Here is a 56,501-nt window from a genome sequence, read left to right on the forward strand (position 1 = left end):
GGTGGTGGTGGTTATGGCGGGGTGGCCGCACCCGTTCCCTTTCCGAACACGGCCGTGAAACGCCCCTGCGCCCATGGTACTTCGTCTTAAGACGCGGGAGAGTAGGTCACTGCCAGGTCTGCTAAACGCAACAAAATCTTCTCATTCACAAAAACGGCAAAATGCCCGGCATAACGCCCSCAAAAACGCCGCCCTTTTGCCAAATAACCATAACGCGGGGTGGAGCAGCCCGGTAGCTCGTCAGGCTCATAACCTGAAGGCCGCAGGTTCAAATCCTGCCCCCGCAACCAAACTTATTCCGCCCCTACGGTCCCCCGTGGGGGCGTTTTGATTCCTGCCCCAAGGCAAGGAGCGCCGCCAATGGTTTGCTTCGCGAGAGAAGTGTTAGATTAGACATTTCAGCTCATGAAGACAACGCCGGTTGCCTGCCCCTCAACCAAAACAAGCAAAACCAAACATAAAGCCCGCTCAAGAGAAAGCCGGCGGGCTTTCTTGCGTTCGGCCCCCATCGCGTTCGCCTGCCGCCCGCGTCTCATCGAAATCATTTTGAGCCACCGCAATCAACTGGCATCCCAGGCGGCCGCTTTCGCCCCTTGATTGACCTCGGAATCCATGCCTCTATTCAACCTCGGATCGGGTGAGGATTTGCCGTGATGGCTTCGGGCACGAGGGCAATTGCCTCGCGGTGGCGCGGGGCTGGTGCCGTCGCGGTCTCGTCCCACGCAGGGTGCTATTGAAGATTCTGGGATGGATATTTTGCGCAAGAATTCCACACGGGTCGGCCCCGGCTATCCGCAGGTCGTCGTGCTCGTCGGTGCAACGGGGGATCTCTCCCGGCGTAAACTGCTGCCGGGGTTGTTCCACCTTATCAATGCCGGCTTAATCCCGGGCTGCCGGATCGTTGGCGTGTCGCTCGACGATATCGATGTCGATGGTTTTCGCACCATTGCGCGCGACTCGTTGGACAAGTTCCTGACCCGCAAGTTCACGCAGGCCGAATGGGAGGCTTTCGCTGCATCCCTCGATTACGCACCGATCGCGGGCGGCGCCAGCGTCCTGAAGGACGCGGTCAATAGGGCTGAGGAGGCAATGGGGCCGGAGACGCGGCGCGTGCACTACCTGTCCGTGCCGCCGAAAGCAGCGCTCCCGGCCGTGCAGCTTCTGGCCGAGGCCGGGCTGGTGGAGCGTTCCCGTATCATCATGGAAAAGCCGTTCGGAACGGACCTTGCCAGCGCCGTGGAACTGAACACGAAGCTGCACGAGGTGTTCGACGAGAAACAAATCTTCCGTATCGACCACTTCCTCGGAAAGGAGCCGGCGCAGAATATCCTGGCCTTCCGCTTCGCCAACGGCCTGTTTGAACCGATCTGGAACCGCAATTTCATCGACCATGTGCAGATTGATGTGCCGGAGACGTTGGGTCTATCCACCCGCGCCGCCTTCTACGAGACCACCGGCGCCTATCGCGACATGGTGGTGACCCACCTCTTTCAGATTCTCGCTTTCATGGCGATGGAGCCGCCCACCGCCCTCGAGCCAGCGCCGATCTCCGAGGAGAAGAACAAGGTGTTCCGCTCCATGCTGCCGATCGAGCCGCGGGACGTGGTGCGCGGTCAATATATTGGCTATCGCAAAGAGCCGGGTGTGGATCCCGAAAGCGATACCGATACGTTCATCGCCCTCAAATGCGCAATCGACAATTGGCGCTGGGCGGGCGTGCCCTTCTTCCTGCGCACTGGCAAGCGCTTGGCCGAGGGGCAGCGCATCATCTCGATTGCCTTTCGCGAGCCGCCGAAATCGATGTTTCCGGCGGGTTCCGGCGTCGGCGCTCAGGGACCGGATCACCTCACCTTCGACCTCGCCGACGCTTCCAAGGTCTCTCTTTCCTTCTACGGCAAGCGCCCGGGTCCGGGTTTCCGGCTCGACAAGCTCTCGCTGCAGTTCGCCATGAGTGAAACCGGCCTGATCGGCGAAGTCCTGGAGGCCTATGAGCGCCTGATCCTCGACGCCATGCGCGGCGACCACACGCTGTTCACCACCGCCGAGGGCATCGAACGGCTCTGGGAAGTCTCGCAGCCGCTACTGGATAATCCGCCGCCGGTGCGCCTCTACGATCAGGGCGGCTGGGGGCCGAAATCGATCCACCAGCTTATCGCACCGCACGCCTGGCGGCTGCCGTTCGAGCGCGCCTGGCGGGATTCCTCGAAGGTCGATTGACGGCGCCGTCACGGCTTCCAGTTCGCCATGGCGCGGATGAGGTGGATGGGTGCTGTCACGTTGATGTCGGTTTCACGAGGCGCACGAGCGGATAAGCGTCGAAACAACGATACTCGCCGAGCCCAAGTGATGAAAATTCCGTCTCATTTACTGTTACGTACTTACCCTTCGTGAGATGCCGACGCAGTCTCCGACGGTCACAAGCCACGCGCCAAGGCATCGATGAAGCGCTGCCGACCCGAGCACTGTCCGACCAAAGGAGAACGGAATGTTGAGCCACGACATCACTGGGAGAATGCCATGAACTTCGCATTCTCAAAGAGCCTCCGCGCCGCGACGGCAATCGTTGTCATGACATTGGGATCGGCGGCCTATTCCCAGCAGGCTATCACCACGACGCCCGCCGCCAGGAGCCCGTCGAAGCCGAATATTCTCGTCATCTTCGGCGACGATATCGGGCAGACCAATATCAGCGCGTACTCCATGGGCGTTACCGGGTACATGACGCCGAATATCGACAGCATCGCCCAACAGGGCATGATGTTCACGGACTACTATGCGGAAAACAGTTGCACGGCCGGCCGCTCGACGTTCATTACTGGCCAGGTCTGCTTGCGCACAGGTCTTTGCAAGGTAGGTGCGCCGGGAGCGCCCGTCGGGCTGCAGCCCGGCGACATGACGATCGCGCAGGCGCTGAAACCTCTCGGCTATGCCACCGGTCAGTTCGGCAAAAACCATCTTGGTGACAAGGACGAATATCTGCCGACCAATCACGGATTCGATGAATTCTTCGGCAATCTCTACCATCTGAATGCCGAGGAGGAGCCGGAGGCTCCCTATTGGCCGAAGGACGATCCTGCGTTTCTGAAGGCCTACAATCCACGCGGAGTAATCAAGGCGTTCTCAGACGGAAAGATCGAGGATACCGGGGCGCTGAACAAGAAGCGCATGGAAACGATCGACGACGAAACGACCGCAGCCGCGATCGATTTCATGGGCCGCCAAGTCAAGCAGAACAAACCCTTCTTCACCTGGATGAACGCCACCCGCATGCATCTGTTCACGCACGTCCGTAGCTCCATGCGTGGCCAGAGCGGCATGCCGGGCAATGAATATGCCGACGGCATGATCGAGCATGACGGCGACGTCGGCAAGCTGCTGAAGGCACTCGACGACCTCGGCATCAAGGATAACACCATCGTCGTCTACACGACGGACAATGGTCCGAACCAGTTTTCCTGGCCTGATGCGGCGACCACCCCGTTCCGAAGCGAAAAGGACACCAACTGGGAAGGGGCGTTCCGCGTTCCGGCCATGATCCGCTGGCCAGGGCACATCCAGCCGGGCCAGGTAAAGAACGGCATGGTTTCCGGTCTCGACTGGTTCCCGACGTTGCTGGCGGCCGCCGGCGATGCCGATGTCAAGGATCGGCTGCTCGATGGATGGCAGCCCGCCGGAAGCAAAACGACCTTCAAGAACCATCTCGATGGATATAACCAGCTCGATTATCTCACGGGGAAGTCGGGCGAAAGCGCGCGCCACGATTTTTACTACTTCGACGATGACGGCGGGCTTGTCGCAACGCGCTTCGACGACTGGAAGGTCGTCTTCAAGGAGCAGCCGGCCCCCGGCGGCTTCGCGGTCTGGCAGACGCCGTTCGTCACCTGGCGTCTCCCGAAGCTGTTCAATCTGCGCATGGACCCTTACGAGCGAGCCGACACCGTTTCGGATCAGTATAACGATTGGCTCGTGCGCAACGACTATCTGCTCGTGAAGGGTCAGTTGCAGGGCGCTGCGTTCCTTGAGACCTTCGTCAAGTATCCTCCGAGCCAGCGCGTTGCCAGCTTCAATATCGAAGGTGTCCGCGCTCAGGTGGACAAGGCGATCGATCAATCTTTCAAGGACCGCGGCATCGAAAAATAAGCCAGCCGTTGAGCAATTCCAGGAGAAGCGTGACGGTTTTCCGTCCGGAATTGCGTGAAAGCAAACGGAAACGCTAGGCTGGGCGACGCGCCTCTGGCGCGTCGCTCTCACGCTCGGCGATCCGTCGTGCGTACATGCCCTGTCCGGTCGGCTGTCACGACAACTGCCTTCACCGCGAAGGGTTGCGTGAGGTAAGGTGGGGCGGCACGGCGTGCCGGGTGAACGGAGGGCGTTGCGGTGAACGAGCAGGTTCAGTCTCCCACAGGTAACTCCAACGCGACCGAGGAGGGTCTCGCGGCCGCCTCCGGCTCTGCTCCCGCTCCCACACCGACAGGCGACCTAAGTGCGGACGGACCCCGTCCATCGCGCGCGGCTGCGCTGATCGTCACCCTCACCGTCGCCATGATCGTCGGCCTATCGTTGTGGTATCTGGTCCAGCCGCAGCCCCTCTTGGTTCAGGGGGAGGCGAATGCTACCCGCATCGATATCGCCGCCCGTGTCGACGGCCGCGTCGGCGAGCGGCCGGCGGAGCGGGGCCAGAACGTGGCGGCCGGCCAGGTGCTGGTCAGGATCGACAACCCACAGATCCTGAGCAAGCTGAAACAGGCGCAAGCGGAGAGGGCGGTCGCCGTCGCCGAGCTTGCGCACATCGATGCCGGCACGCGCGAGGAAGTCGTCGCGCAACGCAAGGCGGCGATCGCGTCGGCAGAGGCTAATCTGGTCCTTGCCCAGCAGACTTACGATCGCACCAACGAACTGACCACCAAGGGTGTCGCCTCGACGCAGACGTTGAACGAAGTGACCGCATCGCTCGATGTCGCAAGGCGCGGTCTCGAACAGGCGAAACTTTCCTATGACGAATCCGTTGCCGGTTACACCAAGGAGGAGCGCGGCATCGCAGAGGCGAATGTCGACAAGGCGACGGCGGCGGTCGCGACGCTGAACACCCAGGTCGACGAAATGACAGTGAAGGCGCCGGTCGGATCGCAGGTCTACCAGATCGGCGCCGAGCTCGGCGAGTTCGTCTCGCCCGGCGTGCCGCTACTCTCGCTGATCGACCTCAGCGACGTCTGGCTAAGCTTCGATCTTCGGGAAGACCTGGTGAAGGGTCTGAAGGTCGGCGACAAGCTGGATGTCCGTATTCCCGCCCTCGGCGACCGCGTGGTTCCGGTCGAAATCAAAACGATCGCGACGCGCGGCGAATATTCCGGCTGGCGCGCCACCCGCGCGACCGGCGATTTCGATCTTCGCACCTTCGAGGTGCGCGCCTATCCGACCGAGAAGATTGCCGAGCTTCGCCCCGGCATGAGCGCCTATCTGCAATGGAGCGGGGGACGCTGATGTCTGGGCCCGCAGCGCCCGGTATCCTAAGCGTTGCCACGCGCGAGGTCGTCTGGATCTGGCGCGACCGCGTGGCATTGCTGCTTGTGTTGGCGATCCCGCTCTTCGCCTTCTTCATCCTGACGGCAACGTTCAGCAATGCGGTGGTGCGCAATCTGCACGTCGATGTCGTCGACTTGGACCATTCCGATACGTCGCTGCGGTTCATCCAGACCATAGATGCGGCTCCCTCCGTCGCGGTCGCTCGCCGGTCTTCCGATCTCGATGGCGCCATGCATTCGATCCGTTCCGGTGCGGCGATCGCAGCCGTCTTCATTCCTCAAAACTTCGAACGCGATATTCGCGCGGCGAAACGCCCGCAGATCGTGATCTTCTACAACAAGCAATACTTCTCGCCGGGGAACATCGCATCCGGGGGGCTGCAAGCGGCAATCGGCGCCGCAGCCGCGGCCTTGCCGAAGCAGGCGGGCGGGGCTGGCGGCTATCGCCCCGGACCTTTGGTGACCGAGCAATATGTGCTGACCAATCCGGCGCTCAACTATGTACAGTTTCTGCTGCGGGCGATCCTGCCGACGGTGCTGCACGTGCTGACCGCGATCGCCGGCGGCTATGCCGTCGGCTCCGAATTCAGTTCGCGCAGTATGCGGGAGTGGCTGGACGCGGCGGGCGGGAGTCCGCTGACCGCGCTGGTCGGCAAGCTTGCGCCATATTTCGGCATCTTCATTTTGATGATGGTGCTCGGCCTCGGCATCATCCACGGGCTAAACCAGATTCCCTTCCGTGGCGACGCGATCCTGATGGGCGCTTCCGCTTGCCTGCTTCTCATCGCCTATCTGTCGCTTGGAGCGCTGCTGCAACTGCTGGTCAGGAACCTTCCGCTCGGCCTCTCGCTCACAGGCATCATCTGCTCGCCTGCTTTCGGCTTTGCCGGCGTCGGTTTCCCGGCTTTGGCGATGAATGGGTTCGCGCGTGTCTGGGGCGATATCCTGCCGCTGCGCTGGTATGTGCAGATCCTGTTTGATCAGGCGGCCCGCGGGGTGCCCGCCCATGACTCGGTAAAGCCCTTCATGGCGCTCGCGGCACTTGCGCTTGCCTATTTCCTGCTTTCCTGGCTGCGGCTGACAAGGATCGCGCGCGGACCCGATCGTGTGCCTAAGGCAGTCGCCTCTCCGCCGCCGCTTGCGAGGGTAGGTATCGGCGGGGCATTTGCGGCCGAATACAAGCGCGTTCTCGGCGATAGCGCGGTCTTTGGCCTCATCGTACTCGCGCCGCTCATCTACGGCGTGTTCTATCCGCAGCCCTACCTCGGGCAACTGGTCCGCAAGATACCGGTAGCGGTGGTCGACGACGATTCCACTAATCTCAGTCGGACCCTGATCCAAATGCTCGACGCCGACGAGGCCACGCAAGTGGTGGCCCGTCCCAACACGCTGGAGGCGGCGCAGGCGGCGCTTGCCCGGCGTGAAGTGTTCGGCATCGTCGGCATTCCTGAGGGGACCCAGCGGGATGTCCTGAAGGGTGTCGGCGCCCGCCTGCCGATCTACGTCGATTCCGCCTACTTCCTGCTCTACAATCGCACGCTGCAGGGGATCACGGAGGCGACTGCCACCGTCTCGGCCGACGTCGCGGGCGGCAGTGCGCGGCCGGACGGCAGTCTGTTCCGGGCAGCGCTCGTCAGGAGCTCGCCGGTCGAAGTTCTCAATCAGCCGCTCTTCAATCCGACCGGCGGCTACGCCAGCTATATCGTGCCGGCGCCTTTATCCTCATCCTGCAGCAGACGCTGCTGATGGGGTCGGCAACCCTTGGCGGCCTCGCCTTCGAGCAAGGCGGAACAGCCGCCCGCCGCGGGCGTGGTCGGCCGACCGCGGTGCTTGGCCAGGCGCTTGCGCATCTGCTGCTGGTGCTGCCCGGCTTCGCGCTCTACCTGATCATCCTGCCGCGGATCTACGGCTTCTCGACCAACGGTCGCTTCCTCGACCTATTGGCGCTGGCCGTTCCATTTATCTTGTCCGTGAGCTTTCTCGGCCAGTTCGTCGGCTCCTGGGTCAGGCGTCGCGAGACGGCGGTGCTGCTCTTCATTGCGATCAGTCTGCCGCTTTTCTTCCAGGTGGGCGTCGCCTGGCCGATCGAGGCGATCCCGAATGCGATCCGCATCGCAAGTCAAATATTGCCGAGCACCTCGGCGATTGATGGTCTCGTGCGCATCAACCAGATGGGCGCTTCGCTGGCGGACGTGAAAAGCAACTGGCAGAGCCTTTGGACGCTCGCCATTGTCTACGCGGTGCTCGCGATGGCCTCGGCATGGTGGTCAGGGAGAGGGCAGGATGAACACTAGGACATTTCGCCGGCAAGCGCTGTTGATGGCGTCGATGGTCGCGGTGACGCTCGGCAGCGACGCGGCAACTTTTTCCGGCGATAATGGCGAGACAGGCGGCGCGGCGCCCGGCATGGTCCAGCGGACGGAAATCCGCATCGCGCCGGAGGTGGGCGGCCGGCTTCTGAGCGTTGCCGTTGAGCCCGGCCAACGGGTCAAAGGGGGCGATCTGCTCGCATCTCTGGATAGCCCGGAACTGGCGGCGGCGCTCGGTGAAGCGAAGGCCGCCGCCGCCAGCGCCAAAGCCGACCGCGATCATGTCTATGCCGGTGTCCGCTCCGAAGAGGTGGCGATCGCCGAGCAATCCGTGAAGACCGCCGAGGCCAACCTGTTGCTTGCGCAGCAGCAAAACAGCCGCGCCGTCTCGCTCGTCGCCAAGGGATCCGGCAGCCGGCAACTGCTTGACGACACCACCGCACAACTCGGCAAGGCGCAGGCCGATCTCGAACTGAAGCGCGCGCAACTGACGGCGGCGAGTGCGGGACCGACGAAGGAGGAACTTGCACTTGCCGATGCCAAGGTGGCGGCCGCCGAAAGCGCCGTCGCCGAGGCGCAGTCAGCCTTTGACAAGACGATGCTGAAGGCGCCTATCGATGCCACGGTCCTCATCGAGGTCGCGGAACTTGGAGAAGCCCTGTCGCCGGGCGCCCCGGTCATGACGATCGAACCCGAAGGCCAAAGATGGTTCGCCTTCACACTGCGTGAAGACGCCCTGAAGGATCTGGCGATCGGCAAGGTCGTCACCCTGCAGACGAGCGACGGACATGGCATTGAAGCCCGCGTAAATGAAATGCGTCCCCTCGGCGAGTTCGCCACCTGGCGGGCCGCAAGGGCGGTCGGCGATCACGATCTCAACAGCTTCTGGCTGCGCCTCGATCCGACGAACGGCGACCTGGGCCTTGAGCCGGGAATGACGGTTTGGCTGCCGCGCTGAGCCCTTTGGCCGTCAGGTCGGGCCGAATTTGAAAAAGCTCCTGATGCGTGCCACCAACTGACCCGGAGTGCCGATTTCGGGCGCGGCGCGCGCGACGACCTCGCGGTGAAGAATGTCGAGCCCTTTCCTCGCCGATTTGTCGAAGGCGGCGACCAGGCCGGCGTTTTGCTCGAACAAGGGTGCGAGTGCCTTGTGCGGCAGTCGGTATACCAGGCAATGGGTCTTCGCCTTTGCGGTTGCCGGGTGCTCGGCGCCGGTCAGCAGGCCGATCTCGCCGATATACTCTCCAGCGCCGATGTAGCCGAGCGTTTCCTGAACCTCACCCGCCGACCGCGTAAACTCAACCACGCCAGATGCTACCAAGTAGAGTGCCTTGTCGGCCTCGCCTTGCGCAAACAGAGTTTCGTCGGGTTCCAGTCGTCGCGACTGCAGTTCGCGCACAAGCGATTGCAGCTGCTCCTCGCTTAGGCATTCGAAGAGGATCGCATCTCTGAGCAAGCGCCTTGAAAGAAGGGTATCGTCACCGGCGTCATCGCGCGCTTGTTCATCGCGTCGATCCTTGTCGAGGAGGCCTCCATAGTGAAGCTGCCGCCTCGCCACGCGCAACAGCCTATCCCTGGTGGTTGCAAGATCCCCTGTGGTCGCAACAAAGAACAAGATTTTATAGAGGTTCCTCCTCTGGCCAAGCTGTGCCACGACAGCGCTTGGCGCAGGGATCTGCAGGATCTGCGGGCAAAGCACCGTGGCCTGAAGCAGGGTTTCAACCACATGCTCCGGCATCGCGCTTTCAGGACAGGAGATTTCGACCGATGCCGCCCTTCGTTCGCTGGGGAAACTGCGATTGACGATCTGGGCTTTGGCGACAACGCTGTTCGGAATGATGGCAACATCGTCTCCGTCGGTCTGTATGCGAATGGACCGCCAGTTCACCTGAACAATCACGCCCTCCAGGTTGTCGTTGAGCTGGATCCTGTCGCCAACGCGGAACGGCCCCTCCAGTCCGACTGCGACGCCTGCAAAAACATCGGCGAGCGTGTTCTGAAGCGCCAGACCCAGAACAATCGCCACGATGCCCGAGGTTGCAACGACACCGGTGAGCGGTAGGGCAAAGACGGAACTGAAGACGATAAGGCTGGTCGTCACGTAGATACCCGCCGCCGAAAGATCGGACAACAGTCGCGCTTCCCGCGAGCGCCGGTCCCCATAGATCGTGAGCCCCAGGGTCGCAACGGCCAGGCGCGCGCCAAACAGCCACCACGCTCCACCCAAGACGCGAAGCGACAGAGCACCCGCATCCGCTTCGCCGCCGAGCGGCGGGAAAATCGGAAAAATGCGCTGCCAAACGAAATAGCAGGAGATAGCCGCAAAACAGACGACATCAAACGTCAGACGGGCTCTATTCGAGAGCCGTCTGAAGCTCGCAAGCGCGACGAGGGCGATGAGGACGAAGGCAACTATTGCCATGATCGTGCGTGTCACGGAACGCCCTGCCTTTCTCTCGGTGATCAGTTACTTTTTCATAGAACATGGCTGCCGAGCCAGGCAGCCAACGTCAACAATATTCGAAAACACGTGCAGTGGGAGGATATCAAACGGAGGAGACGCGGATGCGATGAATCTTCGCCGAGAGGCCAAAGCACAATCCGATCCACCCCTGGGTGTGCGGCGATTGGCATCTCCTGACGGTGCGCAAGGTTGGAGCTGATCTGGGAAAAGTGATAGTGGAGTACCTGTCACCGTAGCACGCCGCCGAAGGGTTCGCGAAACTCAGAGAGGCGCCTCCATGGAAGGAATTGACATGCCCATTCCCTACAAGACGGCACTGATCGTTGGAGCGGGCCATGGGATCAGCGCAGCGCTTGCCAGGCTGCTGGCTGCTCAAGGCATGACGGTCGGGCTGGCGGCACGCGACATCGGCAAACTCGAAAAACTGTCGAAGGAAACCGGTGCGATGCTGTTTTCGTGCGATGCTTCGCGGCCTGATGAAGTCGAGCGCCTTTTCGCCGATGCCGACGCGCGCCTCGGGGAGCCGGACGTCGTGGTCTACAACGCATCTCGGCGGCTGAGGGGGCCAATTTCTGAACTCGATCCTGAAAAAGTTCACGCCGCGATCGACGTTACCGCCTACGGGGCCTTTCTCGTGGTCAAGCAGGCGGCGCTGCGGATGGAAGCCAAGGGGCGAGGCGCGATCCTTCTGACAGGGGCCACGGCTTCCATAAAGGGCTTCGCGCTCTCCGCACCCTTCGCCATGGGCAAGTTTGCACTGCGTGGTCTCGCGCAAAGCGCGGCGCGCGAACTCGGTCCGAAAGGCATCCACGTCTCGCACTTCATCATCGACGGAAGCGTTCGGAGCAATAGCCGACCGGACGACGGCAGGGACGCGCACCTTGATCCGGAAGACATCGCGCGGAGCTATCTCGACGTCCTGAGGCAAGGACGTAGCGCATGGTCTCATGAGGTTGAACTTCGGCCCTGGCTCGAATCCTTCTGAGCAACGAGGGGGGCGCGGCGCGGGCTGGCACGGTCCGCTGCCAAAGGAAGGTCGCGCGCATAGTTGGCGATTGATGTATCTTGCGCGCGTCTCGTTGATCAAACGCTCACGGGCAATCACTGGCCGACGGCGCGTAGACCTTTGAGCGCGCTACCAAGTGCGGTCCAAAACAGGCGGGGACGTCTAGCATGCTTGAAGGCAGCAGCGGCGAAGTCGCAGGGCAACGCGCCAATCCGTTTGTTCGAACCGCCCGCTTCGGCGCAAGGCTGATCGTCGCGCTCGCGGTACTCCTCGCGACAGCATGGGCGTCGCTTGCGCTGTCCTATCGACTACCCCTATCACCGCTTGCACGGGAACTCGCGGCGGCGGCATTCGCGTTGGCCGGAGTCGCCACGGCAGTTTCAATTCTCTGGCGACCGCGGCTTGTTGTAATCCTTTCCTTTGCTGTCGCCTTCGCAGGTGTCCTCATATGGTGGTCCACGATCAAGCCACCATTGGTCGCCGACTGGGCCGGCGACGTCGCCAGACAGGTCACCGGGACCCTCGACGGTGACACGATCACGCTTGCGAACGTCAGGAACTTTGCCTGGAAAGCCGACGGCAGCTATGCCGAGCAATGGGAGACGCGCACTTACGACCTCAGGCAGCTCAAGTCGCTGGACCTGATCATGTCCTACTGGGCGGGGCCGGAAATGGCGCACATGATTTTGAGCTTCGGCTTTCAGGGCGACAAGTACCTCGCGTGGTCGATCGAGGTGCGGCGTCGGGTCGGGGGCGAGTTTTCCCCGCTCGCCGACCTGTTCAAAAGCAATCCCCTCGTCATCGTCGCCGCCGACGAACGCGACGTCGTCCGCGTCCGGTCGAACGTTCGCGGTGAAGATGTCCAGCTCTTTCGCATGAACGTTCCTCCCGAAAACGCCGCACGGCTTTTTCTCCAGTATGTCGCCGACGCGAACGACCTTGCCGAGCATCCTCGGTTCTACAATTCGCTTTTCACCAACTGCACGACGACAGCTGCCAGGATGATGAGGGCCGTCGGGGCAACGTTTCCGCTAGACTGGCGGCTCGTGGCCAACGGCTATCTGCCGGAGTTCGCCTACGACAGAAACGCGCTCGACACGCGGGTGGCTTTTGACGAGTTGAAGGCGCGCGCGCATATCGATGCCAACGCACGGAAAGCCGATGCCTCGGACACCTTTTCCCAAGCCATCAGAGCGGGCGTGCCGTCGCCTTTCGACTAGTGTGGAAGACGGGAGGGCGCCATCCGGAGCCGCACTCGCCGTCGGTCGCCTCAATCCCGCACGACCGTCCAGCTCGCATCGGGATTGAAATCCCTGATCGCCGCCGCGCGCTCTTCCGTTGACGGTCCAAGGTCCTTCTCGTAGACGACACCCGCTCCGTTGACGATGAACGTCTGCACGCCTGTCGAGCGATACTTCACCGGCCAGGCAACCAGCCCAAACCCACCGGTCATGTTGCCGTTGACGATGTAGCTCTGCTTGCCGCCGATGACGTTTGAGCCCTGCCCCGTCAATATGCGATAGCGATAGCCATAGTAACCCTCGCCCCGCTTCGCTTTGCCGAATGCCGCCGTCTCGACCTGGTGGCCGGCGGGACTGTATTCGGCAAATTCGTCGGCGTCCCAGTACAAACCATCCTGTTTGCCCGGGCTGCTGATAAGCTTCTGGGCGAATTCGAAAACGCCGTCCCTGTCGCGGTCCTCCTCGGCATAGCGGTACTGCGCCGCGACGTAGTCATGCATTGTCTGGATGGTCGCCAGCTCGTTCTCGCCCACGCGCCGGTTGACGATTTCCTGCAGGCCGACTTCGGTATCGAATGCCCACTTCCCGTCCTTGCCTTGTGACAGCGGGAACGGCAGAGGCCACAACCGGTCGCCGATCACGACGATCTTGCGCTCCCCGAGATCGCGCAGCTGCAACTCTCGCTCGGCGCCTTCCCTCAGCAGGCCATAGGTCACCATCGCCTCGTTGCTGGAGCGAAGCTTTGCAGCGTTGAGCCCCAGAAGGCTTGCCAAACCATCGACATCGTTGGAGCTGAGCGCGGACTTCAGTTTATCGAGCGCAAGCGAGGGCGTGTCGAACGACGGCGGCGTGCCCGCTGCAAACGCCGAAAGCGCGGTCTGCGACATCGATGGAGTGGCAACCATCATCGACATAACGGAACCGAACAGCAGCGGGATCAATCTCGACTTCATCATGATCATTCTCCGTAATCCAGGGCAGGAGGAGCGCATTCTAACGTCGGCCGCCGCCACGACCGCCGCCACCACCGCCACGACCGCCGCCGCCACCGCGGCCGCCGCCGTGAGATTGCGGGCGCGGCCGATTGTGGGCTGCGGGGCGGGCTCCGCCGCGCTGGCCGCCTCCCATGCTCTGTCCGCCTCGCTTGGACGCGACGGCTTCCCGGCGCCCGGACTGCACGTTTCCAAGGGCGCCCGGGTCGCGTGAACGGTTGTCGGGCCGCGCGGCCATCTTTGGTTTGTCAGCTCTTGCCGCGGCGCCCTTCCCGGCGCGATCAGCCGGTCTCGCCGCGCCATTTCCGGCACGGTCCGCTGGCCTGTTGGGGCGGCTATCCGGTCGTGTAACGTCAGGACGACCATCCGGCCGCGACGGCCGGTTGGCACCTTCCCCAGGTCTGTTCCTCGGGTTGTCCTTCAGGCCCTGGACCGTGTTCTTGCGAATATCGTCGGCGCGGCCTCCCACGTCGCGTGTCGCAACTCCGGCCCGGTTCGCCTTCAGGTCGTTGGCCCTGTTTTTCAGTTGGTTGCGATTATCGGCCTGCAGGCCGGATTTGATTGCCGAGCGGTCGATGTTGGCGAGTTGATCCTTGCCGACCGACAGTTTGCTGCGGTCCACATTGTTCCAGTCGATATCGTTCAGCTTGACCTTGCCGTTGAAGTTGCGGTTGTTGAAGCAGTCGTTGCAATCGATGTCGACATCGCCGCCCCAGTTGCCGCCCCATACGCCCCAATCGTCCCAATTGACGGCGGCGGCGAAGGCGAGCCCCGTCACCGATGCGGCGAAGAACGCGGCGCCCGGATAGTAATAGTTGTCATAGGGCTGAGGATAATAGGCGATCGGTGCGGGCTGGTAGTTGGGCTGATAGAGCATCTCCGGCGGGTATTGCGGTATGTATATCGTTTCGGGATTGGTCGGCCGGATGACGATATTTTCGTTCTCCGTGACGACGGTCACCTTGTCGTCGGTCTTGATGATGTTCTTCGCCACCGCCTCGTCGCGAAGCTGCTGGATCGCAACCAGCACATCCTTTTGCTGGTTGGTGAGCGCATCGCCGAGCGATTGCGTCCAATCGAGATCATCGCTCATCATCTTGACGATATCGGGATAGTTCAGCAGCGAGACGATGCTGCCGTCCCAGTCGCTCTTGGGCTTGAGGTCGGCCTGCTTCTTTTTTGTCTCCAGAAAGCGCTGCGCCTCGACGATCTGCAAGGGAAACAGCGACGCTGCTGAGATTACCCCGACGAGTTCGTCGGGATAAAGGGCGATGCGCGCCACGAGAATTTCGAGCTCATCCTCCGAGAGCAGGTTGCTATCCGCGTCTTCGGCAGGCGGCGTCGCGGCGGCCGGCGGGGCCGGCGGGGCTGGTGCGGATGGTGCTGCTGTCGGGGCTGTTGTCTGAGCGTAAGCCGCCAGGTCCAGCTGCATCGACGTCATCGCCAGTGCCGATAGTCCAGCGAGCAGCTTGATAGATATTGCTTTCATCACGCGTCGACCTCCTTGCAAAGGCAGAGAAATGCGCCTCGGCCATGACTTCATGAGCGGGTATTGGTGTCGAAACAGGCCGCCTTTTCGCCGCTCCTTGCCGTCATGCTCGTGAGCGAGGTTAAGGCATTATATTGCAACGGCTTAAACGTGCGACGTAACTTACGCGAGCCTACGCATGGCAGGGGCTTGCCGCCCGCCGCTCTGGGTCCCCCGCAAGCCGGAACGCCCGCAGCGCCCAAACGATCGAGCAACCGTTGCCTCGCTGCCTCTACGTCGGCGCCGCATCGTGCCGCAACGCCAGAGGCGCTCCTCAAGAAAAGCGCAGATACGTCGCTCGTTTGGGGAAGCAACCAATAGATGTTACGTGATGCTACGTGCATGCGCCGCCCAATCGGTCTCCTGTCGTCAAGCCGCCGGCGAACCGGGACCAATCGATCCATTGCGGCTCTGGCGCGGGTTCCCAGACGACCCCGTCCGAGGCCGGCTCCCGCGCAGATCGCCATGGGAACGATGGTCAGCGATCTTGCCAAGCTTGGATTCATTGCGCTCTTCGCCTATCGGAACCTGCTGCTGATCGCGCCATTCGCGCTCAACATCATCGGGTCGGCAATGTTAGCTGTCGCTTTCCTTGCAATTTTCAAGGGACTATCGAGGCCGCGACCACGCAGCTTGCGGGAGCGACTGCCCTCAAAGTCTTTGGTGATTTGCTGCGCGGATGAACCATCCGATGCGGAACCGCGGCCCGTTCACGTTTGCATTGGCGGCAGAGATCTTGCTGTCGGCCTCAGGGGGGTGTCGACAGCATCATGATCTCGCTGCGCAGGACAGGGCCTTCGCTGCCGAAATAGGCCTTGAGGAGCTTCGGGAAATCATCGGAGAGATAGAAATCGCTGAGCGCGCGGTCGACAGCGAGGCGGAATTCCGGATTGTCGCGCTTAAGCGCGATCCCGTAGGGTTCGTGGGTGAAGAGGCGATGGCCGATCGCCAGCGTCGAGGGTTTGCGCGCGCGGCCTAGCAGGCCAAGCAGGAGGGCGCGATCGGCGAAATAGGCATCGATCTTATGCGCCTCGAGCGCCTTCAGGCCGTCCATGTGGGTGGGGAAATCGGCGATCTTGGCGGTTGCCGCATCAGTGCCGAGGGCGTCGCGCAAGGTAGCGCCGGTCGTCGTGTCGGCCCTGACGCCGATAACGCCGCGCGAGGGCTGCGCGGACGCGGGGCGAACGGCCGGCTTGTCGAGAAAGAGCGTTTGAAGGTCGTCCGGCGAGTCGGCCCGCAAAAGCGCGCTTGCGCCGGTCAGGAAGATCGGCTGCGAGAAGTCGACGGTTTCGCGCCGTTTCAGGCTGATGGTGACGGCGCCGCAGAGAAGGTCGATACGGTCGCTGGCGACCGCCTGAAAGGCATCGGCGAGCGTCGTCTCGACATAGTCGCGCTTCAGCGGCGACGCCTTGGGGGAAAGGGCATCGGCGACCCGGTTGCAGATATCGATCGCATAGCCCTTGGGGTTCGCGTCGCCGGTCTTGGAGGCAAAGGGTGCCTGGTCGGCGATATAACCGATCCGCACTGTCTTGTCGGCTCTGATGCTGTCGAGCGTCCCCGCCTTGGCGGCCTCCGCGGAAACGAAAAGGGCGGCGAGGATCGCGACGTTCAACATCACGCGCCGGCGTTTGCAGCCGCGACCTGTCACGAGCATGCCCTGATCTCCTCAAGCCCCAAGAGAAATTTAAACGCACGCGATGGAGATTATGGGCTGGCTAATATTTGTCAACCGCGCCTCCTGTAACGGCAGCGCCTTGCCCTCGACGTGCAAGCCTTGATGGAAACGCACGCATTTCAGTTCAACTTGTCATTAACGGCCCCTTAAATCGCCGCATTTAAAGTTCACCGAGCGGCAGGGCCGCGGCTGTCGCATCGCGCGTGGCAAGGCAAGCGACAGGACGACGCCGAGGGACGGTACGTCGTCAGAACCATCGGGAAACAACCGGTCCGCAATGGCAGGCAAAAGCAGATCACGCCAGAGGATAGAGCCCTCCTTTTCCGGCAGGGCGCCAAGCGACGACGATGAGGTGAGCATCGGCGCCGACGATCGCGTGGCTGGCGGGCGTTCGAGTGCCGCGCGTGAAGCGCGTCCGCGCCGCGACAAGCCTGCAAAAGCGAAACGCCGAGGCGGCCGCAAGCGCCGCGCGCGGCGTGATGGCGGCGGCTTCTTCGGTTTCCTGCGTTTCGTAATCTATTGGTGCCTGGTTCTGGCGCTCTGGGGCGGCATCGGGGTCGGTGGCCTGGTGCTCTACTACGGCTCGCGCATGCCGAGCGCCAGCACCTGGGCTATCCCCGCCCGTCCGCCGAACGTCAAGATTAACGATCGGGACGGCAGCGCCATCGCCAATCGCGGCGCCACCGGCGGCGAGGCGCTGACGCTCGACGAGATGTCGCCCTATATCCCCGAGGCGATCGTGGCGATCGAGGATCGCCGTTTCTATTCGCATTTCGGCGTCGATCCGATCGGGCTTGCGCGCGCCCTCGTCACCAACGCCATCACCGGCCACACCGTCCAGGGCGGCTCGACGCTGACGCAGCAGCTCGCGAAAAACCTCTTCCTTTCGCCCGAGCGGACGCTGGAGCGCAAGGTGCAGGAAGTACTGCTCGCCTTCTGGCTCGAGCACAAATACACCAAGGACCAGATCCTTACGATGTATCTGAACCGCGTCTTCTTCGGCTCCAACGCGTTCGGCGTCGAAGCGGCCTCGCGGCGCTACTTCAGCAAGTCGGCGCGCGACGTGACGCTTGCCGAAGCGGCGATGCTCGCGGGCCTTGTGAAGGCGCCGTCGCGGCTGTCGCCGGCGCGCGATCCGCAGGCAGCACAAGCCCGTGCCCAGGTCGTGCTGCAGGCAATGCGCGATCAGGGCTATATCGGCGACGCCGAGATCAAGACGGCGATGTCGCAGCCCTCGACCCGCGCCAAGAGCTATTGGAGTGGCGCTGAAAACTATGTCGCCGACATGGTCATGGACCAGCTCCCGGGCCTGATCGGCGGCGAGATCAAGGAAGACGTCATCGTCGACACGACGCTCGACGCCGGGCTTGAAAAGAAGGCCGAACAGTCGCTCAACGACATCCTCGACCGCGACGGCAGGAAGCTCAATGCCTTGCAGGCGGCATTGGTCTCGGTTGACAGGACCGGAGCCGTGCGCGCGCTCGTGGGCGGCAAGGACTACGCCGAAAGCCAGTATAACCGCGCCGTCACCGCGAAACGCCAGCCGGGCTCGGCTTTCAAGCCCTTCGTTTACGCCGCGGCGATGGAAATGGGCATGACGCCGCTCTCCATGCGCAACGACGCGCCGGTGAAAATCGGCAACTGGACGCCGGAAAACTACGAGCAGAAATACAACGGCCCGGTGACGCTGGAGACGGCGCTTGCCCACTCGCTGAACACGATTGCCGCCCAGCTGGTCATGGAAGTCGGCCCTGAGCAGGTGATCAAGCTTGCCCACAGGCTCGGCATCGAGTCAGAGTTGCAGGCCAATGCCTCGATCGCGCTCGGCACGTCGGAAGTGTCGCTGCTGGAACTCACCTCGTCCTATGCCGCCTTCATGAATGGCGGCTATAAGGCGACGCCGCACGTCATCGCCAAGGTGACGACCGCGTCCGGCAAGGTGCTCTACCAGGCGAATTTCGGCGATCCGCCACGCCTATTGAGCGAAACGGTCGTTGCCAACATGGATGCCATGATGGCGGGCGTGATTTCGGTCGGCACGGGCAGGTCGGCGCGCATTCCGGGCTGGCAGGCGGCCGGCAAGACCGGCACGACGCAATCCTTCCGCGACGCGCTCTTCGTTGGCTTCACCAACGAGATGACGACGGGCGTCTGGTTCGGCAACGACGACGGCAAGTCGATGAAGAAGGTGACGGGCGGAGGCCTGCCGGCCAAGGCCTGGAAGGAGTTCATGGTTGCCGCGCACAAGGGTCTGACCCCGACGCCGATCTTCGGCGGCGGCCAGATCATCGACAACGGCGCAACCATCGCCGCAACCGGCAAACCCACGACGATCGAGAGCATCCTCTCCGGCGTGCTCGGCAACGACAGCTCTGCGGGCGCGCCACCGGCTACAGTCCCCGGCACGCGCGTGGCCACCAACGAGGAGCCGCAGGACATGCCCGCGGCGGGGGCTGGCGACGACATCAATCCCTATGCATCTCGCCACATCACGCCGCCCGCCGACATCGGCGAGCCGGCGTCCGGCGGCAACCGGCGTCCTCACCGCACCACGCTGCTCGACCTGATCCTCGGCAATTGACCCAAGCCTTGTCGGTAAGCTCCCCCTTCCGCTGCAAACGCCCGACTTGGAAGCAGTGCGAGCGCCCTTTCGCGACATTGCGATCGGGGGCGGCAAGACGAGACGCTTGCCGTATGCTAAAACCGCATCGAGGCATTCGGATATTTGACAAAAGCGCTTTCTTTGCCGGTTTGCGGCCAACTTCTCGCCTTGCAGTCGGAAGAAGCGCTCCTTATATACGCGACATCACGGCAGTCATGACTGCGCAATCATCAAGACCATCCCGTAAGGGGCTGTTAGGGAAATGCCTTCTTGGGGTTCCGACAGCTTGCTTCAAGGAGAGAATGACATGGCAAAAGTAATTGGTATCGACCTCGGAACGACGAATTCCTGCGTCGCCGTGATGGACGGCAAGGACGCGAAAGTCATTGAAAACGCGGAAGGTGCTCGCACCACGCCCTCCATGGTGGCCTTTTCCGACGACGGCGAACGTCTCGTCGGCCAGCCGGCCAAGCGCCAGGCGGTTACCAACCCCACCAACACCCTCTTCGCTGTCAAGCGCCTGATCGGCCGCCGATACGAAGATCCGACCGTCGAGAAGGACAAGAAGCTCGTTCCCTTCACGATCGTCAAGGGTGACAATGGCGACGCCTGGGTCGAAGCCAACGGCAAGCCTTATTCCCCGGCACAGATCTCCGCCATGATCCTTCAGAAGATGAAGGAAACCGCTGAATCCTATCTCGGCGAGAAGGTCGAAAAGGCCGTCATCACCGTTCCCGCGTACTTCAACGACGCCCAGCGTCAGGCCACCAAGGACGCCGGCAGGATCGCCGGTCTCGAGGTGCTGCGCATCATCAACGAGCCGACCGCGGCAGCGCTTGCCTACGGCCTCGACAAGAAGGACGGCAAGACGATCGCCGTCTACGACCTTGGCGGCGGCACCTTCGATATCTCCATCCTGGAAATCGGCGACGGCGTCTTCGAAGTGAAGTCGACGAACGGCGACACCTTCCTCGGTGGTGAAGACTTCGACATGCGTCTGGTCGAGTACCTCGTCGCCGAGTTCAAGAAGGACAACGGCATCGACCTCAAGAACGACAAGCTCGCCCTGCAGCGCCTTAAGGAAGCTGCCGAAAAGGCGAAGATCGAACTGTCGTCCTCGCAGCAGACCGAAATCAACCTGCCGTTCATCACGGCGGACGCCACCGGTCCGAAGCACCTGACGCTGAAGCTCACCCGCGCCAAGCTGGAAAGCCTGGTCGACGATCTCGTGCAGCGCACCGTCGCGCCGTGCAAGGCGGCCCTCAAGGACGCCGGCGTCACCGCCGCTGAAATCGACGAAGTTGTTCTGGTCGGCGGCATGAGCCGCATGCCGAAGGTTCAGGAAGTCGTCAAGCAGCTGTTCGGCAAGGAGCCGCACAAGGGCGTCAACCCGGATGAAGTCGTGGCGCTTGGCGCCGCCATCCAGGCCGGCGTTCTGCAAGGCGACGTCAAGGACGTTCTGCTGCTCGACGTAACCCCGTTGTCGCTCGGCATCGAAACGCTCGGTGGTGTCTTCACCCGTCTGATCGAACGCAACACGACGATCCCGACGAAGAAGGGCCAGACCTTCTCGACCGCCGATGACAACCAGTCGGCCGTGACCATCCGCGTCTCCCAGGGCGAGCGCGAAATGGCCGCCGACAACAAGCTGCTCGGCCAGTTCGACCTCGTCGGCCTGCCGCCGGCGCCGCGCGGCGTGCCGCAGATCGAAGTCACCTTCGACATCGACGCCAACGGCATCGTCCAGGTTTCGGCCAAGGACAAGGGCACCGGCAAGGAACAGCAGATCCGCATCCAGGCCTCCGGCGGTCTCTCCGACGCCGACATCGAAAAGATGGTCAAGGACGCGGAAGCCCATGCTGCCGAAGACAAGAAGCGTCGCGAGGGCGTCGAAGCCAAGAACCAGGCCGAAAGCCTGATCCATTCCAGCGAGAAGTCGCTGAAGGATTACGGCGACAAGGTCACGGAAGCCGACCGCAAGGCGATCGAAGACGCGATCGTGGCGCTGAAGGCTGCGACCGAGGCTTCCGAGCCGGACGCCGAAGACATCAAGGCCAAGACCCAGACCCTCATGGAAGTGTCGATGAAGCTCGGCCAGGCGATCTATGAATCCCAGCAGGCGGAAGCCGGCTCGGCCGACGCCTCTGCCGGCGGCGATGATCACGTCGTCGATGCCGACTATGAGGAAATCAAGGACGAAGACGACCGCAAGCGGTCTGCATAAGCGCGAACCGCAGCATTCTGCGGAAACTTAGATCCGGCTGCCTCAGGGCAGCCGGAAATCCATTTCCGGGGTCGGATCCTTAATGGCAAAAGCGGACTATTACGAAACTCTGGGTGTGGCCCGGTCGGCGGACGACAAGGAGCTGAAAAGCGCTTACCGCAAACTGGCGATGAAATTCCATCCCGACAAGAATCCCGGCGATCATGAAGCCGAGCACAAGTTCAAGGAACTCAACGAAGCCTACGAAACGCTGAAGGACCCGCAGAAGCGGGCGGCCTATGATCGATACGGCCATGCAGCCTTCGAGCATGGTGGCATGGGCGGTGGTGGCTTTGGCGGCGGCGGTTTTGCAGCCGGTGGGTTCTCCGATATCTTCGAAGACATTTTCGGCGAGATGATGGGCGGCGGCCGCTCGCGCGGCCGTTCGTCGGGCGGACGCGAACGTGGGGCGGATCTCCGCTACAACATGGAAATCGCCCTTGACGAGGCCTTCACCGGCAAGACGGCGCAGATCCGCGTGCCGACCTCGATCACCTGCGACGTCTGTTCCGGCTCCGGCGCCAAACCTGGGACGCAGCCGAAGACCTGCGGCACCTGTCAGGGCGCTGGCCGTGTCCGTGCCGCGCAAGGCTTCTTCTCCGTCGAACGCACCTGCCCGACCTGTCACGGCCGCGGCCAGATCATCGCCGACCCCTGCACCAAGTGCCACGGCCAGGGCCGCGTGACCGAAGAGCGGTCGCTCTCGGTCAACATTCCGGCCGGCATCGAAGACGGTACGCGCATCCGCCTGCAGGGCGAAGGCGAGGCCGGCTTGCGCGGCGGTCCGGCGGGCGACCTCTATATCTTCCTGTCGGTCAAGCCGCACGAGTTCTTCCAGCGCGACGGCGCCGATCTCTACTGCTCGGTGCCGATCTCGATGACAACAGCGGCGCTCGGGGGCACAATCGACGTCGCCACCCTCGACGGCACAAAGTCGCGCGTCTCGGTGCCCGAGGGCACGCAGGTCGGCAAGCAGTTCCGCCTCAAGGGCAAGGGCATGCCGGTGCTGCGCTCCAGCCAGATCGGCGATCTCTATATCCAGATCCAGATCGAGACGCCGCAAAAACTCACCAAGCGCCAGCGCGAGCTGTTGCAGGAGTTCGAGCAGATCTCGTCGAAGGAGAACAATCCGGAATCGACGGGCTTCTTCGCCCGGATGAAGGAATTCTTCGAAGGTTGAGGTTCGCCTCACGTTCAAGATCGAAGCCGGACGGGAAACCCTCCGGCTTTTATTTTGGCCGGACGCGCCCCCGGGCGCTCAACCAGCGGCTGACGCCTATGATGTTTGCCGGCTAAATACCGCCAGTGTTGGCGGCAAGTCCTCCACCCGCCCAGAAACGCTGCCGCGAATGTGATCGGTCGCCGCTGCAATTTCTTTTGCCAGATGGCGCTGCCGCATGGTTTTCTCGGTTATGTAGCGGGTGGCTCTTCTGAGAGGGACGGGCATTGTCGCAAGACATCGCGGAGCGGAAGGCGGGACCGGCTGGCGCTTGGACCTGGGCCGGGTTCGTCGCCATGTGCGTCGGCATGTTCATGGCGATCCTCGACGTGCAGGTCGTCGCGACATCGCTGCCGACGATCCAGGGTGCGCTCGATATCCCCCAGGATCAGATGAGCTGGGTGCAGACCGCCTACCTCATTGCCGAGATTATCGCCATTCCACTTACCGGCATGCTGACGCGGCTTCTCGGCATGCGCCGCCTGTTCGTCGCGGCGATCTCGGTATTCACGCTCGCCTCCGCCGGTTGCGCACTGAGCGGCGGCTTTTCCGAATTGATTGCCTTTCGGGTGGTGCAGGGGTTCTCGGGCGGGACGCTCATTCCGGCCGTGTTTTCGGCGGTCTTCCTGCTTTTTCCCGTGGACAGGCAGGGCGTGGCCACGACACTTGCCGGCGTGCTCGCGGTGCTCGCGCCGACGGTGGGCCCGATCGTCGGCGGCTGGATCACCGAAACCTATTCCTGGCATTGGCTGTTTCTGATCAACATTTTGCCCGGCATCCTCTCGGCCCTCGTCGCAAGCCGCGCGCTGCCGGCGGCGCCGATGCGGCTTTCCGAGGCGAGGCGGCTCGACCTTTTGTCGCTGGCGATGCTGGCGATCGCGCTTTCAAGCCTCGAGATCGCGCTCAAGGAGGCGCCGGATCGCGGCTGGATGTCCGGGCTGGTCCTCGGGCTCTTGGCGCTCAGCATTGCAAGCGCTGTCGGCTTTTCTGGACGGACGCTCATGGCCGCAAGCCCGGTCGTCGATCTCAGGAATTTCGCCGATCGCAGTTTCACCGTCGGCTGCATCTTGAGCTTTGCCCTCGGTATCGGCCTGTTCGGATCGGTCTATTTGATGCCGGTATTCCTAGCCTTCGTGCGCGACCACAATGCGCTGGAGATCGGCACCGTCATGCTGGTCACCGGCGTTGTGCAATTGCTGACGGCTCCGGCTGCCGTCGCCTTGGAACAGCGGCTCGACGCAAGGCTGCTCTCGGCGGCGGGATTTGCCCTCTTCGCCCTCGGCCTTGGCCTCAGCGCCTGGCAGACGCCGCAGACGGATTTCGCCGGCATGGCCTTGCCGCAGGCGATCCGCGGCCTTGCCATCATGTTCTGCCTGCTGCCGCCGACGCGGCTTGCGCTCGGCGGTCTGCCAGAGGCACGGGTGCCGGATGCGAGCGGCCTCTTCAACCTGATGCGCAATCTCGGTGGCGCGATCGGCATCGCGCTCATTGATACGGTGATCTACGGCCGGGCGCCACAACTCGCCGACGGCATCGTCGCGCGGCTGAAGGCCGGGGATGTCGCGACCGCAACGTTCGTCGGCATCCCGCTCGACAAGTTTCTCAACCGACCCGCGGGCCCGCTCGATCCCGACACGCAGGCGGCGCTCGAAACGCTGGTCGAGAAGGCGGCGCTGACGCAGGCGATCAACGAGGCCTGGCTGATGATCGCGATCCTCACGGTCGCAGCCCTCCTCTCCATCCCGCTCGCCAGACGGCGAACTACACCGCAAGGGAAGTGAGCCCGGATTGATGCCGTGCCTCTCGATCGAAGCGGATACATCTCGCCTTTCTTAATCTCGATGCTAGGATGCCGGCATTTCGCTCGCGCCTGCGCGGCCTTGGCTACGAAAGGGTATGCATGTTTCCACTATCCCATATGATGAAATCCTTCATTCGCAAGGGCCGGCTGACGGTGATTGATGCGGCCGGCAAACGGCACGTCTTTTCAGGTGCGCCGGGACCCGAAGTCACGATGCGGCTGACCGATCCGAAGCTCTATCGCAGCCTGGTGTTCAGCGCCGAACTCGCCGCCGGCGAGGCCTATATGGACGGCACGATGCGTTTCGAGGAAGGTTCGACGCTGCGCGACTTCCTGACGCTCTTTTCGGTGAACCGCCTGTCGCTCGGCAACTATCCGATCCAGAAACTGCTGAGAGCCGTCAAGATGCGCTTCCGCAAGCGGCAGCAGTCGAACCGCAAGGGCCAGGCGCAGCAGAACGTCGCGCACCACTACGATCTCGGCAACGATTTCTACCGCCTGTTTCTCGATGAGAACATGCTCTACTCCTGCGCCTATTTCCGTCATCCCGAGGAGACGCTGGAGCAGGCGCAGCGCAACAAGCTCAGGCTGCTTGCGGCCAAGCTCGGCCTGAAACCCGGCATGAAGGTTCTCGACATCGGCTCCGGCTGGGGGGATCTGGCGCTCTATCTGGCCGCGCTCGAAAATGTCGAAGTGCTCGGCGTGACGCTGTCGAAGGAACAGCAGGCGCTCGCAACCGAGCGGGCGAGCATTGCCGGTCTCTCCAACCGGGTCCGCTTCGAACTCAAGGACTACCGCGATGTTGCAGGTCCCTTCGACCGCATCGTCTCGGTCGGCATGTTCGAGCATGTCGGCGTGCATCACTACGACGAGTTCTTCGCCAAGCTGAATGCGTTGATGGCGGACGATGGCGTTGCCGTCCTGCATTCCATCGGTCATATGAGTCCGCCCGGCATGGCGAGCCCCTGGCTGCGAAAGTACATTTTCCCGGGCGCCTATTCGCCGGCGCTGTCGGAAGTGTTCGAGGTGGTGGAGCGCAACAGCCTGTGGGTGACGGATCTCGAATTCCTGCGCGTGCACTACGCAACGACGCTGAAACACTGGACCGACCGTTTCGAGGCGAACCGCGACAAGGTGATCGCCCTGTACGACGAGCGCTTCGCGCGCATGTGGGAGTTTTATCTGATCAGCGCGGAGATGATGTTCCGCACCGGCAGCCAGCTCGTCTTCCACATGCAGCTGTCGCGGTCGCGGGACGCCGCTCCGCTCGTCAGGGACTACATCACCGACAAGCAGCGTGCCTATGTGGAGCGCGAAAAGGTGCTGAATCTCGCGGTTTAGGTGCATGATTGTGGGGGGAGACTCTTGATAAATCAATGGGTTGAATAGATTTACGTCCCCCTACCCTGGAACTGCTTTATCATTACGCCGTTCCGCCTTCGGATACACCGCGAGGCGTCGCGGCGAGGCACCGACAATCCGCAAAAAGTCCCGGACGCAGCCGCAGACCACCGAACGGGGCGCTTGGAGGTGCCATATATTGTTCGTTTGTGCGGTAGCTTTAAGCGCCCGTCCGAACAAGTTTAAAACCGCGGGCGGGAATGACGCGCGGATGAAAGTGTTGCCGTCCTGTCGTCGCCGCGTGACCTTGCCATTGCCGGGCGTTCGGCATAGCTCTCATCCAGCCAGGAAATCCGGAATCCGCATGCCGCACAAGGTCTCTATCAATCGTCTGAAGCTTGCCGACTTCCGCAACTACGCGTCGGCCGCACTTGCCTTCGACGGCCGGCATGTCGTGCTGACCGGCGACAACGGTGCCGGCAAAACCAATCTCATGGAAGCGGTCTCCCTCCTGTCGCCGGGCCGGGGTCTCAGGCGTGCGCCCTATGGCGATGTCACGCGGGTCGGGGCGGCGAGCGGCTTTGCGATCTTCGCCGAACTCGACGGCATGGCGGGGGAAGTCGAAATCGGCACCGGCGTCGAGACCGCCGACGAAGCGGCCGTGCGGCGGCTGCGTATCAACGGTACCGCGGCAAAGACAGCCGATGAACTCACCGATCACTTGCGGGTGCTTTGGCTGACGCCTGCCATGGACGGGCTTTTCACCGGCGGGTCGTCCGACCGGCGCCGCTTTCTCGACCGGCTGGTGCTGTCGCTCGATCCGGCGCACGGGCGCCGCGCCAGCGATTTCGAACGCGCCATGCGCAGCCGCAACCGCCTGCTTGCCGAAGGGCGTTTCGATCCCGCGTGGCTTTCCGGCATCGAGGCGCAGATGGCGAGCCTGGGCATTGCCATGGCGCTGGCGAGGGCTGAGATGCTGGGGTTGCTTGCGCGCCTGATCGATGAAAGTCGCGAGGCCACGCCCTTTCCGACGGCGACGCTCGAACTCTCGGGATTTCTCGACGGGACGCTCGACCGCCCGGCGGTGGATCTCGAAGACGACTATGTCGCGCTCCTGCGCGAAGGCCGTTATCGCGACGCTGCCGCCGGCCGCACGCTCGAGGGTCCGCACCGGGCGGACCTTCTGGTACGCCATCGTGACAAGGGCATGGAAGCGGAACGCTGCTCCACCGGCGAGCAGAAGGCGCTGCTGGTCGGGCTGGTGCTCGCCCATGCCCGCCTGGTCGGCAATCTGACCGGCCACGCCCCGGTGCTGCTTCTTGATGAGATCGCCGCCCATCTTGACGAGGGCCGCCGCGCCGCTCTTTTCGACCTGATCGATGCGCTCGGCGGCCAAGCCTTCATGACCGGCACGGACCAGTCGATGTTTTCAGCGCTCGGCGCGCGCGCGCAGTTCTTCACTGTCGCTCACGGCGGCGTGTCGACTGATCCGTAGCGCTTTCCCCCCTATTCGAAACGGTGCTAGCATCGCTCCCATGGAACCACTTGATCAAGATGAAATCGCCCGCTATCAGCGCCACATCCTGTTGCCGGAAGTCGGCGGCGCGGGGCAGCAGAAGCTGAAGGCCGCGCGCATTCTGGTCATCGGCGCGGGCGGGCTAGGTGCGCCAGTGCTTTCCTATCTCGCCGCTGCCGGCGTCGGAACGCTGGGGCTGATCGACGACGATCGCGTGTCGCTCTCCAACCTGCAGCGCCAGGTGATCTACGACACCGGAACGGTTGGCGAGATGAAAACCGAGAGTGCCGCGCAAGCGATTGCCCGGCTGAACCCGCATGTGCGCACGATCCGCTTCGAGGAGCGTTTCGAACCGGCAACTGCGCCGCGGCTAATGTCCGGCTTCCAAATGGTGATCGACGGTTCGGACAATTTCGACACCCGCTATGCTGCAGCCGATGCGACGGAGTCCGCACGGGTGCCGTTGGTGACGGGAGCGGTCGGACGCTTCGACGGCTCGCTCACCGTGCTTAAACCCTACGAGACCGGGCCGGACGGCGTGCAAAATCCGAGCTATCGCGACCTTTTTCCCACGCCGCCGCCGGCCGGTCTCATTCCCGTCTGCTCGCAAACCGGCATCATCGGCGCGCTGACCGGCGTCATCGGCACTCTGATGGCCATGGAGGCGATCAAGCTAGTCACCGGCATCGGCGAACCGCTCGTCGGACGGCTCTTGCTCTACGATGCCCAGGCTGCGCGCTTCGACACGGTCCGATACAGGAGACGGCATCCGTCAGAGGGGAAAACCGTGTGATCATCCGCCGCATCGATCGTGATTTTTCCCGGTGGGACGAGGTGCTCGATCTGATCCTTACCTCCTTCGCCTATATGAACGGGCGGATCGACCCGCCTTCTTCCGCGCTGACGCTGACGGCCGAAGCACTGGCCGAAAAGGCCGAAGCGGAGATCGGCTATGTCGTCTTGGAGGAGCAATTCCAGGAAAGGTGCGACGCGGTTTTCCGTCCGGAAAACGGAAACGTTCTGGAGGGCGAAACGCTGCTCGGCTGCGTGTTCCTAAGGCCTGAGCCGAACTGCCTTTATGTCGGCAAGCTCGCGGTCGCGCCGGCGGCGCAGGGAAGGGGCGTCGGCCGGCGGCTGATGGCGGTCGCGGAGGAAACGGCGCGCGGCCTTAACCTTCCGGAGTTGCGGCTCGACGTGCGCCTGGAGCTGACGGGCAATCAGGCCGTGTTTGCGGCCTGGGGCTTTGAAAAGACCGCGGAACGCGCCCATCCGGGCTACGACCGCATAACGCAGATTGAAATGCGAAAATCCGTAGCGCGGTTGCGCCGGGAGGCGTGAAGACGGGGCAAGCCCGCCGCCATCGCCTCACCGGTCGGGCAGAACCCGGTTTGGTGGACGGTGGCCGTCGATGAAGGTGCGGATGTTGATGATCACCTTGTCGCCCATGTCGATGCGGCCCTCGATGGTCGCCGAGCTCATGTGCGGCAGAAGCACGACCTTGCCATCGTTGGCGAGCTTGACCAGCTTCGGGTTGACCGCCGGCTCGTTCTCGAAGACGTCGAGGCCGGCGCCCGCGATCTTCTCTTCACGGAGCGCCTTGATCATCGCCGCTTCGTCGATGACGTCGCCGCGCGCAGTGTTGACGATGTAGGCGGTCGGCTGCAGCAGGGCGAGCCGGCGGGCCGAGATCAGGTGGTAGGTCGCAGGCGTCGACGGGCAGTTCACCGAGACGATATCGACGCGGGCGAGCATCTGGTCGAGGCTATCCCAGTAGGTCGCCTCCAGCTCGTCTTCCGTGGCGGCGCTAACGCGCTTACGATTGTGGTAGTGGATCGACAGGCCGAACGCCTTGGCGCGGCGGGCGACCGCGGTGCCGATACGCCCCATGCCGACGATGCCGATGCGCTTGCCCCAGATGCGCCGGCCGAGCATCCATGTCGGCGACCAGCCGGCCCATTCGCCGGGCTGGTCGGTGAGCACCCGCGCACCTTCGGCGAGCCGACGCGGGATGGCGAGGATGAGCGCCATGGTCATGTCGGCGGTATCTTCGGTGAGCACGTTCGGCGTGTTGGTGACGGTGATGCCCTTGCGTGCGGCCGCTTCGATGTCGATGTGATCGGTGCCGTTGGAAAAGCTCGCGATCAGCTTCAATTGTGGCCCCGCCTGCTCGATGAGGGCGGCGTCGATGCGGTCGGTGACGGTCGGCACGAGCACTTCAGCGGTCTGCATCGCCGCCACCAGTTCCGGCTGCGTGCGCGGCCGATCGTCCACATTCAGCGTGGCATCGAAGAGTTCGCGCATCCGCGTCTCGACCGCGTCCGGCAGCTTGCGCGTGATGTAGACGTTGGGTTTTTTCTTGGTCGTCATGGGCTGATCGAGAGGCCTTGTTCAGGGGTTATTAACCAAGACGGGGCATGATTTTCCCGTTTCCGGCAGTTCTACCAGACCCGCGAGCGAAGACAAACAAAACTCGCGTCGGCTCTCGGGCGACTTTCACCGGAGACGTCCAACGGCGGTCCGACCGCGATCATGGCTATCTTTCTGAAATACCAAGATTTTTGCCGGGCCGGCCTGGATCCTGCCACAGATTTGAACTTAAGCGAACGGACGTTCCATGCGAAGCAAATTCATGAAGTCCTGCGTCGTATTCGCGATCGGCCTGATGCTTGCGGCCGGCCACGGGTTGCCGGCAGCCGCCCAAGCGGCCAAGGGGCCGAGCGGTCTGCCGCTTCCGCGCTTCGTGACACTGAAGTCGAAGCGCGTGAACCTGCGCATCGGACCGAGCGCCGACTACGCCGTATCGTGGCTCTACACCAAGGCCGGTCTGCCGGTCGAGATCATCCAGGAATACGACAACTGGCGCCGCGTGCGCGATGCCGACGGCACGGAGGGCTGGGTCAACCAGTCGCTCTTGTCCGGCCAGCGTGCGGCGGTCGCCGCACCCTGGATGAGGGGTAAGGGCAAGGCGGTCTACGTCAACATGCGTCGCGATCCGCAGCCCTCCAGCTCTGTCATGGCCAAGCTCGAGCCGGGCGTGAACATGGTGATCAAGGAATGCACGGGCGAATGGTGCCGCACGGTCGCGGACGGCACCGAGGGCTGGGTGGCGCAGTCTGAAATCTGGGGCGCCTATCCCGGCGAGGCCTTCAAGTAAGGCCGGCCTCGCTCGCGGCCTCCGAGAGCGACTTCATCGGCCGCGGCCCGATCTGCTGGATGACGATCCCGGCGGCGAGGCATCCGAGCCTGCCGCAATCTTCCAGCGTCCGACCCTGCGTATAGCCGTAGAGGAAGCCGGCGGCGAAGAGATCGCCGGCACCCGTCGTGTCGACAAGTTCATCGAGTTCGATCGCACCGACATAGTGCCGCTCGCCGCCGCGCAGGATGACGGCGCCGTCCTCGCTCATGGTGACGGCTGCGATCTTGCAATCTGCGGCGATCCGCGTCAGCGCTTCCTCGAAATCGCGGGTCTCGTAGAGCGCCAGCACTTCCTCGCGGTTGGCGAAGACGATGTCGACGGTGCCCGAGCGCATCAGGTCTAGGAACTCGTCGCGATAGCGCCCGACGCAGAAACTGTCCGATAGCGTCATCGACATTTCGCGGCCGTGCGCATGGGCGATGCGGGCGCATTCGAGGATAGCCTCCTTGGCACGCGGCGGATCCCAGAGGTAGCCCTCGAAATAGGTGACCTTGGCATCGGCCACGACATCGGCTTCGATATCCTCGGGGCCAAGCTCGACGCAGGCGCCGAGATAGGTGTTCATCGAGCGCTCGCCGTCCGGTGTCACGAAGATCATCGAGCGGGCGGTCGGCGGGAACGTGCCCTTGGGCTTCGTCTCGTAGTGGACGCCCTGGGCGCGAATGTCATGCGCGAAAATCTCGCCGAGCTGGTCTTCGGCGACCTTGCCGAAATAGGCGGCCTTCGCCCCGAAGCTCGCAGCGCCCGCCGCCGTGTTGCCGGCGCTGCCGCCGGAGGCTTCGAGCGCCGGGCCCATGCGCGAATAGAGATGCTCGGCGCGCTCGGCGTCGATCAGGTTCATCGCCGCCTTGGTGATACTGTTGTCGATCAGGAATTGATCGTCACAGCGGGCGATAATGTCGACGATCGCATTGCCGACGGTCAGTACATCGAAACGTGCCATATAGAGGAGGATCCCGGAACAGGTGATAGCCGGTATCCGGTATTAGCGGTTTTTCCGCGGTTTGGAAGAGGAATCGATAATTGGGGGTGCCAAGAGGCGTCAACGCTGTCATGCGCACGTCATTCTCCCGGGGTAGAACCCTCTCACGCTAGGCCTGACGTCATGAAGACGCGATGGCAGGCGACGAGGCCGAACGGCCTCACCGATTGCGTGACGCTGACCACGGATGAACTGGCAGCCTTGCGAATCGGATGCTCGGTGGGACCGGGCCGAAAGCGGGCTCTGCCCGCTTTTTTTGTGCCCGGACCGTCTTGGGGAAAAAGAAAACCCGGCCGGAGCCGGGTTCGCAAGCAATCATGTGTTGGACGATCAGTTCGTCGCCGGCGGCGCGTTTGGATCCGGCAACGGGAGAGGGCTGTCGGAAAGCGTGCGCAGGAAGGCGATGACGTTGGCGCGGTCTGCGTCCTTCGGAAGGCCCGCGAAGCCCATGGCGGTTCCCGGGATGTCCTTCTTCGGAGCCTTCAGGAAGTTGCTCAGGTGGTCGTAATCCCAGGTCACGCTACCGCCCTTGGAGAAGTCCTTGATGGCGGCCGAATAGGCGAAGCCTTCGTGCGAAGCGATCTTGCGGCCGAGGACACCAAAGAGGTTCGGACCGACCTTGTTCGGTCCGCCGCTGGTGCCGTCATGACAGGCCTGACACTTCTTGAAGATCGTCTCGCCGGCCTTGGCGTCGGCCTTCTGCATCAGCTGCGCGATCGGTGTTTCGGGCGCTGCCGCCTCGGCGCCGCCGCCACCTTCCGCCGATGCGGTCTCGGCTCCGGCGATGGTAAAGCCCGGCTTCTCCGGCGCTTCGCTGAGGAAGATGCCGCCTGACACGAGCGAGGCGGACTTGAGGACGAACAGCGTCGCCAGAAGTGCGCCAACACCCATGTTCACGTAGGATGAATTCATTCGTATGCTCCCCTCGCCACCGGCAAGCCTGCCGGGCCATCTTGAAATCGGCGGAAACCTATGTCTTTTGCCGATTTCTTGCAACTCTCTAAACGGTCTCGAACGTGAGACTTATTGACACTTTTCCGAGCGAATTTGAAGGTCGAACTATGACGGATCAGAATTTAGACAGGACGCTCGTGCTGATTCCCGCGCGCATGGCGTCCACGCGCCTGCCAGGCAAGCCGCTGGCCGATATTGCCGGCCTGCCGATGATCGTCCAGGTGGCCATGAGGGCGCGCGAGGCGGCGATCGGGCGAATCGTCGTCGCCGTCGACCATGACGATACCTTCGCGGCGGTTTCGAAGGCCGGCTTCGAGGTCGTCATGACCCGCCCGGACCATCAATCCGGTTCCGACCGGATCTTTGAAGCGCTGCAGAGCGTCGATCCCGAAGGCCGCGCCGAAATCGTCGTCAACGTGCAGGGCGACCTGCCGACCATCGATCCGGAAACGATTCGCGCCGCGCTCAGGCCGCTTACCGATCCCCAAGTCGACATCGCGACGCTGACCGTCGAGATCGCGGACGAAGAGGAAAAGACCAACCCGAACGTCGTCAAGGTGATCGGCTCGCCAATTTCCGACAGCCGGCTGAGGGCGCTCTATTTCACCCGCGCCACCGCGCCGCACGGCAAGGGTCCGCTCTACCACCACATCGGGCTTTATGCCTATCGCCGCGCGGCCCTCGAAAAATTCGTAGGCCTTGGTCCGTCCAGTCTCGAAAAGCGCGAATCGCTGGAGCAGTTGCGGGCGCTCGAGGCCGGCATGCGCATCGACGTCGAGATCGTTGACACCGTTCCGCTCGGTGTCGATACTCCGGCCGACCTTGAAAAGGCCCGCCGCCTGCTCGGCCGCGCCCCACTCTGACGGATTTTCCAAAATGACGAACCGGACCAACAAGATTGCCTTCCAGGGCGACTACGGCGCCAATTCCGACATGGCCTGCCGCGACATGTTCCCGACCATGGAACCGATGCCCTGCCAGACCTTCGAGGACGCCTTCGTCGCGCTCGATACCGGTGAGTCCGATCTCGCGATGATCCCGATCGAGAACACGATCGCCGGCCGCGTCGCCGACATCCATCACCTGCTGCCGGAATCGCGCCTGCACATCGTCGGTGAGTATTTCATGCCGATCCGCTTCCAGCTGATGGTGCTGCCGGGCGTGACGAAGGAAGAGATCCGCACCGTTCACAGCCATATCCACGCGCTCGGCCAGTGCCGCAAGATCGTGCGCGCCAACGGCTGGAAGGCGGTGATTGCCGGCGATACCGCAGGTGCCGCCAAGCTTGTCCAGCAGACCGGCGACCGCACGATGGCGGCGCTTGCGCCGCGGCTCGCGGCCGATCTCTACGGCCTCGACATCATCGCCGAGAACGTCGAGGACACCGAAGACAACATGACGCGCTTCGTCATCCTGTCGCGCGACGAAAAATGGGCCGAACGCAAGACGCCGGAAGAGAAGATCGTCACCACCTTCATCTTCAACGTCCGCAATATTCCGGCCGCCCTCTACAAGGCGATGGGCGGCTTTGCGACGAACGGCATCAACATGACCAAGCTCGAAAGCTACCAACTGGGCGGCAAATTCGTCGCCACTCAGTTCTACGCCGACATCGAAGGTCATCCGAACGACGAACCCGTTCGCCACGCGCTGGACGAGCTCCGCTTCTTCTCGGAAAAGGTTCGCATTCTCGGTGTCTACAAGGGACATCCGATGCGGGGGCTTCTTTAGATCTCCGACAGCAGGGCCGATGCCTGTTATTTATCCGTTTCGCAAACCCTGAGCCGATGTCCGTCGGGATCGAGCACGACAAAGGTCGGGCCGAAATCAAGATCCGTCAGGTCCTGCGCGATCGGCAGGCCGCGACCGCGCCATTCCTCGTAGTGCCTTGCGACCGCGCCGTCGCCCTCTACCATGAAGGCAACCTCGGCGCGGCTTCCCGTGGGTGACGGTCGCGGCTCGACGGCGCTTTGACGCCAAAGCCCGAGCGTGAAACCGCCTTCGAGGGGGAACGCCGCGAAATTGGGGGACACAACGGCGGGTTCGCGGCCGAGGAGGTCGCGATAGAAAGTGACACTCTCAGCCGGATCCTTGACGTAGAGAACGATGAGATTGGGGCTGGCCATGCAGGCTCTCCATTGTTGACGAAAGCACGCTTCGAGCGCGGTTCCGCTGTGTCGGATGTGATGAGGGAGGGGCCGGCTGGGCCACCCCTGAAGGGTGGCGCAGCGGCCGTGATGGGAGGTCAGCGCCGCATCGGCGCCGACCTGGAGCGGTTTTACGCAACTGCCGACGAAGCCTGGAATTGCTCCATCAGCTTCCCTGGCGCGGGCCGCGCCCGTCGAGAAAGCCGATGTCGCGTTTCAGGTAGTCCGGCATGGTGTCGAGCGCCAGCGGCGGTATCGCGTCGCGGGCATGCAATGCGTTCCAGGCGAGTTGCAGCAGACGCGAGATCGTCGACGGCTCGCTCGCGGCAGCCTCGGCTAGGATGCGATCCTCGATGCGAAAAAGTACGAGATTTGAATTCGTCATGACCGGTACTCCTCGTGTTTGGATGTACCCATCATAGCGGCGCCTGCTGACAGTTTATGTCAGCAGCGTCAGGGCTCGGCGGGAAAACCCTGTTGCTCGCGCCACTCCTTGATGAGAGCGGCGCGACGCCTTGGATAGCGCACGTCCAGCGGCGCCATGTCGATGATGCGGTCGGTGCGGAAGTGGCGGAAATCCTGTCTCAATTCGCACCAGGCGACCATGACGCGCACCTGTTCCAGATAGCTCAGCGCAAACGGCCAGACGCGGCGGGTGGACACCGCGCCACGCTCGTCGCTGTAGTTGATCTCAAGGATGCGCTCGGAGCGGATGGTCTTTCGGATTGCCGCAAGGTCGGCCTTGTCCTCGCCGCTGCGGCGCGGGCCGACGAAAAGCGTCGCCTGGTCGATCGCCTCGCGCATGTCGTCGGGAAGCACCGCCGCGATCTTGGCGATGGCGTCGGTGCCTGCGCCCGCAAGCCGCGGTTCTGCCGCGCGCGCGACCCATCGCGAGCCCAGTACCAGCGCCTCGATCTCGTCCTGCGAGAACATCATCGGCGGCAGCATGAAACCGGGCTTCAGCACATAGCCGACGCCGGCTTCGCCCTCGATCATTGCCCCTTGCGATTGCAGGCTTGCGATGTCTCGATAGAGCGTCCTGAGGCTCACGCCCGTTTCGGCCGCCAGCGCTGCGCCGCGGACCGGACGGCGATAGCGCCGGAGCGTCTGCAGCAGTGTCAGCAGCCGTTCCGAACGGGCCATGCTATTACCGTTTCCAGTCGACCCAGTCGCGCATCAGGCGGTGGGCGATCGCGCCGAGCGGGGGTGTCGTGTTGCCGGAGGCGGCGGTGCGCTCCAGCATGGCGAGGGTTTCCTCGCGGCTGAACCAGCGGCAATCGTCCAGTTCCGCGGCGTCGAGGTGGATCTCGGATGATTTCGCCTCACCGTAGCAGCCGATCATCAGCGAATGCGGCATCGGCCAGGGCTGCGAGGCGTGGTAGCGAATGCGGCCGAGCCGGATGCCCGATTCTTCGAGCGTCTCGCGGCGCACCGCGTTCTCCATCGTCTCGCCCGGTTCGACGAAGCCGGCCAGGCACGAATACATGCCCGGCGCGAAGTGATGGCTGCGGCCGAGCAGGCACAGATCGCGCTCCTCGTCGATGGCAAGCATGATGACGACCGGGTCCGTGCGCGGGAAGATCGTGTGCTCGCAGGCCGCGCAGACGCGCTTGTAACCGCCGATCCGGCTCTCCATCTTCGCGCCGCAGCGGCCGCAAAAGCGATTGTCGCGGTTCCAGCGGACGAGGGCCGCCCCTTGCGCGGCCTCGCCGAGAATTTCCCCCTCGAGCAGCAGCTCGCGCCACAGTGAGCGCATATCGGCGGGCTTGTAGTGGCTGGCGAGATCGTCGGCGGCGATGCGCACCGGCACGGCCAGCCGCGGTTCGCCGTTCGGACGATAGCCGAGCAGCACCGCTTCGTCCCAGTCGGGATCGAGGTCCTTCAGCTCGTAGCGCGCAAACAGCGGGTCTAGAACCTGGCCGTCATGCTTCAGCACCAGGCGCTCTTCGGTGAACGCGAGGATATGCGTGCCTTCCGTGTTCAGTGCCTTTTCGACGGCTTCCTCGTCGCGGTGTTCCGCCTGGCGGTCGAGCTGGTTTGCGGAAAAGGCGGTCAGGCTGCTGGCTTCGGGATGCGGCGCGTCCGACGAAAACATGGAATAGGTCATAGTGAAAGAGCTTCCCGCACCTTAGCTGCGAATGTGTTCAGATCCTCGTCCGAATAGACCTCCGGCTTGCCGTGCCCCCAGACGGGGCCCGGCCAGTTGGGATCGCCTTCGAACCGCGCAACGACATGAACATGAAGCTGGCGGACGATATTGCCAAGAGCGCCGACATTGATTTTTACAGCCCCCGTCGTCGACTTCAGCGCCGCCGCCACAGTATTCGTCTCGAAGGTTAGAAGCGCCTGATCGAGCGGCGTCAGATCGAACACCTCCGAAACGCCCGCCCGCCGGGGCACCAGCAGCAGCCAGGGCCAGCGCCGGTCCTTCATCAGCCTCAAGTCGCAGAGGCCGATAATGGCGACGGAGACGCTGTCATTGGCGAGGCGCGCGTCGAGCATGAAATCCTGCAACGGGTAATCCTCCAGTGTTTTCATGATGTTTAGCAGTTTTTTGCCTGCTTGGCTTGCATTTGATGCGGATATTGCCGATATGTGCGTCCGGGAGGTTGGTGGTGGACGAGCCACTCGCCAACCGGGTCAGGTCCGGAAGGAAGCAGCCCCAACGAGCCCGGCACGGGTCATCGTGCCAGCCTCCCACCCTTATGTCGAGAACAAGGCCCGGGCTTACCGGGCGACAGCGAGTGCGATGAGCGACAGCGAGCGACCAGCACCAGATGCCGCCTCGACAGGCACGGGTTACCGGGTGCTCGCCCGCAAATACCGCCCCAAGGATTTCACGGACCTCATGGTCGGCCAGGAGCCGATGGTGCGAACGCTCACCAACGCGTTCGAGACCGGTCGTATCGCCCAGGCCTACATGCTGACTGGTGTGCGTGGCGTCGGCAAGACGACGACGGCCCGCATCCTTGCCCGCGCCCTCAACTACAAGACCACCGAGATCGACAAACCGACGATCGACCTCAGGATTCCCGGCGAGCATTGCCAGGCGATCATGGAGGGCCGCCATGTCGACGTGATCGAGATGGACGCCGCCTCCCATACGGGCATCGACGATATCAGAGAGATCATCGAGCAGGTGCGCTACCGGCCGGTGTCGGCGCGCTACAAGGTCTACATCATCGATGAAGTCCACATGCTGTCGACCGCGGCCTTCAACGGCCTGTTGAAGACGCTCGAAGAGCCGCCGGAGCATGTGAAGTTCATTTTCGCCACCACCGAAATCCGCAAAGTGCCGATCACGGTGCTTTCGCGCTGTCAGCGCTTCGATCTGCGCCGCATCAGCGCGTCCGATCTCGTCGGTCTGTTTTCGACGATCGCGGCCAAGGAAGGCATCTACGTCGATCCGGAGGCGCTTGCCATGATTGCGCGCGCCGCCGAAGGTTCCGCGCGCGACGGCCTGTCGCTGCTCGACCAGGCGATCGCGCACGGTGGCGGGATCGTCGAGGCGGACGCCGTGCGTTCGATGCTGGGCCTCGCGGATCGCGCCCGTATCGTCGATCTTTTCCGGCATGTGATCAAAGGCGACGTCGCCGAGGCGCTTTCCGAGTTCTCGCGCCAGTACGAGGCCGGTGCAAACCCCGTGGTGGTGCTCACCGATCTCGCCGATTTCACGCATCTGGTGACGCGGCTGAAGTATGTGCCCGACGCCGCCAACGATCCGTCGCTGAGCGAAGCGGAACGCGTAGAGGGTGGCGAGTTCGCAAAGAGCGTCGCCGTCACCACGCTCTCGCGCATCTGGCAGATGTTGCTGAAGGGCATTCCCGAGACGGAAAGCGCTGCCCGCACGGCCGGTGCCGCCGAAATGGTGCTGATTCGGCTGGCGCATGCGGCACATCTGCCGGCGCCCGAGGATGCGGCGCGGCGGCTTGCGGAATTTTCCGCCGACAATGGCTCGCGGCCTTCCGCTGGACCGTCAGGTGGCGTCAACGGCTCGTCGCAGGGCGCTTATGCTCCGACATCTGCGCGCGCGCTTGAAACGGCCCCGACTAGACCGGGCGGAGGAGGTGGCGCGGCAACCATGTTGCGCGCCGTGCCGAGCCCGCAGGTTGAGCCGCAACAGGTCGGCCGCGTCGTTGAGAAGCAAGTGGAGGCGCCAAAGCCTTCCGTTCCCGTCAATTCCGTCGCCGACATCGTCGATCTCTGCGCCCAAAAGCGTGATGTGAAACTGAAGGCGCTGGTACGCACATTCATCAGGCCTGTACGGCTGGAGCCGGGCCGCCTCGACACCAATCTCGCCGAAGGCGCGCCGCCGACTCTGCTCAACGAGCTGGCGGTCAAGCTCAAGGAATGGACGGGCATCCACTGGATTGTCAGTTTCAGCCGCGAGGCCGGGGCGCCGACCGAGACTGAAGCCGAAAAGCAGGCGCGGGAGCAGCGCGTCATCGACGCGCGCCAGGACCCGGATGTGGCGGCGATCCTCGCGCAGTTTCCAGGCGCCAAGATCATCGACGTGCGCGTGCGCGCGCCAGAGCCGGAGGAAGAGGAACGCACCGTGGCGCCGACCTCCATCGAATCCGACGAGGGCGACATCCTGCCCGGCGACGACATGGAATTTTAAAGCAGTTCCAGGAATGGCGTGGACGGGTTCTGCGTCCGCAATTGCATGGAAACCTCTAGAACGTAAGCAAAAGGGAAGGACCAGCGACGATGCGCGACATCATGGGCATGATGGGCAAGGTCAAGGAAATGCAGGCCAAGATGGAGCAGATGCAGGCGGAAATCGCCGAGCTTCGCGCCGAAGGCAAGTCCGGCGGCGGCCTGATCACCGCGACCCTCAACGGCAAGGGCGAGATGCTGGCGCTGAAGATCGACCCGTCGCTCTTCAAGGAAGACGATGTCGAAATCCTCGAAGACCTGATCGTTGCCGCGCATAAGGACGCCAAGGACAAGGCCGAGGCGCTTGCCGCCGAAAAAACCAAGCAGCTGACCGCCGGCCTGCCGATCCCGCCCGGCTTTAAGATGCCGTTCTAAAAGCAATCCAGGACCGGCAGCGCAACAAGGCGCAGCCGGTCGCCTTTGAGGTCTCCGCTCGCCATTGCTCCACCGCACTTGGGCCGCGGAGGCGACTGTGCTAATCTGTACACAGGTCAACACAGAAGGACTAACCATGGCGGCGAGTACCACCATGACTATTCGGGTTTCTCCCGAAACCAAGGAGAAGCTCGATCGGATCGCCGCCGATACACGGCGCAGCAAATCCTTCATCGCGGCCGAGGCACTTGCGGCATACGCCGATCGCGAGCTTGAGATCATCGCGGGGATCAAGCGCGGCATTGCTGATGTCGAGGCGGGACGCGTTGTGCCCCACGATCAGGTGATGGCCGAAGCCCGCGAGATCATCGAAGACGCCAAGCGTCAGAAAGCCGCGCGTGGATGAGGCCGGTTCTCTGGTCGCAAGACGCTCGCCGGGATTATTTCGACATTCTTCGATACATAGCCGAACTCGACGTCCTTGCGGCCGAAAAGGTTGCAGACGCGATCGAATTGGCAGGCACGAAGCTTGGCGAATTCGCGACTGGAAGACCAGGCCGCGTTGCCGCCACCTACGAAAAGCCGGTTCCTCGCCTGCCCTATATCATAGCCTATTCGCTGGTGATCCAGGGCGGCAGAGAGGTCGTCGCGATCCTGCGCGTCATCCATGCCGCCCGTGATTGGCTGTCAGAGGAATGGCCGAGTTAGAGCAACTCCACGAAAAGTGTGAAACGGGTTTCCGTCCGGAACTGCGTGAAAACAAAAAGATAGAGCGGATCCGCGATTCAAAGAAGGCTGATCTGCTCTAAGCCGATGGGTTTTCAGTGCGTCTTGGCCTTATGCTTCGTCTGGTGCGCGGCGGGCTTGGCGGGCGTCATGACGACAGGCGCATAGCGCAGCCGCATCGTGGCAACGCCGGCCGCGATGTTGAGGCCGGAAGTGCCTTCGACCGACAGCGGCTGCAGCGCGATCGAGCCGTCGAAACCGCCGATCAGGATATTAGCGCCGAGGCCGAGCCCGAGCGTGGCATTGGCGGCAATGCCGCTATAGGCCCCCTGCAGGGCGCCGTTTTGCAGCACCGTCGGTGCGTAGACGAGCCAGACCAGCGAACCGCGGCGGATCACGCCGAGATCGATCCCGAGCTTGGTGATGGTGCCGCTATAGTGTTCCACGCCTGTTGGCGTCGAGGGGAAGAACAGGCAGCTGATCTCGCGGTTCGACCCGACGATGACGCTGATGCCCGCGGATATGTCACAGGAAAGCGAACCCGCCTGTACGCGACTTTGTTGGGCCTCGGCCGGAGCGACACCGGTCGCCGCAACGGCAAGTGCCGCGGCGGTCAGATATTTCAGGAAGGACATGCGGATCTCCCCTCTCTACAGGAATGCTCAACACGCATATAGGCGGGGATCTCCGGCCGTCACGGGGGTGTCGACCGGTTTTTTGCGCTCAGCTGTTCGTCCGCAGCTTCGGCCACCGGCATCTTCGGTGTTTCACGTGCAACAAGCGGAATTCAGCCGGGCGGCATCCGTTCGAATCTCTGCAACGAGGGATCGATCGTGTCCCAGGCATGGCCGCCGATGCCGTATGTGAGCACCTGCGGGTTGAATTGGCCGGGGTCGTCGAGGCTGGTCGCGTGGACCGCTATCAAGTCCGGCATGGCGGCGAACGTCAGGTAGACCGGTGTTCCGCATGTTGGGCAGAAGGCATGGGTCTTTTCATTCCCGCTGTCCCCGGCCACGCTCCACCGTGACGCTTCGCCGGTAATTCTCACCTCGGCTCGCTGCGGGAAGGTCAGATAAGACCCGTGCCCTGTGCCGCTTCGTTTCTGACAATCCGTGCATTGGCAGTGGTTCTCGAAGATGGGCTCATTGCTCGTTTCGTAACGGATCGCGCCGCAGGCACATCCGCCGGTAAAGTACCTAGCCATATTGTTTTTCCTCGGGATGTTCCGGATCTGACGCCGCGCTGGATCAGGCCGCCTTTGGCTTGGCGAAGACGTCCAGCCCACGGCCGGTTTCCAGGAAGGATTTCAGGCTGGAGAGAACCACCGGCCAACCCTTCTTGATGCCGTTCGCCATTCCACTGTCGGCTTCGAGCTCGTCATGGGTGACGGTCAGCCTGACCATTTCCTCGTATTCCTCGATATCGAAAGCCACCCTGCTGTAGCTTTCGGGGTCGGCGGCCTGCGAGGCATTTGCCCAGGTGATGACCAGGCGGGTCGGGGGCGATACCTCAACGACCTTGCCGACAAGTTGAAGGGTGCGCTCGTCGTTGGCGCGTATATGTTCCCATCCCGATCCGGGCTTCCAGTCGGAGACGTTCTCGTGGCCCCAGTAGCGCCGGGCGATGTCCGGTTTCGTGATGGCCTCGAACACCTTTTCCGGCGTCGAGACAATATAGGTCACGTAGATGAAGCTGGTCTTCTCCTTGGTCATCGTCATTCTCCTTCGAGTTCCTTCTTCAGATCGTGCAGCAGGCTGAGCCGCTGACTTTCGAATTTCCGCACCCACCGTTCGTAGACCTCGTGGAGCGGCACCGGGTTGATGAAGTGCAGCTTTTCCCGGCCGCGCCTGACCGTGCTGACCAGATTGGCCTCCTCCAATATGCCGAGGTGCTGGGTGGCGGATTGCCGGGCCATGTCCAGGTTTTCGCACAGTTGTCCGAGCGTCTGCCCGTTCCTTTCGCAAAGAAGGTCAAGCAGCTTCCTGCGTGTGGGATCGGCCAGCGCTTTGAAAACATTGTCATCGTGCATCGGGTTCACTCGTATGTGAAGGCATTATGCAGGTAAACACCTGCATGTCAAGCGCAGGTAAATACCTGCATTGAGCGACAGCTGAGCCGGCATGCCCGACGCGCATTTCCGCATCGACGGCGACCGGTGATCGGATGCTGGTCGATGCCGGTCTTCCAGCGCTTGGCCGCCGCGTTTCGGGATCGCCAGCATTTTCATGCGGTGAACGACCCTTTCGGAGATTCCGTTTTTTCGGCATATGGGCTAAAAGCCGCCTATGGCAAAGCGAGTCACCGGCCCCGAAATCGAAAAACTCATCCAGCTTCTGGCGAAAGTGCCGGGCCTTGGTCCGCGCTCGGCGCGTCGGGCCGCCCTTCATCTGATCAAGAAGAAGGATCAGCTGCTCGGACCGCTGTCGCAGGCGATGGGCGAGGCCTATGACAAGGTGAAGATCTGCTCGCGCTGCGGCAACGTCGATACCGTCGACCCTTGCACCGTCTGCACCGACGAGCGCCGCGACCAGTCGCTGATCATCGTCGTCGAGGACGTCGCCGACCTCTGGGCGCTGGAGCGCGCGGGAGCGCTTAACGCCGCCTATCACGTGCTCGGCGGCACGCTCTCGCCGCTCGACGGCATCGGCCCTGATGATCTCAACATTCACGGGCTGATTTCACGCGTCGCGGAAGGGGGGATCCGCGAGATCATCATCGCGGTCAACGCTACCGTCGAGGGTCAGACGACGGCGCACTATATCACCGACCGGCTCGCCGGCCTCAACGTGAGGATCACGCGGCTTGCCCACGGCGTGCCGGTGGGCGGCGAACTCGACTATCTCGACGAGGGTACCCTTTCGGCGGCGCTGAGGGCACGTACGGTCATTTGAGGAGCGGCCAATGAGCATGCGGAGAAAGACCACCCTCGGCGCTGCCGGGCATATTCCCCTTAAAGGGGAAGATCGGAGGAAGGCTTTCGCTTCCCGCCTCTCGAGGCTTTTCCGGTGGCTATCGGGGGCAGGCCGTTGCGTGCTTCTAAACTTTCCCCGCCTCGCGGAGATGTCGGCAAAGCTCACGGTCAGGCGCGCGCGTCGCGGGCTCGCTGCCGTCGTCATCCTTGCCGTCACGACCGCGATACTGCCGTTCCCGGCTCTCGCTGCACCCTCCAGGGCCGACATCGAGGCGCAGTTTCAGAACTGGGTGAAGGGCGATCTCTGGCCGCAGGCGAAAAAGAACGGCATTTCGCAAGACACGCTCCAGGCGGCATTCGCCGGCGTCAGCCTTGACTGGGATTTGACCGACCTTGCGCCGCCAGGCTTTCCGCCGCCGAAAGCGCAGAAGCAGACGCAAGCGGAGTTTTCTTCGCCGGCGCCCTATTTCGCCGAGGCGCGGTTGCAGAGGCTCGCCGACACCGGCCGGGGCCTTACCGCGCAGTATGCGCCGGTCTTGAAGCGGGTTGAGAAGACTTATGGCGTTCCGGGCTCGATCCTGCTTGCCATATGGGGCCGCGAAACCGGCTTCGGCGCGGCAAAGATGCCGAACCCGGCGATCGAGGTGCTGGCGACCAAGGCCTTCATGTCGACGCGCAAGGACATGTTCCTCACCGAACTCATCGCCGCGCTTCAGATCCTTCAGCATGGCGATATCACCCCGGATGCGTTCCGGAGTTCGGCGGCGGGCGCGCTCGGCCAGCCGCAGTTCATGCCGACGAGCTATTTCAAGTATGCGGTCGATTTCGATGGCGACGGCCGCCGCGATATCTGGAGGTCGGTTCCCGATACGCTCGCCTCGATCGCCAACTTCCTGGTTCAGAAAGGCTGGCAGCGCGGCCGGGGCTGGGGCTATGAGGTGACCATCCCCATCGACGTTTCCTGTGCCCAGGAGGGTCCGGATCTCGCAAAACCGATCGCCCGCTGGGCGGGGGTCGGGATCGCGCGCATCGGCGGCAAGGCTTTCCCGGCCGACGAGATCAAGGCGGCGGGCATGATGCTGGTGCCTGCCGGCCGCGACGGGCCGGAATTCATCGTCACGCCGAATTTCTACGTGATCAAGGAGTACAACAACTCCGACCTCTACGCTCTCTTCATCGGCAATCTCGCCGACCGCATCGCCTATGGTTCCGGTGCGTTCCAGGGCGCATGGGGCGATGTCGGCAAAATGCTGCGCTCGGATGTCGCCGGCATGCAGAAGGCGCTGCAGGCAAAGGGTTACGACGTCGGCGGCACCGATGGGTTGCCGGGCTACAAGACCCGGCGCTCCATCGGCCAGTGGCAGGAGAAGGCCGGCATGAAGCCGACCTGCTATCCCGACGAGACGCTGCTCGGCAAGATCTAAGCTCGGCCGGGCCAAAAAGGCTCAGCTGAAAACCTTCGAGAGCTCTTCCAGGATCGCGGTCCAGCCTTCACGATGGCCTTCGCGGGCGCTCTCGTCCACGAACTTCACCTGCTTCAACGTGATTTCCGTCGTATGGCTGTCGATCTCGGCGAGATCGATTGTCACCACGCTGTCGTCGAGCGAGTAGGGAGATTCCCACGTGAACGAAAGGCGCGAATAGGGATCGACCACCAGATAGGTGCCGGCATGGGGTATCTCCTTTTCGGCTGTCGCCATGACGATGGAGAAGCGGCCGCCCTTGACCGGGTCGGTTTCGGCCCGCGCCACATGGAAGTCCTTGCGGCCGCGCATGAATTGTCCAAGCATCTCGGGCGAGAGCCAGGCGTTGAAGACCTTTTCGCGTGAAGCGGCAATCGTGCGGCTTACAGTCAGTTCCAGTTCACTCATGGCCATTTTCCTTTGACGAGAGCAGTTGATCGAGCGCCGAAAGGCGCAGTTCCCATATCGACTTCAGTTGCGCGAACCATTGTTCCGTGTGTTTCAACGGGTCGAGCTCCGCCGCGATGAAGTGTTCGCGGCCCAAAGTCCGGCGAGTGACAAGCCCGGCTTCCTCCAGCACCTTGATGTGCTTGGAGACGGAGTTCAGGGACATGTCGAAATGGGCGGCGAGCGCCGTCACCCTCAGCGGCCCCTCCTGGACGAGGAGCGTGAGGATCTGCCGGCGGGTCGTGTCGCCGGCAGCCTTCAGAATGTGTGACAGAATGTCGTCTTCCATTTATTCACCCTAATGGTTGAATATATCGTCTCGCGCCATTAGTCAACCATATGGGTGAATATTCTGACGCATGCGGGCAAGCGCCCCTGCGGAAACTTCAGAGGCCTTGTCGCGCAAAGCTTGCTATTTGCGGTTAGGCGGCGTATATAGCGCTCAAATTCTTGATCGAGCGATGAAGAGTGGGCCGCAAGGACCCGCTCTTTTTTATTAGCTCGATTACCCATTGCATGGACGGATGCAAGGAGTGAACGCTTGCCGGACCAGACTACTGAGGACAATGCAAACGAGCCGCGGCTGATCGTCGAGACCGGTCTCGACCAGCGCCTTGCCGCGATCATCGAGCCGGTGCTCGTCGACATCGGCTTCCGCTTGGTGCGCGTGCGCCTCCTCAACCAGAACGGCGCAACGCTGCAGATCATGGCCGAACGCAACAACGGCACCATGACCGTGCAGGATTGCGAAGAGGTATCGATGGCGATTTCGCCCGTTCTCGATGTGGAAGATCCCGTCGATAAGGCGTATCATCTTGAAGTGTCTTCGCCCGGCATCGATCGCCCCATGGTCCGCAAGTCGGACTTTCAGCGCTGGGTAGGGCACCTGATCAAGTGCGAAACCTCGATCCTCGTGGACAACCGCAAGCGGTTTCGCGGCAAGATCGCCGAGGTCGGCGCGGACGGTTTTACCCTGGAGCGCGATCAGGTCGCATACGGCGAGGAGCCGCGGGTGGCCATTCCGTTCAGCGCGCTCGCTGACGCCAAGCTGATCCTGACGGACGATCTGGTGCGCGATGCGCTAAGAGCCGACAAGCTTGCGAAGGCTCAGGCGGCAAACCAGAACGACGCCGTCGAAGACGACGAATAAGACCAATTTAAGCGCCCGACGATACGGGAACCCGGGCAGGAAGACGGAGACGAGAGACAATGGCAGTCAGTGCGAACCGGCTTGAACTTCTGCAGATCGCAGATGCAGTGGCGCGCGAAAAGGTCATCGACCGCGAAATCGTGCTTGCCGCAATGGCCGACGCGATCCAGAAGGCGGCGCGCTCGCGCTATGGCACGGAATCCAACATCCGCGCCGACATCAACCCGAAGACCGGGGAAATCCGCCTGCAGCGCCTGCTCGAAGTGGTCGAGAAAGCCGAAGACTATTCCACGCAGATCCCGCTGGAGCTTGCCCGCGACCGCAACCCCGACGCAGCCCTTGGCGACTTCATCGCCGATCCGCTGCCGCCGATGGATTTCGGCCGCATCGCCGCCCAGTCGGCCAAGCAGGTCATCGTCCAGAAGGTTCGTGAAGCCGAGCGCGATCGCCAGTATGACGAGTTCAAGGACCGCGTCGGCGAAATCGTCAACGGCACAGTCAAGCGCGTCGAATACGGTAACGTCATCGTCGACCTCGGTCGTGGCGAAGGCATTATCCGCCGCGACGAGATGATCCCTCGCGAAAACTTCCGCTACGGCGACCGTGTGCGTTCGTTTGTCTACGACGTGCGCCGCGAGCAGCGCGGCCCGCAGATCTTCCTGTCTCGCACGCATCCGCAGTTCATGGTCAAGCTCTTCACCATGGAAGTGCCGGAAATCTACGATGGCATCATCCAGGTGAAGTCGGTCGCCCGTGATCCGGGTTCGCGCGCCAAGATCGCCGTCATCTCGAACGACAGCTCGATCGATCCGGTCGGCGCCTGCGTCGGTATGCGCGGTTCGCGCGTCCAGGCCGTCGTCGGCGAGCTGCAGGGCGAAAAGATCGACATCATTCCCTGGTCGCAGGAGCCGGCGACCTTCGTCGTCAACGCGCTGCAGCCGGCTGAAGTCAGCAAGGTCGTCCTCGACGAGGATGCCGAGCGCATCGAAGTGGTCGTTCCCGACGAGCAGCTGTCGCTCGCCATCGGCCGTCGCGGCCAGAACGTGCGTCTGGCTTCGCAGCTCACCGGCTGGGACATCGACATCATGACGGAAGCCGAGGAATCGGAGCGCCGCCAGAAGGAATTCAACGAGCGCACCAACCTCTTCATGGACGCGCTCGACGTCGACGAAATGGTCGGCCAGGTGCTTGCCTCCGAAGGTTTTGCGGCTGTCGACGAACTCGCCTTTGTCGACCTCGACGAAATTGCCTCGATCGACGGCTTCGACGAGGAGACGGCGCAGGAAATCCAGACCCGCGCCCGCGAATTCCTCGACAAGCTCGAGGCCGAAATGGACGAGAAGCGCAAGGCGCTCGGTGTTTCCGACGAACTGCGCCAGATCAACGGCATAACCGCACAGATGATGGTCGCGCTTGGCGAGGACGGCATCAAGACGATCGAAGATTTTGCGGGCTGCGCCGCCGACGATCTCGTCGGCTGGAGCGAGCGCAAGAACGGCGAAACGAAGAAGTTCGAGGGTCTGTTCTCGAAGTTCGAGGTTTCGCGCGTCGAAGCCGAGCAGATGGTCGTGCAGGCTCGCCTGCTTGTCGGCTGGATCACCGAAGCCGAACTCGCGACGGAAGAAGTCGCGGATGAAGCCGACGGCGAGGCCGGAGCCGAGCAGGACGCGTGATGACCGCCGTAAGCTCCGAGGGTCTGCCGGAAGAGCACGATCTGCCGAGCGACGCCGAAAACGGCCGCATGTGCATAGTGACGCGCGAAAGCGGATCGCCGGACGAGTTGATCCGCTTCGTGGCGGCCCCGGATGGCACCGTCGTTGCGGATCTGAAGCGGCAACTGCCGGGCCGAGGCTGCTGGGTTAAGCTTGACCGGGCGCTGGTGGACAAGGCGGTTGCCAAACGGCTTTTCGCCCGCGCCTTGAAGGCGGAGGTGGCAGCGCCCGAGGATCTCGGGCAGCGCGTCGACCGGCTTCTGGTGGCGCAGCTGGCGGGCATGATGAACCTGGCGCGCAAGGCTGGCCAGTTCGTCACCGGCGCGTCGAAAGTCGATGCCGCCGTGCGCAGTGGTGCGGCGCTTGCCGTCTTCCACGCCACGGATGCCGCGGAAGATGGAGTTCGCAAGATCGATCAGGCCCGCAAGGCCTGGCATCTTGGGATGGAAACGGAACAGGAAATACCTTCCTTCCGCCTCTCGACCGAGGCGGAAATGGAAGAACTGATGGGCCAGAATGCTTTTATCCATGCCGTGGCGCTTGCCGGACAGGCGGGTGAGGGTGTAGTGAAGCGCGCAAACCTGCTCGAACGGTACCGCAGCGGCGGTCAGTCCCGGGCAACGGGCGGCGCTGGCCGGCGAAAACAATGATGCGGTCACCGGCCCCGGCCGGTCGCCTCATCCAGGTATACGTATTGAACGACAGGGTCTGATGTCCGTCATCGCCCTGTCCGAAGGAACAGGAACGGAATGACCGACAACAAAGACGACAAGACGCTGAGTGTCACGAAGAAAACCCTCACCCTGAAACCGTCAGGCGTGAATCAGGGTACCGTGCGCCAGGATATGGGTCGCGGTCGCAGTAAGGCGGTCGTAGTCGAGACCCGCAAGCGCCGGCCACATCGCCCCGAAGACGAAAAGCCGCTGCACCCGGTTGCGGGCGCGGCACCGGCGGTCCATGCGGCCGAGACTGTGTCGCAGCCGGCGCGTCCCGTGCAGCCCCCACCGCGCATTCATCAGCCGGGCGGCCAGCAGGGCCGGCCGCAGCAGCCGGTTCAGCAGCGTCAGGATCGCCCGTCGCGTCCGGTCGTGCTCAACCACCTTTCCGCCGATGAGATGGATGCCCGCCGCCGCGCGCTCGCCGAGGCTCAGGTCCGCGATGCCGCCGATGCGGTGCGCCGCGCCGAGGAAGAGGCCCGCCGCAAGGTAGAAGATGAACAGCGCCGGATCGCCGAGGAAGCGGAAGCCGTTCGCCTCGCCGCCGAGGAGGCCGCACGCCCGCCCGTCCCAGCGGAAGAGCGTCAGCCCGCTGCGCCAGTCGTCGCCGAGGCACCGCGTCCAGCGGCAGCATCTGCAGCACCGACCGCTCGCCGTCCGGATGCGGCTGCCCCGGCAGCTCCTCGTCCGACGCTTTCGACCGTCGATGCGCGCGGACGTCGTCCGGTGCAGACCGAAGAAGACGATCGCGGCCCGGCACGCCCGGGTAGTGCACCGCGCGGCAAGATCGTCCGCGCCGAGCCGGCAAAGCCCGTGACCCGTCCGAAGACGGAAGAAGAACGCCGCCGCGGCAAGCTGACCGTGACGACCGCCAACGTCGATGACGACGGCAACGCGCGCGGCCGCTCGCTCGCTTCCATACGCCGCCGGCAGGAGAAGTTCCGCCGCAGCCAGATGCAGGAAACCCGCGAAAAGGTTGTTCGCGAAGTCACCCTGCCTGAGACCATCACCATTCAGGAACTGTCACAGCGCATGTCCGAGCGCGCTGTCGACGTCATCAAGTACCTGATGAAGGAAGGTCAGATGATGAAGCCGGGCGACGTCATCGACGCCGATCTGGCCGAAATCATCGCCGGCGAATTCGGCCATACGGTCAAGCGCGTCTCTGAGTCCGACGTCGAACTCGGCATCTTCAACGTGTCCGACGAGGACGGCGAACTCGTTTCGCGTCCCCCTGTCGTCACCATCATGGGCCACGTAGACCACGGCAAGACCTCGCTACTCGACGCCCTGCGTCATGCCAACGTGGTTGCCGGCGAAGCCGGTGGCATCACGCAGCATATCGGCGCCTACCAGGTCGAGCAGAACGGCCAGAAGATCACCTTCATCGACACTCCCGGCCACGCCGCGTTTACCGCAATGCGTGCTCGCGGAGCGCAGGCGACGGATATCGCGATCCTGGTGGTTGCCGCCGACGACAGCGTGATGCCGCAGACGATCGAATCGATCAACCACGCGAAAGCGGCCGGCGTGCCGATCATCGTAGCGATCAACAAGATCGACAAGCACGAGGCAAACCCGCAGAAGGTTCGCACCGAACTCCTCCAGCACGAGGTTTTCGTCGAATCCATGGGCGGTGAAGTGCTCGACGTGGAAGTTTCCGCCAAGAACGGCACCAACCTCGACAAGCTGCTCGAAGCTATCCTGCTGCAAGCCGAAATTCTCGACCTCAAGGCCAACCCGAACCGCACCGCGGAAGGCACGGTCATCGAAGCCCAGCTCGACCGCGGCCGCGGCGCGGTAGCAACCGTGCTCATCCAGAAGGGCACGCTGCGCCCCGGTCAGATCGTCGTCGCTGGCGATCAGTGGGGTCGTGTGCGCGCTCTGGTCACCGACAAGGGCGAGCATATCAAGGAAGCAGGACCGGCCATGCCGGTCGAGGTTCTCGGCCTCTCGGGCACGCCGGCTGCCGGTGACAAGTTCGCGGTCGTCGAAAGCGAAAGCCGCGCCCGCGAAATCTCCGAATACCGTCAGCGTCTCGCCCGCGACAAGGCCGCTGCCCGCCAGTCGGGTCAGCGCGGTTCGCTCGAACAGATGATGACGCAGCTGCAGAATACCGGCTTCAAGGAATTCCCGCTGGTTATCAAGGGTGACGTGCAGGGCTCGATCGAAGCCATTTCCGGCGCGCTCGACAAGCTCGGAACCGACGAAGTTCGTGCCCGCATCGTGCATTCGGGTGCCGGCGGCATCACCGAGTCCGACGTTTCGCTGGCGGAAGCCTCGAACGCCGCGATCATCGGCTTCAACGTCCGTGCCAACGCGCAGGCGCGTGCCTTCGCCGAGCGTCAGGGCATCGAGATCCGCTACTACAACATCATCTACGACCTCGTGGATGACGTGAAGGCGGCGATGTCCGGTCTGCTCTCGCCCGAGCGCCGCGAAACCTTCCTTGGCAATGCCGAGATCCTGGAGGTGTTCAACATCACCAAGGTCGGCAAGGTCGCGGGTTGCCGCGTTACCGAAGGCAAGGTCGAGCGTGGCGTCGGTGTCCGCCTGGTTCGCGACAACGTCGTCATCCACGAAGGCAAGCTCAAGACCCTCAAGCGCTTCAAGGACGAAGTCTCCGAAGTGCACGTCGGCCAGGAATGCGGCATGGCCTTCGAGAACTACGAGGACATCCGCGCCGGTGATACGATCGAGTGCTTCCGCGTCGAGCACATCACGCGCACGCTCTGATCGGAACATCGTTCCGCGAAACATCGAAACCGTCGGCCCTGCCGGCGGTTTCTTCGTTTTGGGCGGTGGAGCGCCATGAATCGGTCCCCGTATGAGATGGCGATGACGGGCAAGCCTTGACCTTTTGGCCGGATGGAGTCATGTGAGCCGCTTTATCGCGTCCAGGGGACGCCGCAAACGGAACAACCATGACCAAATCAACATCTTCCGCGCCTTCGCAGCGCATGTTGCGCGTTGGCGAGCAGGTGCGCGCCGCCATCACGCAGGTGCTGCAGCGCGGCGAAGTGCGCGATGACGTCATCGAGCGCACGGTGATCTCCATTTCGGAAGTGCGCATGTCGCCCGACCTGAAGATCGCAACCGCCTATGTGACGCCGCTCGGCGTTTCCGACCACGAAGCCATCATCGACGCGCTGAACCGCCACTCGAAATACATTCGCGGCCGGCTCGGGCCGCAGCTCCGGCAGATGAAGTACATGCCGGAAGTCCGCTTCCGCGACGACACCAGCTTCGACAATTACAAGAAGATCGACGAGTTGCTGCGCTCGCCCGAGGTCCGCCGCGATCTCGATGCCGACGACGGCGACGACAACTAGAACAGATCTGCTTTCTTCGATCGCGGATCCGCTCTGCCTATTTGTTTCACGCAATTCCGGACGGAATACCGCTTCACACTTTTCCTGGAATTGCTCAAAAGAAGAGACGTGATGTCCAAACCACGCAAACCCAAGGGCCGCCCGGTCTCGGGCTGGATGATTCTCGACAAGCCGATCGATTTCGGTTCGACCGAAGCCGTTTCCAAGATCAAATGGCTGTTCAAGGCGCAGAAGGCGGGCCATGCCGGCACGCTAGATCCGCTCGCCTCCGGCATGTTGCCGATCGCGCTCGGCGATGCCACCAAGACCGTTCCCTACGTCATGGATGGCCGCAAGATCTACGAATTTTCCGTCGCCTGGGGCGAGGAACGTTCGACCGACGACCTGGAAGGCGAAGCGACGCAATCGTCCGACAAGCGGCCGACGGAGGAGGATATCCGCGCGCTGCTGCCGAAATATACCGGCGTCATCGAACAGGTGCCGCCGCAATTTTCGGCCATCAAGATCGCCGGCGAGCGCGCTTATGATCTGGCCCGCGACGGCGAGATTGTCGATATTCCCTCGCGTGAGGTCGAAGTCTTCCGTCTGTCGTTGCTCGGCACGGCGCCCAATCTGGCGCATTTCGAGATCGAGTGCGGCAAGGGCACCTATGTCCGCTCGATCGCGCGAGACATGGGCCGCGATCTCGGCTGCTTCGGCCATATCGCCTCGCTGCGCCGCACTTTCGTCGCGCCCTTCGCCGAGGAGAGCATGGTGCCGCTGGCACAGCTCCTGGAGCTTGAGACGATCGAGGACGCCGACGCGCGGCTTGCCGCCCTCGACGCGCTGCTTATCGACACCAGCGAGGCGCTGTCGGCGCTGCCGCATCTCGCCATCACCGACGACCAGGCCCACCGGCTGAAGATGGGCAACCCGATCCTCGTACGCGGCCGCGACGCGCCCGTCGCCGAGAGCGAAGCCTATGCGACCGCCCGGGGCAAGCTCGTCGCCATCGGCGAAATCGGCGAAGGCGAGTTCCGCCCGAAGCGGGTTTTCGTTTGAGTCGCTGGTCTCTCCGTGGGGGAGAACAGATTCGCTGCCGTTCAAAATGGCGCTCGACCTTATAAGAAAGGGAGTCTCTTCCCTTTATCCCACGAATGGTTTATAGGCAGCGCCAGCATCGGGCGGGTCCCGATTGCATTCGCGGCCAATGCTGGACGACATCCCGGCGTTTGGCGACCTATTTCCTCTCATCGAAAGGACATCCGATGTCGATTACTGCTGAGCGCAAGGCTGCGCTGATCAAGGAATACGCCACTGTCGAAGGCGACACCGGCTCCCCGGAAGTTCAGGTTGCCATCCTGACCGAGCGTATCAACAACCTGACCGGCCATTTCAAGGACCACAAGAAGGACAATCACTCCCGCCGTGGCCTCCTGACGATGGTTTCCAGCCGCCGCTCGCTTCTTGACTACCTCAAGAAGAAGGACGAAGGCCGCTACAGCAAGCTGATTGCGAGCCTTGGTATCCGCCGCTAATGAATGATCCGGCGGGCGTTCGATCGAGCGCCCGCCGGTCGCCTATCGGGGGCACAGTTGCCCCGTGCCGTTCGTTTTATCCGCTTTGTGCGGTTTGGAACGGGCAGGCGGACCGGATGGGCCGGTTCCGCCAAACCTAACCGTTGACCTGTCATGGGGCAGGATTGCCGGATGCTTTCGCCGAGGCCCGTTCGCCTCGGCCGGTTTCCAAGCGGAAGCCCCGAAAGCCTCCCGTTGTCTTGCCCATGATGGTTCACACTGACGGCGGTAGACCGTGCGCAGCGCTTTGATTTGCGACGGCGCGCAGTCCCGCCTTGAAGGACAAGACATGTTCGATATCCACACCGTTGAAATCGAGTGGGCCGGCCGCCCGCTGAAGCTCGAAACCGGCAAGGTCGCCCGCCAGGCCGATGGCGCCGTCGTGGCAACCTACGGCGAGACCGTCGTTCTCGCCACCGTCGTTTCGGCCAAGTCGCCGAAGCCGGGCCAGGATTTCTTCCCGCTTACCGTCAACTACCAGGAAAAGACCTACGCCGCCGGCAAGATTCCCGGTGGCTACTTCAAGCGCGAAGGTCGTCCGTCGGAAAAGGAAACGCTGGTTTCCCGCCTGATCGACCGCCCGATCCGCCCGCTCTTCCCGGAAGGCTACAAGAACGACACCCAGGTGGTCGTCACCGTCGTCCAGCACGATCTGGAAAATGACCCGGACGTCCTGTCGATGGTTGCTGCTTCCGCTGCGCTGACGCTCTCCGGCATTCCCTTCATGGGCCCGGTCGGCGGCGCGCGCGTCGGCTACATCAACGGCGAATACGTTCTCAACCCGCATCTCGACGAGATGGACGAGTCGACCCTCGACCTCGTCGTCGCCGGCACGCACGACGCCGTTCTGATGGTTGAATCCGAAGCCAAGGAACTGAACGAAGACGTCATGCTCGGCGCCGTGATGTTCGGTCACCGCGGCTTCCAGCCGGTTCTCGACGCGATCATCAAGCTCGCCGAAGTTGCCGCCAAGGAACCCCGCGACTTCCAGCCGGAAGACCATTCCGAACTCGAAGCCGAAATGCTGAAGCATTTCGAAGCCGAATTGCGCGAAGGCTACAAGATTACCCAGAAGGCCGAGCGCTACGCTGCAGTCGACGCCGTCAAGGCCAAGGTCAAGGCTCACTTCTTCCCGGAAGGCGTCGAGCCGAAGTACAGCGCCGAAGTCATCGGCGCCATCTTCAAGCACCTGCAGGCCAAGATCGTTCGCTGGAACATCCTCGACACCAAGAGCCGTATCGACGGCCGCGATCTGGAAACCGTTCGCCCGATCGTCTCGGAAGTCGGCCTGCTGCCGCGCACGCACGGTTCGGCGCTCTTCACCCGCGGTGAAACCCAGGCGATCGTCGTTGCGACGCTCGGCACCGGCGAAGACGAACAGTATGTCGATTCGCTCACGGGCATGTACAAGGAGCGCTTCCTGCTTCACTACAACTTCCCTCCCTATTCCGTTGGCGAAACCGGCCGCATGGGCTCCCCGGGCCGCCGCGAAATCGGTCACGGCAAGCTCGCATGGCGCGCTATCCGTCCGATGCTGCCGACGGTTGAGCAGTTCCCCTACACGCTGCGCGTCGTCTCCGAGATCACCGAGTCGAACGGCTCGTCCTCGATGGCGACCGTCTGCGGCACTTCACTCGCTCTGATGGACGCCGGCGTTCCGCTCGCAAAGCCGGTTGCCGGCATCGCCATGGGTCTCATTCTGGAAGGCGATCGCTTCGCCGTCCTCTCCGACATCCTCGGTGACGAAGACCACCTCGGCGATATGGACTTCAAGGTCGCAGGCACCGCCGACGGCATCACCTCGCTGCAGATGGACATCAAGATCGCCGGCATCACCGAAGAGATCATGAAGGTCGCTCTCGGCCAGGCACAGGGCGGTCGTGCCCACATCCTCGGCGAAATGTCGAAGGCCATCACCGAGAGCCGTGGCCAGCTCGGCGAATTCGCCCCGCGCATCGAAGTCATGAACATCCCGGTCGACAAGATCCGTGAAGTCATCGGTTCGGGCGGCAAGGTCATCCGCGAAATCGTCGAAAAGACCGGCGCCAAGATCAACATCGAGGACGACGGCACCGTCAAGATCGCTTCCTCTTCGGGCAAGGAAATCGAAGCCGCCCGCAAGTGGATCCATTCGATCGTCGCCGAGCCGGAAGTCGGCCAGATCTATGAGGGCACGGTCGTCAAGACCGCCGATTTCGGCGCTTTCGTCAACTTCTTCGGCGCCCGCGACGGCCTCGTCCATATCTCGCAGCTCGCCTCCGAGCGTGTTGCGAAGACCCAGGACGTCGTCAAGGAAGGTCAGAAGGTTTGGGTCAAGCTGCTCGGCTTCGACGAGCGCGGCAAGGTCCGCCTGTCCATGAAGGTCGTCGACCAGGCGACCGGCCAGGAAATCGCCGCCGACAAGAAGAAGGACGAAGCGGCCGAGTAAGCCGCGCCTTCTTGCCTATCTGGAGGGCGCGGAGGTATCCGCGCCCTTTTTCTTTACGCCCGTTCCCGACACGAAGCCCAGAGATCAACCGATGAGCCGCGACGCCCTGAAGACCCTTTTCTACCCCTTTGCTTCCGGCACCGTGGCAGTGCCCGGCGAAGGCGAGCGTATTCTCTTCCTCGGCGCCGAAGCCGGGTTTTCGCTGCCCGACGGCTTTGGGGCGGAACTCTCAGCCGTTCAGCCGCTGCGGTCGTTTCATCGCCAGCTG

The 56,501-nt window shown here is 62.8% G+C and carries 52 protein-coding genes, 1 tRNA gene, 1 rRNA gene and 1 other RNA gene (1 of these 55 running past the window's edge); 37 read left to right on the forward strand and 18 right to left on the reverse strand.

Annotation, left to right across the window (positions count from 1 at the left end; all coding sequences use genetic code 11):
• Positions 1–3 precede the first annotated feature (3 nt).
• From rrf to AB4048_RS19030, 8 genes are all read left to right on the forward strand, one after another.
• Positions 4–118, forward strand: a 5S ribosomal RNA gene (gene rrf / locus AB4048_RS18995).
• A gap of 95 nt (positions 119–213) precedes the next feature.
• Positions 214–290: transfer RNA gene (locus AB4048_RS19000), tRNA-Met, on the forward strand.
• A 457-nt stretch (positions 291–747) separates the two neighbouring features.
• Positions 748–2,217: a glucose-6-phosphate dehydrogenase gene (gene zwf / locus AB4048_RS19005; protein WP_442203543.1), complete on the forward strand. Its 1,470-nt coding sequence runs from the start codon at positions 748–750 to the stop codon at positions 2,215–2,217.
• Between the two features lie 300 nt (positions 2,218–2,517).
• Positions 2,518–4,140: an arylsulfatase gene (locus AB4048_RS19010; protein ID WP_442203544.1), complete on the forward strand. Its 1,623-nt coding sequence runs from the start codon at positions 2,518–2,520 to the stop codon at positions 4,138–4,140.
• Between the two features lie 237 nt (positions 4,141–4,377).
• Complete coding sequence (locus AB4048_RS19015) at positions 4,378–5,481, forward strand: HlyD family secretion protein (RefSeq protein WP_442203545.1); 1,104 nt, start codon at positions 4,378–4,380, stop codon at positions 5,479–5,481.
• Positions 5,481–7,268, forward strand: coding sequence for an ABC transporter permease (locus tag AB4048_RS19020; protein ID WP_442203546.1), 1,788 nt, complete (start codon positions 5,481–5,483; stop codon positions 7,266–7,268). The genes AB4048_RS19015 and AB4048_RS19020 overlap by 1 nt, the downstream gene beginning before the upstream one ends.
• Positions 7,268–7,816, forward strand: coding sequence for an ABC transporter permease (locus AB4048_RS19025; protein ID WP_442203547.1), 549 nt, complete (start codon positions 7,268–7,270; stop codon positions 7,814–7,816). The genes AB4048_RS19020 and AB4048_RS19025 overlap by 1 nt, the downstream gene beginning before the upstream one ends.
• Entirely contained in the window at positions 7,806–8,789 is a 984-nt protein-coding gene (locus AB4048_RS19030) for an HlyD family secretion protein (RefSeq protein WP_442203548.1), read from the forward strand. The genes AB4048_RS19025 and AB4048_RS19030 overlap by 11 nt, the downstream gene beginning before the upstream one ends.
• Before the next feature lie 12 nt (positions 8,790–8,801).
• On the opposite strand, the gene AB4048_RS19035 is transcribed toward AB4048_RS19030, so the two are convergent.
• Positions 8,802–10,268 (reverse strand): mechanosensitive ion channel family protein, encoded by a 1,467-nt coding sequence (locus tag AB4048_RS19035; RefSeq protein WP_442203549.1) that lies wholly within the window; start codon positions 10,266–10,268, stop codon positions 8,802–8,804.
• Positions 10,269–10,587: 319 nt separating this feature from the next.
• On the opposite strand from AB4048_RS19035, the gene AB4048_RS19040 reads away from it, so the two are divergent.
• Positions 10,588–11,280 (forward strand): SDR family NAD(P)-dependent oxidoreductase, encoded by a 693-nt coding sequence (locus AB4048_RS19040; RefSeq protein ID WP_442203550.1) that lies wholly within the window; start codon positions 10,588–10,590, stop codon positions 11,278–11,280.
• Between the two features lie 188 nt (positions 11,281–11,468).
• Positions 11,469–12,521 carry an Lnb N-terminal periplasmic domain-containing protein gene (locus AB4048_RS19045; protein WP_442203551.1) on the forward strand — a complete coding sequence of 351 codons (1,053 nt, stop codon included), beginning with the start codon at positions 11,469–11,471 and terminating at the stop codon, positions 12,519–12,521.
• A gap of 50 nt (positions 12,522–12,571) precedes the next feature.
• Here the strand turns inward: AB4048_RS19045 and AB4048_RS19050 are convergent, their stop codons facing one another.
• From AB4048_RS19050 to AB4048_RS19060, 3 genes are all read right to left on the reverse strand, one after another.
• Positions 12,572–13,498: a DUF2950 domain-containing protein gene (locus AB4048_RS19050; protein WP_442203552.1), complete on the reverse strand. Its 927-nt coding sequence runs from the start codon at positions 13,496–13,498 to the stop codon at positions 12,572–12,574.
• 37 nt (positions 13,499–13,535) lie between these two features.
• Complete coding sequence (locus tag AB4048_RS19055) at positions 13,536–15,023, reverse strand: DUF3300 domain-containing protein (RefSeq protein WP_442203553.1); 1,488 nt, start codon at positions 15,021–15,023, stop codon at positions 13,536–13,538.
• A 787-nt stretch (positions 15,024–15,810) separates the two neighbouring features.
• Complete coding sequence (locus AB4048_RS19060; RefSeq protein ID WP_442203554.1) at positions 15,811–16,716, reverse strand: amino acid ABC transporter substrate-binding protein; 906 nt, start codon at positions 16,714–16,716, stop codon at positions 15,811–15,813.
• A 298-nt stretch (positions 16,717–17,014) separates the two neighbouring features.
• Here AB4048_RS19060 and AB4048_RS19065 point away from each other — a divergent pair, with 298 nt between their 5' ends.
• From AB4048_RS19065 to AB4048_RS19100, 8 genes are all read left to right on the forward strand, one after another.
• Entirely contained in the window at positions 17,015–19,318 is a 2,304-nt protein-coding gene (locus AB4048_RS19065) for a transglycosylase domain-containing protein (protein WP_442203555.1), read from the forward strand.
• A 328-nt stretch (positions 19,319–19,646) separates the two neighbouring features.
• Complete coding sequence (gene dnaK, locus AB4048_RS19070; RefSeq protein WP_442203556.1) at positions 19,647–21,563, forward strand: molecular chaperone DnaK; 1,917 nt, start codon at positions 19,647–19,649, stop codon at positions 21,561–21,563.
• Positions 21,564–21,645: 82 nt separating this feature from the next.
• Complete coding sequence (dnaJ, locus tag AB4048_RS19075; RefSeq protein ID WP_442203557.1) at positions 21,646–22,782, forward strand: molecular chaperone DnaJ; 1,137 nt, start codon at positions 21,646–21,648, stop codon at positions 22,780–22,782.
• Between the two features lie 266 nt (positions 22,783–23,048).
• Positions 23,049–24,602 carry a DHA2 family efflux MFS transporter permease subunit gene (locus tag AB4048_RS19080; RefSeq protein ID WP_442203558.1) on the forward strand — a complete coding sequence of 518 codons (1,554 nt, stop codon included), beginning with the start codon at positions 23,049–23,051 and terminating at the stop codon, positions 24,600–24,602.
• Between the two features lie 119 nt (positions 24,603–24,721).
• On the forward strand, positions 24,722–25,963 hold the full coding sequence (locus AB4048_RS19085; RefSeq protein WP_442203559.1) for a class I SAM-dependent methyltransferase: 1,242 nt from the start codon (positions 24,722–24,724) through the stop codon (positions 25,961–25,963).
• 364 nt (positions 25,964–26,327) lie between these two features.
• Positions 26,328–27,458, forward strand: a complete 1,131-nt coding sequence (gene recF, locus AB4048_RS19090) for a DNA replication/repair protein RecF (RefSeq protein ID WP_442203560.1) — start codon at positions 26,328–26,330, stop codon at positions 27,456–27,458.
• 40 nt (positions 27,459–27,498) lie between these two features.
• On the forward strand, positions 27,499–28,272 hold the full coding sequence (locus AB4048_RS19095; RefSeq protein ID WP_442203561.1) for a molybdopterin-synthase adenylyltransferase MoeB: 774 nt from the start codon (positions 27,499–27,501) through the stop codon (positions 28,270–28,272).
• On the forward strand, positions 28,269–28,817 hold the full coding sequence (locus AB4048_RS19100; protein ID WP_442203562.1) for a GNAT family N-acetyltransferase: 549 nt from the start codon (positions 28,269–28,271) through the stop codon (positions 28,815–28,817). Before AB4048_RS19095 ends, AB4048_RS19100 begins: the two co-directional genes overlap by 4 nt.
• Positions 28,818–28,844: 27 nt before the next feature.
• On the opposite strand, the gene AB4048_RS19105 is transcribed toward AB4048_RS19100, so the two are convergent.
• Positions 28,845–29,846, reverse strand: coding sequence for a 2-hydroxyacid dehydrogenase (locus AB4048_RS19105; RefSeq protein WP_442203563.1), 1,002 nt, complete (start codon positions 29,844–29,846; stop codon positions 28,845–28,847).
• A gap of 247 nt (positions 29,847–30,093) precedes the next feature.
• Between AB4048_RS19105 and AB4048_RS19110 the strand changes: the two genes are divergently transcribed.
• A complete protein-coding gene (locus AB4048_RS19110) occupies positions 30,094–30,633 on the forward strand; it encodes an SH3 domain-containing protein (protein WP_442203564.1) in 540 nt (179 codons plus the stop codon).
• Here AB4048_RS19110 and AB4048_RS19115 read toward each other — a convergent pair.
• Both AB4048_RS19115 and AB4048_RS19120 read right to left on the reverse strand, forming a co-directional pair.
• On the reverse strand, positions 30,626–31,618 hold the full coding sequence (locus AB4048_RS19115; RefSeq protein ID WP_442203565.1) for an adenosine kinase: 993 nt from the start codon (positions 31,616–31,618) through the stop codon (positions 30,626–30,628). The genes AB4048_RS19110 and AB4048_RS19115 overlap by 8 nt on opposite strands.
• A gap of 369 nt (positions 31,619–31,987) precedes the next feature.
• A complete protein-coding gene (locus AB4048_RS19120) occupies positions 31,988–32,569 on the reverse strand; it encodes a c-type cytochrome (protein WP_442203566.1) in 582 nt (193 codons plus the stop codon).
• A gap of 149 nt (positions 32,570–32,718) precedes the next feature.
• Between AB4048_RS19120 and AB4048_RS19125 the strand changes: the two genes are divergently transcribed.
• Both AB4048_RS19125 and AB4048_RS19130 read left to right on the forward strand, forming a co-directional pair.
• Complete coding sequence (locus AB4048_RS19125; protein ID WP_442203567.1) at positions 32,719–33,474, forward strand: 3-deoxy-manno-octulosonate cytidylyltransferase; 756 nt, start codon at positions 32,719–32,721, stop codon at positions 33,472–33,474.
• Between the two features lie 13 nt (positions 33,475–33,487).
• Positions 33,488–34,342 (forward strand): prephenate dehydratase, encoded by an 855-nt coding sequence (locus AB4048_RS19130; protein WP_442203568.1) that lies wholly within the window; start codon positions 33,488–33,490, stop codon positions 34,340–34,342.
• 26 nt (positions 34,343–34,368) lie between these two features.
• On the opposite strand, the gene AB4048_RS19135 is transcribed toward AB4048_RS19130, so the two are convergent.
• From AB4048_RS19135 to AB4048_RS19155, 5 genes are all read right to left on the reverse strand, one after another.
• Complete coding sequence (locus tag AB4048_RS19135) at positions 34,369–34,737, reverse strand: VOC family protein (protein ID WP_442203569.1); 369 nt, start codon at positions 34,735–34,737, stop codon at positions 34,369–34,371.
• Between the two features lie 187 nt (positions 34,738–34,924).
• Complete coding sequence (locus AB4048_RS19140) at positions 34,925–35,143, reverse strand: hypothetical protein (protein ID WP_442203570.1); 219 nt, start codon at positions 35,141–35,143, stop codon at positions 34,925–34,927.
• Positions 35,144–35,211: 68 nt separating this feature from the next.
• Entirely contained in the window at positions 35,212–35,901 is a 690-nt protein-coding gene (locus AB4048_RS19145; protein ID WP_442203571.1) for a helix-turn-helix transcriptional regulator, read from the reverse strand.
• 4 nt (positions 35,902–35,905) lie between these two features.
• On the reverse strand, positions 35,906–36,865 hold the full coding sequence (gene nudC, locus AB4048_RS19150) for an NAD(+) diphosphatase (protein WP_442203572.1): 960 nt from the start codon (positions 36,863–36,865) through the stop codon (positions 35,906–35,908).
• The gene (locus AB4048_RS19155; protein WP_442203632.1) at positions 36,862–37,272 is read right to left on the reverse strand and encodes an HIT family protein; all 411 of its coding nucleotides are present in this window, start codon (positions 37,270–37,272) and stop codon (positions 36,862–36,864) included. The genes nudC and AB4048_RS19155 overlap by 4 nt, the downstream gene beginning before the upstream one ends.
• Positions 37,273–37,362: 90 nt before the next feature.
• Between AB4048_RS19155 and ffs the strand changes: the two genes are divergently transcribed.
• The 5 genes from ffs (at position 37,363) to AB4048_RS19180 (ending at position 40,500) form a co-directional block, all read left to right on the forward strand.
• Positions 37,363–37,459, forward strand: an RNA gene (gene ffs, locus AB4048_RS19160) — signal recognition particle sRNA small type.
• A gap of 48 nt (positions 37,460–37,507) precedes the next feature.
• Complete coding sequence (locus AB4048_RS19165; RefSeq protein WP_442203573.1) at positions 37,508–39,379, forward strand: DNA polymerase III subunit gamma/tau; 1,872 nt, start codon at positions 37,508–37,510, stop codon at positions 39,377–39,379.
• Between the two features lie 89 nt (positions 39,380–39,468).
• A complete protein-coding gene (locus AB4048_RS19170; RefSeq protein WP_442203574.1) occupies positions 39,469–39,792 on the forward strand; it encodes a YbaB/EbfC family nucleoid-associated protein in 324 nt (107 codons plus the stop codon).
• 136 nt (positions 39,793–39,928) lie between these two features.
• Positions 39,929–40,198 carry a CopG family ribbon-helix-helix protein gene (locus AB4048_RS19175; protein WP_442203575.1) on the forward strand — a complete coding sequence of 90 codons (270 nt, stop codon included), beginning with the start codon at positions 39,929–39,931 and terminating at the stop codon, positions 40,196–40,198.
• Positions 40,195–40,500 carry a type II toxin-antitoxin system RelE/ParE family toxin gene (locus AB4048_RS19180; protein ID WP_442203576.1) on the forward strand — a complete coding sequence of 102 codons (306 nt, stop codon included), beginning with the start codon at positions 40,195–40,197 and terminating at the stop codon, positions 40,498–40,500. The genes AB4048_RS19175 and AB4048_RS19180 overlap by 4 nt, the downstream gene beginning before the upstream one ends.
• A 113-nt stretch (positions 40,501–40,613) precedes the next feature.
• Here AB4048_RS19180 and AB4048_RS19185 read toward each other — a convergent pair whose 3' ends face one another.
• The 4 genes from AB4048_RS19185 to AB4048_RS19200 all read right to left on the reverse strand — a co-directional run bounded on the left by AB4048_RS19185 (position 40,614) and on the right by AB4048_RS19200 (position 42,547).
• The gene (locus AB4048_RS19185; protein ID WP_442203577.1) at positions 40,614–41,153 is read right to left on the reverse strand and encodes a DUF992 domain-containing protein; all 540 of its coding nucleotides are present in this window, start codon (positions 41,151–41,153) and stop codon (positions 40,614–40,616) included.
• Between the two features lie 152 nt (positions 41,154–41,305).
• The gene (locus AB4048_RS19190; RefSeq protein WP_442203578.1) at positions 41,306–41,722 is read right to left on the reverse strand and encodes a GFA family protein; all 417 of its coding nucleotides are present in this window, start codon (positions 41,720–41,722) and stop codon (positions 41,306–41,308) included.
• A gap of 43 nt (positions 41,723–41,765) precedes the next feature.
• The gene (locus AB4048_RS19195) at positions 41,766–42,230 is read right to left on the reverse strand and encodes an SRPBCC family protein (protein WP_442203579.1); all 465 of its coding nucleotides are present in this window, start codon (positions 42,228–42,230) and stop codon (positions 41,766–41,768) included.
• Between the two features lie 2 nt (positions 42,231–42,232).
• Positions 42,233–42,547 carry an ArsR/SmtB family transcription factor gene (locus AB4048_RS19200; RefSeq protein WP_442203580.1) on the reverse strand — a complete coding sequence of 105 codons (315 nt, stop codon included), beginning with the start codon at positions 42,545–42,547 and terminating at the stop codon, positions 42,233–42,235.
• 256 nt (positions 42,548–42,803) lie between these two features.
• Here AB4048_RS19200 and recR point away from each other — a divergent pair, with 256 nt between their 5' ends.
• Together recR and AB4048_RS19210 are read left to right on the forward strand one after the other, a co-directional pair.
• Positions 42,804–43,409: a recombination mediator RecR gene (gene recR, locus AB4048_RS19205; RefSeq protein WP_442203581.1), complete on the forward strand. Its 606-nt coding sequence runs from the start codon at positions 42,804–42,806 to the stop codon at positions 43,407–43,409.
• Positions 43,410–43,578: 169 nt separating this feature from the next.
• Positions 43,579–44,853: a lytic murein transglycosylase gene (locus AB4048_RS19210; RefSeq protein ID WP_442203633.1), complete on the forward strand. Its 1,275-nt coding sequence runs from the start codon at positions 43,579–43,581 to the stop codon at positions 44,851–44,853.
• A gap of 21 nt (positions 44,854–44,874) precedes the next feature.
• Here AB4048_RS19210 and AB4048_RS19215 read toward each other — a convergent pair whose 3' ends face one another.
• The gene (locus AB4048_RS19215) at positions 44,875–45,300 is read right to left on the reverse strand and encodes an SRPBCC family protein (protein WP_442203582.1); all 426 of its coding nucleotides are present in this window, start codon (positions 45,298–45,300) and stop codon (positions 44,875–44,877) included.
• Positions 45,293–45,628 carry an ArsR/SmtB family transcription factor gene (locus tag AB4048_RS19220; RefSeq protein WP_442203583.1) on the reverse strand — a complete coding sequence of 112 codons (336 nt, stop codon included), beginning with the start codon at positions 45,626–45,628 and terminating at the stop codon, positions 45,293–45,295. Before AB4048_RS19220 ends, AB4048_RS19215 begins: the two co-directional genes overlap by 8 nt.
• 252 nt (positions 45,629–45,880) lie before the next feature.
• On the opposite strand from AB4048_RS19220, the gene rimP reads away from it, so the two are divergent.
• The 9 genes from rimP to AB4048_RS19265 all read left to right on the forward strand — a co-directional run.
• Positions 45,881–46,489 carry a ribosome maturation factor RimP gene (rimP, locus tag AB4048_RS19225; RefSeq protein WP_442203584.1) on the forward strand — a complete coding sequence of 203 codons (609 nt, stop codon included), beginning with the start codon at positions 45,881–45,883 and terminating at the stop codon, positions 46,487–46,489.
• 59 nt (positions 46,490–46,548) lie between these two features.
• Positions 46,549–48,162 carry a transcription termination factor NusA gene (gene nusA / locus AB4048_RS19230; RefSeq protein WP_442203585.1) on the forward strand — a complete coding sequence of 538 codons (1,614 nt, stop codon included), beginning with the start codon at positions 46,549–46,551 and terminating at the stop codon, positions 48,160–48,162.
• Positions 48,162–48,851, forward strand: coding sequence for an RNA-binding protein (locus tag AB4048_RS19235; protein WP_442203586.1), 690 nt, complete (start codon positions 48,162–48,164; stop codon positions 48,849–48,851). Before nusA ends, AB4048_RS19235 begins: the two co-directional genes overlap by 1 nt.
• Before the next feature lie 99 nt (positions 48,852–48,950).
• Entirely contained in the window at positions 48,951–51,653 is a 2,703-nt protein-coding gene (infB, locus tag AB4048_RS19240; RefSeq protein ID WP_442203587.1) for a translation initiation factor IF-2, read from the forward strand.
• A 188-nt stretch (positions 51,654–51,841) separates the two neighbouring features.
• Entirely contained in the window at positions 51,842–52,249 is a 408-nt protein-coding gene (gene rbfA, locus AB4048_RS19245; protein WP_442203588.1) for a 30S ribosome-binding factor RbfA, read from the forward strand.
• A gap of 111 nt (positions 52,250–52,360) precedes the next feature.
• A complete protein-coding gene (truB, locus tag AB4048_RS19250) occupies positions 52,361–53,290 on the forward strand; it encodes a tRNA pseudouridine(55) synthase TruB (RefSeq protein WP_442203589.1) in 930 nt (309 codons plus the stop codon).
• A 206-nt stretch (positions 53,291–53,496) separates the two neighbouring features.
• The gene (gene rpsO, locus AB4048_RS19255; protein ID WP_442203590.1) at positions 53,497–53,766 is read left to right on the forward strand and encodes a 30S ribosomal protein S15; all 270 of its coding nucleotides are present in this window, start codon (positions 53,497–53,499) and stop codon (positions 53,764–53,766) included.
• Between the two features lie 328 nt (positions 53,767–54,094).
• Complete coding sequence (pnp, locus tag AB4048_RS19260; protein WP_442203591.1) at positions 54,095–56,233, forward strand: polyribonucleotide nucleotidyltransferase; 2,139 nt, start codon at positions 54,095–54,097, stop codon at positions 56,231–56,233.
• Positions 56,234–56,324: 91 nt separating this feature from the next.
• Positions 56,325–56,501: the beginning of a class I SAM-dependent methyltransferase gene (locus tag AB4048_RS19265; protein WP_442203592.1), read on the forward strand. 840 nt of this gene lie beyond the right edge of the window; only the first 177 of its 1,017 coding nucleotides appear in the window; the start codon lies at positions 56,325–56,327; its stop codon lies beyond the right edge, outside the window.

This window comes from Rhizobium sp. RAF56, assembly GCF_052113965.1.
GTDB lineage: Bacteria > Pseudomonadota > Alphaproteobacteria > Rhizobiales > Rhizobiaceae > Rhizobium.

What these genes read in the sequence shown, in the direction of transcription:
- zwf (WP_442203543.1), top strand. Translation starts at nt 748, where the DNA reads ATGGATATTTTGCGCAAGAATTCCACACGGGTCGGCCCCGGCTATCCG.
- AB4048_RS19010 (WP_442203544.1), top strand. Translation starts at nt 2,518, where the DNA reads ATGAACTTCGCATTCTCAAAGAGCCTCCGCGCCGCGACGGCAATCGTT.
- AB4048_RS19020 (WP_442203546.1), top strand. Translation starts at nt 5,481, where the DNA reads ATGTCTGGGCCCGCAGCGCCCGGTATCCTAAGCGTTGCCACGCGCGAG.
- AB4048_RS19025 (WP_442203547.1), top strand. Translation starts at nt 7,268, where the DNA reads ATGGGGTCGGCAACCCTTGGCGGCCTCGCCTTCGAGCAAGGCGGAACA.
- AB4048_RS19030 (WP_442203548.1), top strand. Translation starts at nt 7,806, where the DNA reads ATGAACACTAGGACATTTCGCCGGCAAGCGCTGTTGATGGCGTCGATG.
- AB4048_RS19040 (WP_442203550.1), top strand. Translation starts at nt 10,588, where the DNA reads ATGCCCATTCCCTACAAGACGGCACTGATCGTTGGAGCGGGCCATGGG.
- AB4048_RS19045 (WP_442203551.1), top strand. Translation starts at nt 11,469, where the DNA reads ATGCTTGAAGGCAGCAGCGGCGAAGTCGCAGGGCAACGCGCCAATCCG.
- AB4048_RS19050 (WP_442203552.1), bottom strand. Translation starts at nt 13,498, where the DNA reads ATGATGAAGTCGAGATTGATCCCGCTGCTGTTCGGTTCCGTTATGTCG.
- AB4048_RS19055 (WP_442203553.1), bottom strand. Translation starts at nt 15,023, where the DNA reads ATGAAAGCAATATCTATCAAGCTGCTCGCTGGACTATCGGCACTGGCG.
- AB4048_RS19060 (WP_442203554.1), bottom strand. Translation starts at nt 16,716, where the DNA reads ATGCTCGTGACAGGTCGCGGCTGCAAACGCCGGCGCGTGATGTTGAAC.
- AB4048_RS19065 (WP_442203555.1), top strand. Translation starts at nt 17,015, where the DNA reads ATGGCAGGCAAAAGCAGATCACGCCAGAGGATAGAGCCCTCCTTTTCC.
- dnaK (WP_442203556.1), top strand. Translation starts at nt 19,647, where the DNA reads ATGGCAAAAGTAATTGGTATCGACCTCGGAACGACGAATTCCTGCGTC.
- dnaJ (WP_442203557.1), top strand. Translation starts at nt 21,646, where the DNA reads ATGGCAAAAGCGGACTATTACGAAACTCTGGGTGTGGCCCGGTCGGCG.
- AB4048_RS19085 (WP_442203559.1), top strand. Translation starts at nt 24,722, where the DNA reads ATGTTTCCACTATCCCATATGATGAAATCCTTCATTCGCAAGGGCCGG.
- recF (WP_442203560.1), top strand. Translation starts at nt 26,328, where the DNA reads ATGCCGCACAAGGTCTCTATCAATCGTCTGAAGCTTGCCGACTTCCGC.
- AB4048_RS19095 (WP_442203561.1), top strand. Translation starts at nt 27,499, where the DNA reads ATGGAACCACTTGATCAAGATGAAATCGCCCGCTATCAGCGCCACATC.
- AB4048_RS19105 (WP_442203563.1), bottom strand. Translation starts at nt 29,846, where the DNA reads ATGACGACCAAGAAAAAACCCAACGTCTACATCACGCGCAAGCTGCCG.
- AB4048_RS19110 (WP_442203564.1), top strand. Translation starts at nt 30,094, where the DNA reads ATGCGAAGCAAATTCATGAAGTCCTGCGTCGTATTCGCGATCGGCCTG.
- AB4048_RS19115 (WP_442203565.1), bottom strand. Translation starts at nt 31,618, where the DNA reads ATGGCACGTTTCGATGTACTGACCGTCGGCAATGCGATCGTCGACATT.
- AB4048_RS19120 (WP_442203566.1), bottom strand. Translation starts at nt 32,569, where the DNA reads ATGAATTCATCCTACGTGAACATGGGTGTTGGCGCACTTCTGGCGACG.
- AB4048_RS19125 (WP_442203567.1), top strand. Translation starts at nt 32,719, where the DNA reads ATGACGGATCAGAATTTAGACAGGACGCTCGTGCTGATTCCCGCGCGC.
- AB4048_RS19130 (WP_442203568.1), top strand. Translation starts at nt 33,488, where the DNA reads ATGACGAACCGGACCAACAAGATTGCCTTCCAGGGCGACTACGGCGCC.
- AB4048_RS19135 (WP_442203569.1), bottom strand. Translation starts at nt 34,737, where the DNA reads ATGGCCAGCCCCAATCTCATCGTTCTCTACGTCAAGGATCCGGCTGAG.
- AB4048_RS19140 (WP_442203570.1), bottom strand. Translation starts at nt 35,143, where the DNA reads ATGACGAATTCAAATCTCGTACTTTTTCGCATCGAGGATCGCATCCTA.
- AB4048_RS19145 (WP_442203571.1), bottom strand. Translation starts at nt 35,901, where the DNA reads ATGGCCCGTTCGGAACGGCTGCTGACACTGCTGCAGACGCTCCGGCGC.
- nudC (WP_442203572.1), bottom strand. Translation starts at nt 36,865, where the DNA reads ATGACCTATTCCATGTTTTCGTCGGACGCGCCGCATCCCGAAGCCAGC.
- AB4048_RS19165 (WP_442203573.1), top strand. Translation starts at nt 37,508, where the DNA reads ATGAGCGACAGCGAGCGACCAGCACCAGATGCCGCCTCGACAGGCACG.
- AB4048_RS19170 (WP_442203574.1), top strand. Translation starts at nt 39,469, where the DNA reads ATGCGCGACATCATGGGCATGATGGGCAAGGTCAAGGAAATGCAGGCC.
- AB4048_RS19175 (WP_442203575.1), top strand. Translation starts at nt 39,929, where the DNA reads ATGGCGGCGAGTACCACCATGACTATTCGGGTTTCTCCCGAAACCAAG.
- AB4048_RS19180 (WP_442203576.1), top strand. Translation starts at nt 40,195, where the DNA reads ATGAGGCCGGTTCTCTGGTCGCAAGACGCTCGCCGGGATTATTTCGAC.
- AB4048_RS19185 (WP_442203577.1), bottom strand. Translation starts at nt 41,153, where the DNA reads ATGTCCTTCCTGAAATATCTGACCGCCGCGGCACTTGCCGTTGCGGCG.
- AB4048_RS19190 (WP_442203578.1), bottom strand. Translation starts at nt 41,722, where the DNA reads ATGGCTAGGTACTTTACCGGCGGATGTGCCTGCGGCGCGATCCGTTAC.
- AB4048_RS19195 (WP_442203579.1), bottom strand. Translation starts at nt 42,230, where the DNA reads ATGACCAAGGAGAAGACCAGCTTCATCTACGTGACCTATATTGTCTCG.
- AB4048_RS19200 (WP_442203580.1), bottom strand. Translation starts at nt 42,547, where the DNA reads ATGCACGATGACAATGTTTTCAAAGCGCTGGCCGATCCCACACGCAGG.
- recR (WP_442203581.1), top strand. Translation starts at nt 42,804, where the DNA reads ATGGCAAAGCGAGTCACCGGCCCCGAAATCGAAAAACTCATCCAGCTT.
- AB4048_RS19210 (WP_442203633.1), top strand. Translation starts at nt 43,579, where the DNA reads ATGTCGGCAAAGCTCACGGTCAGGCGCGCGCGTCGCGGGCTCGCTGCC.
- AB4048_RS19215 (WP_442203582.1), bottom strand. Translation starts at nt 45,300, where the DNA reads ATGAGTGAACTGGAACTGACTGTAAGCCGCACGATTGCCGCTTCACGC.
- AB4048_RS19220 (WP_442203583.1), bottom strand. Translation starts at nt 45,628, where the DNA reads ATGGAAGACGACATTCTGTCACACATTCTGAAGGCTGCCGGCGACACG.
- nusA (WP_442203585.1), top strand. Translation starts at nt 46,549, where the DNA reads ATGGCAGTCAGTGCGAACCGGCTTGAACTTCTGCAGATCGCAGATGCA.
- AB4048_RS19235 (WP_442203586.1), top strand. Translation starts at nt 48,162, where the DNA reads ATGACCGCCGTAAGCTCCGAGGGTCTGCCGGAAGAGCACGATCTGCCG.
- infB (WP_442203587.1), top strand. Translation starts at nt 48,951, where the DNA reads ATGACCGACAACAAAGACGACAAGACGCTGAGTGTCACGAAGAAAACC.
- rbfA (WP_442203588.1), top strand. Translation starts at nt 51,842, where the DNA reads ATGACCAAATCAACATCTTCCGCGCCTTCGCAGCGCATGTTGCGCGTT.
- truB (WP_442203589.1), top strand. Translation starts at nt 52,361, where the DNA reads ATGTCCAAACCACGCAAACCCAAGGGCCGCCCGGTCTCGGGCTGGATG.
- rpsO (WP_442203590.1), top strand. Translation starts at nt 53,497, where the DNA reads ATGTCGATTACTGCTGAGCGCAAGGCTGCGCTGATCAAGGAATACGCC.
- pnp (WP_442203591.1), top strand. Translation starts at nt 54,095, where the DNA reads ATGTTCGATATCCACACCGTTGAAATCGAGTGGGCCGGCCGCCCGCTG.